At 71.9% G+C, this 56,243-nt stretch carries 52 protein-coding genes (2 of these 52 cut by a window edge); 29 read left to right on the top strand and 23 right to left on the bottom strand.

Features of this window, described 5'->3' with window-relative positions; all coding sequences use genetic code 11:
* The 7 genes in view from ACZ6WH_RS08770 to ACZ6WH_RS08740 are tightly spaced (at most 38 nt apart) and all read left to right on the top strand, a layout consistent with a single transcriptional unit that may run on beyond the window.
* Positions 1–484: the end of a LeuA family protein gene (locus ACZ6WH_RS08770; protein ID WP_469727033.1), read on the top strand. The gene continues 1,007 nt to the left of window position 1, outside the view; 484 of the gene's 1,491 nt are visible here — the last part of the coding sequence; the start codon falls outside the window, past its left edge; the stop codon is at positions 482–484.
* A 38-nt stretch (positions 485–522) separates the two neighbouring features.
* Complete coding sequence (locus tag ACZ6WH_RS08765) at positions 523–1,239, top strand: YqcI/YcgG family protein (protein WP_469727031.1); 717 nt, start codon at positions 523–525, stop codon at positions 1,237–1,239.
* Positions 1,240–1,255: 16 nt separating this feature from the next.
* On the top strand, positions 1,256–2,191 hold the full coding sequence (locus ACZ6WH_RS08760) for a hypothetical protein (RefSeq protein WP_469727029.1): 936 nt from the start codon (positions 1,256–1,258) through the stop codon (positions 2,189–2,191).
* Entirely contained in the window at positions 2,191–3,525 is a 1,335-nt protein-coding gene (locus ACZ6WH_RS08755; protein WP_469727027.1) for an MFS transporter, read from the top strand. The genes ACZ6WH_RS08760 and ACZ6WH_RS08755 overlap by 1 nt, the downstream gene beginning before the upstream one ends.
* Before the next feature lie 17 nt (positions 3,526–3,542).
* Complete coding sequence (locus ACZ6WH_RS08750) at positions 3,543–4,055, top strand: LeuD/DmdB family oxidoreductase small subunit (protein WP_469727025.1); 513 nt, start codon at positions 3,543–3,545, stop codon at positions 4,053–4,055.
* A complete protein-coding gene (locus ACZ6WH_RS08745; protein WP_469727024.1) occupies positions 4,052–5,323 on the top strand; it encodes a 3-isopropylmalate dehydratase large subunit in 1,272 nt (423 codons plus the stop codon). Before ACZ6WH_RS08750 ends, ACZ6WH_RS08745 begins: the two co-directional genes overlap by 4 nt.
* Positions 5,324–5,333: 10 nt before the next feature.
* A complete protein-coding gene (locus ACZ6WH_RS08740) occupies positions 5,334–6,389 on the top strand; it encodes an isocitrate/isopropylmalate dehydrogenase family protein (protein ID WP_469727022.1) in 1,056 nt (351 codons plus the stop codon).
* Positions 6,390–6,491: 102 nt separating this feature from the next.
* Here ACZ6WH_RS08740 and ACZ6WH_RS08735 read toward each other — a convergent pair whose 3' ends face one another.
* The 3 genes from ACZ6WH_RS08735 to ACZ6WH_RS08725 form a co-directional block, all read right to left on the bottom strand.
* The gene (locus ACZ6WH_RS08735; protein WP_469727021.1) at positions 6,492–6,992 is read right to left on the bottom strand and encodes a hypothetical protein; all 501 of its coding nucleotides are present in this window, start codon (positions 6,990–6,992) and stop codon (positions 6,492–6,494) included.
* Positions 6,993–7,315: 323 nt separating this feature from the next.
* Entirely contained in the window at positions 7,316–8,779 is a 1,464-nt protein-coding gene (locus ACZ6WH_RS08730) for an MFS transporter (protein ID WP_469727020.1), read from the bottom strand.
* A 668-nt stretch (positions 8,780–9,447) separates the two neighbouring features.
* Positions 9,448–10,116, bottom strand: coding sequence for an AraC family transcriptional regulator (locus ACZ6WH_RS08725; protein ID WP_469727018.1), 669 nt, complete (start codon positions 10,114–10,116; stop codon positions 9,448–9,450).
* A gap of 168 nt (positions 10,117–10,284) precedes the next feature.
* On the opposite strand from ACZ6WH_RS08725, the gene ACZ6WH_RS08720 reads away from it, so the two are divergent.
* The 4 genes from ACZ6WH_RS08720 to dhaM all read left to right on the top strand — a co-directional run bounded on the left by ACZ6WH_RS08720 (position 10,285) and on the right by dhaM (position 13,363).
* Entirely contained in the window at positions 10,285–10,674 is a 390-nt protein-coding gene (locus tag ACZ6WH_RS08720) for a hypothetical protein (RefSeq protein ID WP_469727017.1), read from the top strand.
* Positions 10,675–11,195: 521 nt separating this feature from the next.
* Complete coding sequence (gene dhaK / locus ACZ6WH_RS08715; protein WP_469727015.1) at positions 11,196–12,188, top strand: dihydroxyacetone kinase subunit DhaK; 993 nt, start codon at positions 11,196–11,198, stop codon at positions 12,186–12,188.
* Positions 12,189–12,389: 201 nt separating this feature from the next.
* Entirely contained in the window at positions 12,390–12,956 is a 567-nt protein-coding gene (gene dhaL, locus ACZ6WH_RS08710; protein WP_432864131.1) for a dihydroxyacetone kinase subunit DhaL, read from the top strand.
* Positions 12,953–13,363: a dihydroxyacetone kinase phosphoryl donor subunit DhaM gene (dhaM, locus tag ACZ6WH_RS08705; protein WP_469727013.1), complete on the top strand. Its 411-nt coding sequence runs from the start codon at positions 12,953–12,955 to the stop codon at positions 13,361–13,363. Before dhaL ends, dhaM begins: the two co-directional genes overlap by 4 nt.
* Positions 13,364–13,615: 252 nt before the next feature.
* Here dhaM and ACZ6WH_RS08700 read toward each other — a convergent pair whose 3' ends face one another.
* Together ACZ6WH_RS08700 and ACZ6WH_RS08695 are read right to left on the bottom strand one after the other, a co-directional pair.
* Positions 13,616–14,056, bottom strand: a complete 441-nt coding sequence (locus ACZ6WH_RS08700) for an ester cyclase (RefSeq protein WP_469727011.1) — start codon at positions 14,054–14,056, stop codon at positions 13,616–13,618.
* Between the two features lie 53 nt (positions 14,057–14,109).
* Positions 14,110–15,288, bottom strand: a complete 1,179-nt coding sequence (locus ACZ6WH_RS08695; protein WP_469727010.1) for a cytochrome P450 family protein — start codon at positions 15,286–15,288, stop codon at positions 14,110–14,112.
* A 28-nt stretch (positions 15,289–15,316) separates the two neighbouring features.
* Here ACZ6WH_RS08695 and ACZ6WH_RS08690 point away from each other — a divergent pair, with 28 nt between their 5' ends.
* On the top strand, positions 15,317–15,817 hold the full coding sequence (locus ACZ6WH_RS08690) for a MaoC family dehydratase (RefSeq protein ID WP_469727008.1): 501 nt from the start codon (positions 15,317–15,319) through the stop codon (positions 15,815–15,817).
* A 72-nt stretch (positions 15,818–15,889) separates the two neighbouring features.
* On the opposite strand, the gene ACZ6WH_RS08685 is transcribed toward ACZ6WH_RS08690, so the two are convergent.
* The gene (locus ACZ6WH_RS08685; protein WP_432851368.1) at positions 15,890–16,273 is read right to left on the bottom strand and encodes a hypothetical protein; all 384 of its coding nucleotides are present in this window, start codon (positions 16,271–16,273) and stop codon (positions 15,890–15,892) included.
* Between the two features lie 315 nt (positions 16,274–16,588).
* Between ACZ6WH_RS08685 and ACZ6WH_RS08680 the strand changes: the two genes are divergently transcribed.
* Positions 16,589–17,971 carry an MFS transporter gene (locus ACZ6WH_RS08680; RefSeq protein WP_469727006.1) on the top strand — a complete coding sequence of 461 codons (1,383 nt, stop codon included), beginning with the start codon at positions 16,589–16,591 and terminating at the stop codon, positions 17,969–17,971.
* 17 nt (positions 17,972–17,988) lie between these two features.
* Here the strand turns inward: ACZ6WH_RS08680 and ACZ6WH_RS08675 are convergent, their stop codons facing one another.
* The 8 genes from ACZ6WH_RS08675 to benA form a co-directional block, all read right to left on the bottom strand.
* The gene (locus ACZ6WH_RS08675) at positions 17,989–19,971 is read right to left on the bottom strand and encodes a helix-turn-helix domain-containing protein (protein WP_469727004.1); all 1,983 of its coding nucleotides are present in this window, start codon (positions 19,969–19,971) and stop codon (positions 17,989–17,991) included.
* A 143-nt stretch (positions 19,972–20,114) separates the two neighbouring features.
* Positions 20,115–20,909 carry a 3-hydroxybutyrate dehydrogenase gene (locus ACZ6WH_RS08670; RefSeq protein ID WP_469727002.1) on the bottom strand — a complete coding sequence of 265 codons (795 nt, stop codon included), beginning with the start codon at positions 20,907–20,909 and terminating at the stop codon, positions 20,115–20,117.
* A 156-nt stretch (positions 20,910–21,065) separates the two neighbouring features.
* Complete coding sequence (locus tag ACZ6WH_RS08665) at positions 21,066–21,722, bottom strand: alpha-ketoglutarate-dependent dioxygenase AlkB (protein ID WP_432851376.1); 657 nt, start codon at positions 21,720–21,722, stop codon at positions 21,066–21,068.
* A 48-nt stretch (positions 21,723–21,770) separates the two neighbouring features.
* Complete coding sequence (locus ACZ6WH_RS08660) at positions 21,771–24,674, bottom strand: ATP-binding protein (protein ID WP_469727000.1); 2,904 nt, start codon at positions 24,672–24,674, stop codon at positions 21,771–21,773.
* Positions 24,675–24,720: 46 nt separating this feature from the next.
* Positions 24,721–25,518, bottom strand: a complete 798-nt coding sequence (locus tag ACZ6WH_RS08655; RefSeq protein WP_469726999.1) for a 1,6-dihydroxycyclohexa-2,4-diene-1-carboxylate dehydrogenase — start codon at positions 25,516–25,518, stop codon at positions 24,721–24,723.
* The gene (benC, locus tag ACZ6WH_RS08650) at positions 25,515–26,525 is read right to left on the bottom strand and encodes a benzoate 1,2-dioxygenase electron transfer component BenC (RefSeq protein WP_469726997.1); all 1,011 of its coding nucleotides are present in this window, start codon (positions 26,523–26,525) and stop codon (positions 25,515–25,517) included. The genes ACZ6WH_RS08655 and benC overlap by 4 nt, the downstream gene beginning before the upstream one ends.
* 31 nt (positions 26,526–26,556) lie before the next feature.
* Positions 26,557–27,075 (bottom strand): benzoate 1,2-dioxygenase small subunit, encoded by a 519-nt coding sequence (benB, locus tag ACZ6WH_RS08645; RefSeq protein ID WP_469726995.1) that lies wholly within the window; start codon positions 27,073–27,075, stop codon positions 26,557–26,559.
* Between the two features lie 15 nt (positions 27,076–27,090).
* Positions 27,091–28,461 (bottom strand): benzoate 1,2-dioxygenase large subunit, encoded by a 1,371-nt coding sequence (benA, locus tag ACZ6WH_RS08640; protein ID WP_469726993.1) that lies wholly within the window; start codon positions 28,459–28,461, stop codon positions 27,091–27,093.
* A gap of 234 nt (positions 28,462–28,695) precedes the next feature.
* Between benA and ACZ6WH_RS08635 the strand changes: the two genes are divergently transcribed.
* From ACZ6WH_RS08635 to ACZ6WH_RS08605, 7 genes are all read left to right on the top strand, one after another.
* Complete coding sequence (locus ACZ6WH_RS08635) at positions 28,696–29,607, top strand: LysR substrate-binding domain-containing protein (protein ID WP_469726992.1); 912 nt, start codon at positions 28,696–28,698, stop codon at positions 29,605–29,607.
* Positions 29,608–29,629: 22 nt separating this feature from the next.
* Positions 29,630–30,733 carry a mandelate racemase/muconate lactonizing enzyme family protein gene (locus ACZ6WH_RS08630; RefSeq protein ID WP_469726991.1) on the top strand — a complete coding sequence of 368 codons (1,104 nt, stop codon included), beginning with the start codon at positions 29,630–29,632 and terminating at the stop codon, positions 30,731–30,733.
* A gap of 48 nt (positions 30,734–30,781) precedes the next feature.
* Positions 30,782–31,639: a catechol 1,2-dioxygenase gene (catA, locus tag ACZ6WH_RS08625; RefSeq protein WP_469726989.1), complete on the top strand. Its 858-nt coding sequence runs from the start codon at positions 30,782–30,784 to the stop codon at positions 31,637–31,639.
* A 2-nt stretch (positions 31,640–31,641) separates the two neighbouring features.
* The gene (gene catC / locus ACZ6WH_RS08620; RefSeq protein ID WP_469726988.1) at positions 31,642–31,923 is read left to right on the top strand and encodes a muconolactone Delta-isomerase; all 282 of its coding nucleotides are present in this window, start codon (positions 31,642–31,644) and stop codon (positions 31,921–31,923) included.
* Between the two features lie 11 nt (positions 31,924–31,934).
* The gene (locus ACZ6WH_RS08615) at positions 31,935–32,720 is read left to right on the top strand and encodes a CoA transferase subunit A (protein WP_469726987.1); all 786 of its coding nucleotides are present in this window, start codon (positions 31,935–31,937) and stop codon (positions 32,718–32,720) included.
* Positions 32,720–33,364 carry a CoA transferase subunit B gene (locus tag ACZ6WH_RS08610; RefSeq protein WP_469726986.1) on the top strand — a complete coding sequence of 215 codons (645 nt, stop codon included), beginning with the start codon at positions 32,720–32,722 and terminating at the stop codon, positions 33,362–33,364. Before ACZ6WH_RS08615 ends, ACZ6WH_RS08610 begins: the two co-directional genes overlap by 1 nt.
* A 252-nt stretch (positions 33,365–33,616) precedes the next feature.
* Positions 33,617–34,423 (top strand): alpha/beta fold hydrolase, encoded by an 807-nt coding sequence (locus ACZ6WH_RS08605; RefSeq protein WP_469726984.1) that lies wholly within the window; start codon positions 33,617–33,619, stop codon positions 34,421–34,423.
* A 31-nt stretch (positions 34,424–34,454) separates the two neighbouring features.
* Here ACZ6WH_RS08605 and ACZ6WH_RS08600 read toward each other — a convergent pair whose 3' ends face one another.
* Positions 34,455–35,759: an acyltransferase family protein gene (locus ACZ6WH_RS08600; protein WP_469726983.1), complete on the bottom strand. Its 1,305-nt coding sequence runs from the start codon at positions 35,757–35,759 to the stop codon at positions 34,455–34,457.
* Between the two features lie 207 nt (positions 35,760–35,966).
* Between ACZ6WH_RS08600 and ACZ6WH_RS08595 the strand changes: the two genes are divergently transcribed.
* From ACZ6WH_RS08595 to ACZ6WH_RS08580, 4 genes are all read left to right on the top strand, one after another.
* Positions 35,967–36,629 carry a TetR/AcrR family transcriptional regulator gene (locus ACZ6WH_RS08595; protein ID WP_469726981.1) on the top strand — a complete coding sequence of 221 codons (663 nt, stop codon included), beginning with the start codon at positions 35,967–35,969 and terminating at the stop codon, positions 36,627–36,629.
* Positions 36,630–36,787: 158 nt separating this feature from the next.
* Positions 36,788–38,152 carry an MFS transporter gene (locus ACZ6WH_RS08590; protein ID WP_469726979.1) on the top strand — a complete coding sequence of 455 codons (1,365 nt, stop codon included), beginning with the start codon at positions 36,788–36,790 and terminating at the stop codon, positions 38,150–38,152.
* A gap of 104 nt (positions 38,153–38,256) precedes the next feature.
* Positions 38,257–39,126, top strand: a complete 870-nt coding sequence (locus tag ACZ6WH_RS08585; protein ID WP_469726977.1) for a shikimate dehydrogenase — start codon at positions 38,257–38,259, stop codon at positions 39,124–39,126.
* 10 nt (positions 39,127–39,136) lie between these two features.
* On the top strand, positions 39,137–40,948 hold the full coding sequence (locus ACZ6WH_RS08580) for a bifunctional sugar phosphate isomerase/epimerase/4-hydroxyphenylpyruvate dioxygenase family protein (protein WP_469726975.1): 1,812 nt from the start codon (positions 39,137–39,139) through the stop codon (positions 40,946–40,948).
* Position 40,949: 1 nt separating this feature from the next.
* On the opposite strand, the gene ACZ6WH_RS08575 is transcribed toward ACZ6WH_RS08580, so the two are convergent.
* A complete protein-coding gene (locus tag ACZ6WH_RS08575) occupies positions 40,950–42,350 on the bottom strand; it encodes an aspartate aminotransferase family protein (protein WP_469726974.1) in 1,401 nt (466 codons plus the stop codon).
* A gap of 126 nt (positions 42,351–42,476) precedes the next feature.
* Here ACZ6WH_RS08575 and ACZ6WH_RS08570 point away from each other — a divergent pair, with 126 nt between their 5' ends.
* Positions 42,477–43,244, top strand: a complete 768-nt coding sequence (locus ACZ6WH_RS08570) for a hypothetical protein (RefSeq protein ID WP_469726973.1) — start codon at positions 42,477–42,479, stop codon at positions 43,242–43,244.
* 69 nt (positions 43,245–43,313) lie between these two features.
* Complete coding sequence (locus ACZ6WH_RS08565) at positions 43,314–44,198, top strand: intradiol ring-cleavage dioxygenase (protein ID WP_469726972.1); 885 nt, start codon at positions 43,314–43,316, stop codon at positions 44,196–44,198.
* A 54-nt stretch (positions 44,199–44,252) separates the two neighbouring features.
* Here ACZ6WH_RS08565 and ACZ6WH_RS08560 read toward each other — a convergent pair whose 3' ends face one another.
* From ACZ6WH_RS08560 to ACZ6WH_RS08530, 7 genes are all read right to left on the bottom strand, one after another.
* Positions 44,253–44,837 (bottom strand): alcohol dehydrogenase catalytic domain-containing protein, encoded by a 585-nt coding sequence (locus ACZ6WH_RS08560; protein WP_469726970.1) that lies wholly within the window; start codon positions 44,835–44,837, stop codon positions 44,253–44,255.
* A 74-nt stretch (positions 44,838–44,911) separates the two neighbouring features.
* Positions 44,912–45,607, bottom strand: coding sequence for a trimeric intracellular cation channel family protein (locus ACZ6WH_RS08555; RefSeq protein WP_432851411.1), 696 nt, complete (start codon positions 45,605–45,607; stop codon positions 44,912–44,914).
* Positions 45,608–45,695: 88 nt separating this feature from the next.
* A complete protein-coding gene (locus tag ACZ6WH_RS08550) occupies positions 45,696–48,608 on the bottom strand; it encodes an NHLP bacteriocin export ABC transporter permease/ATPase subunit (RefSeq protein WP_469726969.1) in 2,913 nt (970 codons plus the stop codon).
* Position 48,609: 1 nt separating this feature from the next.
* A complete protein-coding gene (locus tag ACZ6WH_RS08545; protein WP_469726968.1) occupies positions 48,610–50,889 on the bottom strand; it encodes an NHLP family bacteriocin export ABC transporter peptidase/permease/ATPase subunit in 2,280 nt (759 codons plus the stop codon).
* Positions 50,886–51,689: a hypothetical protein gene (locus ACZ6WH_RS08540; RefSeq protein WP_469726966.1), complete on the bottom strand. Its 804-nt coding sequence runs from the start codon at positions 51,687–51,689 to the stop codon at positions 50,886–50,888. Before ACZ6WH_RS08540 ends, ACZ6WH_RS08545 begins: the two co-directional genes overlap by 4 nt.
* 322 nt (positions 51,690–52,011) lie before the next feature.
* Complete coding sequence (locus ACZ6WH_RS08535; protein ID WP_399705159.1) at positions 52,012–52,230, bottom strand: type A2 lantipeptide; 219 nt, start codon at positions 52,228–52,230, stop codon at positions 52,012–52,014.
* A 480-nt stretch (positions 52,231–52,710) separates the two neighbouring features.
* Positions 52,711–53,097 carry a DUF6907 domain-containing protein gene (locus ACZ6WH_RS08530; RefSeq protein ID WP_469726964.1) on the bottom strand — a complete coding sequence of 129 codons (387 nt, stop codon included), beginning with the start codon at positions 53,095–53,097 and terminating at the stop codon, positions 52,711–52,713.
* 176 nt (positions 53,098–53,273) lie between these two features.
* On the opposite strand from ACZ6WH_RS08530, the gene ACZ6WH_RS08525 reads away from it, so the two are divergent.
* The 3 genes in view from ACZ6WH_RS08525 to ACZ6WH_RS08515 are tightly spaced (each overlapping or abutting the next) and all read left to right on the top strand, a layout consistent with a single transcriptional unit that may run on beyond the window.
* Positions 53,274–54,101 (top strand): FAD binding domain-containing protein, encoded by an 828-nt coding sequence (locus ACZ6WH_RS08525; RefSeq protein WP_469726962.1) that lies wholly within the window; start codon positions 53,274–53,276, stop codon positions 54,099–54,101.
* Positions 54,098–54,604, top strand: coding sequence for a (2Fe-2S)-binding protein (locus ACZ6WH_RS08520; protein ID WP_469726960.1), 507 nt, complete (start codon positions 54,098–54,100; stop codon positions 54,602–54,604). The genes ACZ6WH_RS08525 and ACZ6WH_RS08520 overlap by 4 nt, the downstream gene beginning before the upstream one ends.
* On the top strand, positions 54,601–56,243 hold the 5' portion of the coding sequence (locus ACZ6WH_RS08515) for a xanthine dehydrogenase family protein molybdopterin-binding subunit (RefSeq protein ID WP_469726958.1). It continues 577 nt past the right edge of the window; the window shows 1,643 of its 2,220 coding nt (coding positions 1–1,643); the start codon lies at positions 54,601–54,603; its stop codon lies off the right edge, out of view. The genes ACZ6WH_RS08520 and ACZ6WH_RS08515 overlap by 4 nt, the downstream gene beginning before the upstream one ends.

The raw sequence follows: 56,243 nt of genomic DNA, 5'->3' as shown, positions 1-56,243 counted from the left end.
CGGGGCGTTCCTGGGCATCGGTGAGAGAAGCGGGAACACCGCCCTGGAGCAGGTCATCATGTACCTCCACCAGAACGGCATCGGCAATTTCGACGTCAAGGGCCTGATCCCTTACCTCAAGAAGCTGTCCGTCGCGACGGATTTCCCGATTCCGGTGAACATGCCGCTCGTGGGCCAGCAGGCGTTCGCCACCTGTACCGGCACCCATGCGGCCGCGGTCCTGAAGGCCGCCGGCCTCGGCACGGATTTCGAGGACTACGTCTTCAGCAGCATTCCGGCGAGCGAGCTCGGTGCGGTGCAGGACATCGGCGTGGGCCCGACGAGCGGCATGGCCAATGCCAAGTACGTGCTCGACAAGGGAAAGATGGACGCCTCCGAGGGCACGGCCGCCGAACTCCTGGCGTTCGCCAAGAAGCAGCAGCGCCTCATGTACGAGGACGAGATCATCGCGTGGTACGACCAGCGCGTCGTGAAGGGATCCTGAATCAGGTGCCCTCGGCAGAGCTGTGGACCGCGGAACGCATGGCGCAGGCAGAATCGGACGATCCGCTGTCGCATTGGATCAGACCCGCCTATCAGGCGTTCACCTCGACGTTGCTGGACGAGTCCGCGAAGTTTCCGTGCGTCTTCGGAGTCAGCGCGCAGACCAACGGCCACAACAGTTTCACCGTATTGGACACACGGCTGCCACGCACCCAGGGGGTCGAACGGCTGGCGGAGACCCTGCGTGCCTTCCGGGACCGGGCATGGACCGGGCCCCGGCGGCAGTCGCTCGTGGCATTCCTGGGCCCGCCGGCCGAGGTCCCGGACCTCGACCACGATCGAGAAGTGTTCTGGCGTCTGCTGAGCGAACTGCGGACGCATGACCGCTCGCCCTGGCCGGGAGACCGCCCGCGCGATCCGGCGGATCCGAAATGGGATTGGTGCTTCGCCGGAGAGCCGTGGTTCACCTTCATGTGCAGCCCGGCATATGTCGTGCGGCGCAGCAGGGCCATCGGCCACTGCCTGACCGTGATCTTCCAGACCAGGCGGATCTTCGAGGGACTGGCCGGCAATACCGTGCCGGGCCAGAACGCGAAGAAAACCGTCCGGCACAGACTGGCCGCGTACGAAGAGCTGCCCCCGCATCCCCATCTGGGTTCGGCGGAACGGCAGGTCGACCACAAATGGCGGCAATATTTCCTGCCGGATGACCTGACGGAGTTCCCAGTCGACGCGTGCCCCTACAAGGGCGCTTGATGCAGGAGAGCACACCATGGAGCTGACCGACCTCGAAGGGGCCGAGTTCAGCGTCTGCGATGATCCGAGGTTACTCGCGGAGGCCGAACACCAGGCCCGGGCGGCGGGAGCGCACGTGTTGCGCGCGGGATGGCCCGACCCCGATTACGACGAGCTGCGCGCTGCGGGATTCGTCATCAGGCCGGACTGGATCATGTTCACCCGCGAGGTGCCGGAGGGAACCGACAGCTTCCTGGCGGCGCAGGTCCGGCCCAATCGCACGAAACTCGCCGTGGACGCCCTCGCCGCTTACGAGATGTCCGTGGAATCCCCGGTGACGGAGCGGTCCTTCGAGGAGTTCCTTTCGCTGTACCGCGCGCACCTGGGCAGGATCCACAGTGGCCTGGACTTCGCCGGGCAGTTGCGCGAGACAGTGCTCGGCGGCAACCACCTCATCGCGACATGGCGGGACGGCGAGCGCGCCCTGGTATGCGGGATGATCACCCGGCTTGATCACGAGCACAGCTTCCTGCACGTCCGGTTCTTCGCGGTGCGCGAGCCCGCCCCCGCGCCGGGGACGACGGGCGGGATGTACGCGGTGGCCGCCGGTCTCGCCCCGGAATACGGGCTGCGAACGCTGTCGATGGGCATCGAGATGAACTTCTACGGCGGCGTTCTCAGCCCCGGGCTGTGTCTCTACAAACTGCGCCTGGGAGGGGTTCCGGTGCCGGCCGGCACGCTGGGCGAACCGGGCTGCGGGCTCGTCGCGGACAAGATGCTCAGCGTGCGGGGGCTGCGGCAGCCGGCGCTGTGCTTCGAGCAGCTCCCCGGCGCCGGGTACGATCCGCCGGCCGTCGGCGACCTGGCCGGCGCCGCGCGCCGACTGCGGCTCGTCAGCTTCCTGTCGGACGAGGACGATGAGGTCGCGGTGCGGCCGTTCCGGCGCTGGGCGCAGGTACGGCGGGTCGGGTGATGGCCACTCAGGACGCGCAGGAGAAAACCGGTTCGGACGAGCAGCCGACCGGGTCCCTGGCCCTGTTCCGCCTCTTACGCCGTAACGCGGGCCTGCGCAGGCTCGTCGTATCGGTGCTCCTGATGGAGGTCGGACAGTGGGCCACCTGGGTCGCCGTCCCCCTCTTCGTCATCGAACGCCATGGGCTCGGCCTCGGCGTCGGCCTGACGACCGGGCTGATGACCGTACCGAACATCCTTCTCGGCGTCGCCGCGGGAAACATCGTCGACCGCAACAACCCCCGCAACGTCCTCGTCGTCAGCGCGGTGTTCAGCGGACTGATGGTCGCGCTGTTCCCGCTCACCACCGCGCTGTGGCAGATCCAGGTGCTGGCCGTGCTCGTGGGCTTCGGCTACATGTTCGTCGTGCCCGCGGCACTGGCGCTGCGCCCGCAAGTGATGGACTCCGGTTCGGAGATGAACGGGAACGGCTTGGTCGTGACCGCGCAGCGGATGGCCCGTTTCATCGGCCCCGCCGTGGCCGGGCCCGCCATCGCCCTCGTCGGGCTCTCCTGGGTTTTCGTGCTCGAGGGCGCCATGGCGCTGACCGCCACCCTGTTCTTCGCCCGGATCCCCAGCCACGCGCCGGTCAAGCGCTCTCCCGGGAACCGAACGACGGGCATCGTGGCAGCCCTGCGGTCCAACTGGTTCGGGGAACTGGTCGGTGACGTCCGAAGCGTCGCCGGGTTCCTGCGGCGGAGCCCCCGGCTCGCGGCGCTGACCGTCACGGTCCTGACGTACTACCTCGCCTTCGGGGCCGGCACGATCCTGCTGGCCGCCCATTCGCTGAGGTCGTTCCACGACATGCCCGGCATGCTGGGCTACCTGTTCGGGGCTCTCGGGGTGGGCGGCATCGTCGGCGCCACGCTGGCCCCGATGCTGAGCAGGTACCGCAGTGGGGTCGTGTACGTGCTGGCCAGCGTCCTTGAGGCGGTGGCCTGGCTGGTACTCCCCTGGACCGGCAGCGCCACCGGCGCGGTACTGCTGATGCTCATCGCCGGCGCGCTCGAATCGTGCGCCACGGTCATCTTCTTCACCGAGGTGCAGCACCTCCTGCCCGCTGACTACACGGGGCGGTACTACGCGACGGTGCTCTCCATCGGCGACGCGTGCCAGTTGGGCGGCCGGTCGATCGGCGGGTTCCTGACCCCCGCGCTCGGCGTGCCCTGGACAGCGGCGGCGGTCAGCGCCGTCTTCGCCGTCCCGGCCATCGTGCTGGCAGCGCCGCTGATGCGGGACAAGCCGCGCCCCTGCCCCGACACGGACCACTTGCCGGAGAAGCCATCCCATCAATGAAGGGCAAGGAGTGCCACGTGCACAACCTACTGACAGGCAAGGCTTATCACTGCGGGGACTACGTCAACACGGACCTCATGGCGCCCGGCAGGTTCGAGCCGATCGAGAGTGACGAGCAGCTCGCCCGCATCGCTCTGATCGACTATCAGGGCGTCGTCCCGTTCGTGAACGAGAAGACGGGCCGCTCGGACTACCAGGTGATCATCGCGGGCCGGGAATTCGGCTGTGGCTCCAGCCGTGAGACGGCACCGCAGGCCCTGAACCTGGCGGGCGCCCAGGTCGTGATCGCGAAGTCCTTCGGCAACATCTTCTTCCGCAACTGCATCAACATGGGCATCCTGCTGCCGATCCGGATCGACCATGATTTCGACGAGTCGGTCCACGACGAGACCGTCGAGGTGGACCTCGACGCCCGTCGCTGCACAGTGGCCGGCGAGACCTACCCGTTCAAAGACTTCGGCCCGCTTCTTTCCATCATGAATGCCGGCGGCCTGATTCCGTACGCGCTTCAGCAAGGAGATCAGCGATGACCCCGCAGAGCATGACACACAAGATCTTCGCGCGGCAGGCGGGAAAGGAGTACGTCGAGTCCGGCGAGTTCATCGAGGCCCGCATCAACATGAGCTTCTCCCATGACCCGGGGATCGCCGTGCTGACGGAGACCTTCTACGAAGGCTTCGGTGAGAACGCGAAGGTCTGGGATCCGTCCCGCATCGCCTTGTTCCAGGACCACTTGGTGCCGGCTAAGGATCCCGCGTCGCGCAATCTGGTCAAGATAATGGACCAGTTCGTCGCGGACCAGGGGATCGAGCACTACTTTCCGTACGGCCCGGAATACGGGGTCTCGCACACCGTATTGATAGAGCAGGGCCTCACCCTGCCCGGCGAACTCCTGGTCGGCAACGACTCGCACACCGTCACCGGCGGGGCCTTCAACGCGCTCGCCACCGGCGTCGGCATCGTGGACATGGCGGCCGTGCTCAAGACCGGCCGGCTCTGGTTCTCGGTGCCCGACGTGATGCAGGTGAGCATCGACGGGCAACTGCCGCCGGATGTGCAGGCGATGGACATCATGCTGCGGCTGCTGAGTGACATCAAAATGGGCGGCGCATCCGGGAAGGCGATCGAATGGGCCGGCTCGACCATCCCCGACCTCACGCTGGACCAGCGGATCTCCCTGTGCAACATGGTGGTCGAGGGCGGGGCCATGAACGGCATCATGAGCATGACGCCGGAAGTGGAGAAGTATCTTTCCGAGATCGCCAAACGGACGTATGAGCCGGTGACGCCGGACCCGGACTTCGTATACGAAAGGGTCGTGGCATACCAGGCGGAGGACATCGAGCCGATGATCGCTCTGCCGCACAAGCCGGACAACGGGGTGCCCTTGCGCGAGGTCGTCGGCAAGGGAATCAAGGTGGATCAGGTGTATGTCGGCGGGTGCGCGGGCGGCAAACTCGAAGACATCAGGATATTCGCCGACGTGGTGCGGGGAAACCGGGTCGCGAAGGGGATCCAGGTCGTCGTGGTGCCGGCGACGATGGCTGTCTACCGGACGATGGCGCTGCAGGGCATCACCCAGGACCTGGTGCTGGCGGGCGTGAACGTGGAATCGCCGGGCTGCAAGGCGTGCTTCGGGGCGCACGGGGCCGTCCTGGGGGACGGTGACGTCTGCCTGGCAACGATCAACCGGAACTTCCGGGGCAGAATGGGCTCGCCCAACGCCTCGGTCTACCTGGCGTCCTCCCTGACGGCCGGGCACACCGCGCTCCACGGTTACCTCACCGACGGGAAATGACGGTATGGCCATGAGAGTGCTCGTGATGCCGGGCGACGGCATCGGGCCGGAGGTGACGCGCGAGGGCGTGCGTGTCCTGACCGCCGCGGCCGAGATATGCGGGTTCGACGTAGAACTGCGGCAGTTCGACGTGGGCGAGGGCGTCTTCCAGGAGAGCGGGGAATACATCTCCGAGGAGGCGTTGAGGGTCTGCGACGAGGGGCAGGCCGAGGGAAACACGGCGATTCTGTTCGGGGCGGTCCCGTCCGAACCGATCGGCCTGCTCAGGGAGCGCTACGACCTGTACGCCAACCTTCGCCCGGTGCGGTCGTACCCGAGCCTGAGCGGCGTCTCCCCGTTGCGGCCCGAGGTCATCGACGGTACCGACATGCTGGTCGTGCGGGAGTTGACCTCCGACGTCTATTACGGCAAACAGCGGCAGGGCCACGGCAGCGGCGGCGAGTGGGCGTCGCAGGAGATGTTCTACGACGAGTCCCAGGCCCGGCGCATAGCAGTGACGGCCTTCGAGGCGGCCCGCAGCAGGCGCAGGAAGCTGACCTTCGCGCACAAGTCGAATGCGATCGGCCCCGTTTTCTCCGTGTGGTGGACGGCGCTGACGCCGCTTCGTGAGCAGTTTCATGACGTCGAATTCGAAGACCTCTACGTGGACAACATGGCGGCCCAGCTCTGCCTGCGTCCGGCGGACTTCGACGTAGTCCTGGCGCCGAACCTGTTCGGGGACATCCTGAGCGACCTCGCCGGGGGGCTCGTCGGCTCACTGGGCCTGCTGCCGTCCGCGAGCCTGAACGACCGGGGCTTCGGCCTCTACGAGCCGGTCAGCGGCACGGCGCCGACGATCGCGGGGAAGAACATCGCCAACCCCATCGGCTCGATCCTGTCAGTGGCGATGATGTGCGAGCACGCGTTCGCCAGGGCCGACGCCAGGGATCTCGTCGAGTCCGCCGTCTTCGCCACGATCCGGACCTGCGCGACCGCGGACATCAGCCTGTCGGCGCCACCCGTCACGACAGCCGAGCTGGGCAAGGCGGTCACCGACCGGATGCGCGAGCTGGCCACACGCGGTTGACGTCCGGAGTGCCTGCTCGGGATGGGCACGGCGCTCCCCGCCGGCCGGGACGCATCTCCCGGCCGGTCGGCTGTCCCGGCCGGTACCCCCTGGAGCGCATTCCTATCGCCGACCGTTCTCGGGAGGGAGGCCGGCGCCTTCCGCAGCGGACCGTGGGACTCGGCCACGCGCCAACCGGGTGGCCCAGCCCCGCTCCGGAGAAATGACGACGACAATTCGAGTCACACGGCCGCCGTCCGCCACCACGTGGAGTTCCGTTTCACCGCCGAAAGTAGCAGGCTGGAAATGACCCAGCAGGCTCCCGTCACACCTCTCCACCGCGTGCAAGGAAAGGTGGTGCTCCGGTGTCGAATTCGCCAGCAGTTCTCGGACGCATTCGATGCCGCGTTCCACTCCGAGATCCGAATCGAGCCAGCACAGCTCGACGTCGTCGGCGATGAATCGCGAGGCGCCCGGTAGGTCGGCCCGGGATCTGAGGGAGTTGAACCAGGCCTGGAAGGCCAGCACTGCCGCCATGTCCCGATCACTGTGGTGACCGCGAGGTTCCCGGTCGATCCCGCCCGGTTCGGCCGGACGGTCGCCGACGGTCGCCACATCGAACACGGCCAGTCCGCCTCCCTTTTGGGGACCGTTGCCATCGCTTTCTTTTGACTCGCCCATTTCATGACCCCCGTACGCAAGAACCCGGCATTCCGAAGGGCCCCTCCGTCATCAATAATGTCTACCGTCATCGATAGTAGAGTTGGCTCGGAATTCACGAAAGCCCTTGCGCACCACGGGGTGGACGGATCGTCACGTCAAGCATGTTGCGCCGTCCGGGCACATCGTTTGCGGCGCATTCAGCAGAACAGTGACGTGATGGTTCGCATTCGTCGTCGCACGGCCCGTCGCCGAAATGCGGTCCGGTCGCCGGGCGACCGGGTGGCTCACCCAGGAGAGCCGCTGACCTCGTCGTGGGCCGCGGGCGCCGTGCCGTTCCGCGGGCCGTCGGTGGGCCTGGTGCCCCGCAGGCCGAAGGCGGAGACCGCGGCGCCCAGCAGCACCATGGCCACCGGGACGGCGAGGGCGGTGCGGTAGGCGTCCAGCACCGCGCGCGGTGAGTCGTCGGTACCGGTCGCGGCGATGCCGTACACGGCGGTCACCGTGGAGATCCCGACCGCCGCGCCGAACTGGGTGCACGTGTACAACAGCCCACCGGCCAGGCCCTGTTCCTCCTTGGCCACGCTGTCGGTCGCCGCGATGGTGAGCGGACCGTAGGCGAGGGCGAAGGCGATGCCCGAAAGGAGCAGGCTCGGGAACATCACCGCGTAGGACCAGTCCACCCCGACCGGGACGAACAGCCCGTAGGCCACGACGGCCAGCAGGGAGCCGCCGAGGATCACCCGGCCGTTGCCGTAGCGCTGGACCAGGCGCGGGGTGACGGTGGGCGCCAGCACCGCGTCGCAGCCCATGGCGATCAGCGCGAACGCTGTCTGCAGGGAGGACCAGCCGCGCAGCTCCTGCAGATAGAGCGTGAGGAGGAACTGGAAGCCGAAGAACGCACCCAGAAAGAGCAGCGCGGCGAGGTCGGCCCGCACCATCGCGGCCTTGCGGAAGATTGCCAGCCGGACGAGCGGCGCCTTGGCGCGCCGTTCGATGAGGACGAACGCTGCCACCAGCGCCAGCCCTGCGGCCGGCGCCATCAGGGTCGGCCCGAGCCCTTGGGTGCGGTGTTCCAGGCGGATGATGCCGTAGGCGAACAGCAGCATCGCGGCGGCGGCGCAGGCCGCCCCGGCCAGGTCGAAGCCGTGCGGTGCGGGCGCGGGGCGCCTCTCGGGCGGCACCAGCCGCAGCGCCGCAAGGAGAAGGGCGCCGGCCAGGAACACCGGGGCGAAGAAGACCCAGCGCCAGCCGGCTTCGGTCAGCAGCCCGCCGAGGACCAGGCCCAGCGAGAAGCCCGCGGCGCCGACGCCGGCGAAGACCAGCAGAGCCTTGTCGCGCTGCGGCCCCTGCGGATACGAGGTCGTGATGATCGACATGGCGGCGGGGGTCATGAAGGCTGCCGCCACGCCGGTGACGAACCGGGCCACGATCAGCATCCAGCCCTCGGTCGCGAGACCCCCCAGCGTGGAGAAGACCAGGAAGACGCCCAGCCAGGTGAGGAACATCCGCCGCCTGCCCAGCAGATCGGCGGCGCGGCCGCCGAGCAGGGTGAAACCGGCGTACCCGAGCACGTAACCGCTCATCACCCACGCGGCGGTACCGGTGCTCAGGCCGAGGTCGGCACGGATCGTGGGAACAGCGACGGCCAGCATGGCGACGTCGCTGCCTTCGAGGAAGATCGTGCCGCACAGAACGAGCAGCAGAGCCCAGCCTCGCCCGCCCTCACGGGCCGGGGAAACGGTGGACACGGACGCGCCCCTCACCCGTCGAGCCGCCGGCTCACCACCGGTCCATCAGCAGCTGGTGCTGTCCGCCGCGCAAGCCGCACGAACCCGGCCACGTCGCCCGCACGCACGCCCGTACCCATGCCCGCACGCCGAACCATCCGCCCCGGAGCCGCCACGATCGCCATGGCCGTGACCGTACCGAACAGCCGGCAACCCGGGCCACATCTTTTTGCCCGCGTCGGGGAGGTTCCCGTAGGCGGATCACACGTGGAAGCGGTACGCTCCATCGGCCGATCGCGACCTGCAGCGGAGGCCCGTCTACGTCTTTGACCTGCGCCTTATTCTTGCGCATGCGCTCGGGCGCGGTGGCCGGCAGCGCGCGGTGCAGATCCAGGCCCGCGAGGAAGAGTTCCGAGCGTGCCTCGGCGAACGCGGCATCCCTCCACGGCGCTGGCTTTCCCCGAGTCTGCATCGCCTGACGGCCGCCGAAGGGCGCCCGCCATGCTTTCCCCGGCACGCAGGTGCCCCACCGCTCTCCAGCCGCGGCCGGCCGGCGTTGCCCGGCTTCCCGCTCGCGGCGTCACCGGGCCACTCGCCCCCGGCCGCGAACGCGCTGGATCGGCCGATCGGGCAGGGGCCGCCGGGCGTCTCCCTGTCCGCCACCACGAGTGCCTGTCAGACACCACGGGCTACGCCGCTGTGATCGTCACGCCCTGGGCCAGGAGCTGGCTGGGCCGGAGGCCGAACATCGCATGGAATGCGCTGCTGAAGTGGGAAGGGCTGGCGAAGCCCGCCTCCACGGCCGCCGTACTCAGGTCGGGCCATGTCTCCAGCAGAGTAGCCACCCGCAACATGCGTGCCCATAGGCGGTAACGGCGGAAAGTCGTCCCCATCTGGGCCCGGAAGAGCCGTAGAAACATCGAGACGGACAAGCCGGCCTCGGCCGCCGTCTTCTCCGCCGACAACTGCCGTCCGGCACCCTCCGAAAGCCGGTGGGCGACCTGCCGGATCCGTGCGTCCGCGGCCAATGCGCGGTCGTCCGGGCCGGCGAGGTCCACCCAGTGCCGGGCGACCGCGATGGGGGTGCTCCCCTCCATCTTCGCGGCCAGCCGCGAGAGCTGGAGTTCACGGCTGTGCCCCAGGGCGAGCTCGGCGCTCCCGCTCATCATCCGACGACAGGCCCGCTCCCGCGGCGAGGCGGGATCCAGGTAGCAGAAGGCCATCCGGTCCCCGTGGGAGACGATCCGGTTCCGCGTCCGAGCCGCTATCAGTGCGGTACGGACGAGGTGAGGAGTGCCGTTCTCGTTCTCCACCCGGACAGTGAACTCCCCGTCGACGCCCACTGCCAGACAGCTCACTGATCCGGAGTGGACGTCCAGCGCCAGGGAGGGCCCCACATACAACGCCTGCCCGGGCCACAACCACAGCGCGGCCTGAGCGTGGCATGTTTTTGAAAGCGCCACCGGTGACATGCAGGCATGCTAGCCAGCGCCTCGCCCGTCCTTCTCCCTGGGAAAGACTGAACAATGTGGCTCGACCGCGTCGCAACCGCTCTGCTGCTCCTCGTCGGGGTGGTGAACCTTCTTCCCGGCTTCGTCGCGTTCGCGCCGTCCCGCATCACGACGGCGTACGGCGTGACAGCCACCGGCCCTGACTTCGCCGGCCTGTCGGTGCTCCTGCGCCACCGGGCCGTCCTGCTCGGGCTCGTCGGACTCGCCCTGATCTACGCGGCATTCACCCCGTCCTTCCGCGTCCCCGGCATCACGGCCGGGGCGATCAGTATGGGATCGTTCGTGCTCCTCACACGCTCCGCACCGGGCCTCAACCACGCGACGATGCGTGTGGCGCGAATCGACATCGCGGCGATCATGCTGCTGGCCGTCGCCGCCGTACTCCTCTGGCGGCACAACACCTGAACCCGCACACCAGCGGACGGCACGCTGCCCGCGCCCGCCACGAACCCGCGTCGCCGGCTGCAGCCGCTCTCCGCCCGTTCGCCCGCCCAGCCACCTGCGTGCACGGCCGAACCGGCGGGCGCGAGAGTGCACGCGTACCTGGACTCAACAGCCGCTCGGCAACCAGAGGACTCAGCAGCCGAGCACCGCCGACTCGCAGGCCTGCATGCCTGCATGCCTGCCGACGCTCCGACCGAGTCCCGCTGCGGGGCCGGAGCACCGTCAGTCCCGGGGAAGCACGGTCCGTGACCTCGATCGACATGGGGTCGATACTGGGGCTGAACTGTTTCGGAGGGGGTGGCGCGGGGCTTCGATTCGAAGCTGACGACACGTCAGGAAAGTCGGCGTCCAGTCAGCGTCAGACCCGCCAGGAGCCGCTTCGGAGCGACATGGACCGCCAAGATCGAGAGCTGGGCATACCCACCGCCACCTGCGGAAACACTGCTCAGAGGCCAGGCTGCTAATCTCACCAGGAGGTACCCGTGAAGATGCTGATGAATGTGCCGGAGAGTGTGGTCGCGGACGCGTTGCGGGGGATGGCGGCGGCGCATCCGGAGCTGGTCGTGGATGTCGAGGGGCGCGTCGTGGTGCGGCGGGACGCGCCGGTGGCCGGGAAGGTCGCGCTGGTGTCGGGCGGCGGCAGTGGGCACGAGCCGCTGCACGGGGGGTTCGTCGGGCCCGGCATGCTGGACGCGGCGTGCCCCGGTGAGGTCTTCACCTCGCCGGTACCGGACCAGATGGTGCGGGCAGCCGCGGCGGTGGACAGCGGCAAGGGCGTGCTGTTCATCGTGAAGAACTACACCGGTGACGTGCTGAACTTCCAGATGGCGGCGGAGCTGGCGGAGGACGAGGGCGTACAGGTCGCCAGCGTGCTCGTCAACGACGACGTGGCGGTGGAGGACTCCACGTTCACGGCGGGGCGGCGCGGCACGGGGGCGACGCTCTTCGTGGAGAAGGTGGCCGGCGCCGCGGCCGAGGAGGGCCAGCCGCTGGAGCGCGTCGAGACGCTCGCCCGCCAGGTCGTGGAGTCCTCGCGGAGCTTCGGTGTGGCGCTCAGCTCCTGTACGACGCCGTCGAAGGGATCCCCGTCGTTCGACCTGCCCGCCGGGGAACTGGAGTTCGGTGTGGGCATCCACGGCGAGCCCGGCAGGGAGCGGCGGCCGATGATGACCTCGGGCGAGATCGCCGACGCCTCGGTGGGCGCGATCCTGCAGGACTGGCAGCCGCGCGGACCGGTGCTGGCGCTGGTCAACGGGATGGGCGCGACGCCGCTGCTGGAGCTGTACGGCTTCAACGCGGAGGTGCAGCGGGTGCTCGGCGAGCACGGCGTGCCGGTGGCCCGTACGCTCGTCGGCAACTACGTGACCTCGCTGGACATGGCGGGCTGCTCGGTGACGCTGTGCCAGGCGGACGAAGAGGTGCTCCGCCTGTGGGACGCGCCGGTGCAGACGCCCGGGCTACGGTGGGGGCGCTGACCTGCCAGGACCGACTGCCCGCCCGCGAGTGCCCACACCCGCGTACCCCCTCCCGGTAACCCCGTCTCCGCACCCGTACTCGTACTCGTACCTGCAATCCGTCCCCAGTACGTCCCGTACTCGTATCCCTACGCGTACCGCAGACCTCAGGAGCAGCACGTGACCGAAACGGCCCTCGACGCCGCGCTCTTCATCCGCTGGATGCAGGCTGCCGCCGCCCGGGTGAACCAGGAGGCCGAGCGCCTCACCGAGCTGGACTCCCCCATCGGCGACGCCGACCACGGCAGCAACCTGCAGCGCGGCTTCACCGCCGTCGCCAAGGTGCTGGAGTCGGAACCGCCGGCGACGCCCGGTGCCGTACTGACCACCGCCGGACGGCAGTTGATCTCGACCGTGGGCGGCGCCTCGGGACCGCTGTACGGAACACTGCTGCGCCGTGCGGGCAAGGCCCTGGGCGACGCGCCGGGCGTGACCGCCGAGGAGCTGCGGGCGGCGCTCCGCGGCGGGGTCGAAGCGGTCGCTCAGCTCGGCGGCTCGGCAGTGGGCGACAAGACGATGCTCGACGCGCTGGACCCGGCGGTCGAGGCACTGGGCACCTCCTTCGCGGCCGCCGCCGAGGCCGCGGAGAAGGGCGCGGTCGACACCACCCCGCTCCAGGCCCGCAAGGGCCGGGCCAGCTACCTGGGCGAACGCAGCATCGGACACCAGGACCCGGGGGCGACTTCGTCGGCGTTGTTGTTCGCCGCACTCGCGGAGGTGACCGGATGAGCGCGGACACACCGGTCGGCATCGTGCTGGTCTCGCACAGCCGCGCGGTGGCCGAGTCGGTCGCGGAGCTGGCCACCGGGCTGGCGGGCGGCGACGCGAAGGCGCCGGTCGCGGCGGCGGGCGGCACGCCCGACGGCGGGCTCGGGACGAGCGCCGAGCTGATCACCGAGGCGGCCCGTACGGTCGACCGCGGCGCGGGCGTGGCCGTCCTGGTGGACCTGGGCAGCGCCGTCCTGACGGTGAAGGCGCTGCTCGCCGAGGGCGACGAACTGCCGGAGGGGGCGCGGCTGGTGGACGCGCCGTTCCTGGAGGGCGCGGTGGCCGCCGTGGTCACGGCCTCGGCCGGCGCGGACCTGGACGCGGTGGCCACGGCTGCCGCGGAGGCGTACTCCTACCGCAAGGAGTGAGCGAGGTCCGCAAGGAGTGAGCGAGGTCCGCAAGGAGTGAGCGAGGCACGGCCGGGAGCGAGGCACGGCCGGACCGGGCGGGGTCGGGTCGGTGCGGGCGCCTGTACCCGGGGCGCCCGCACCGCCCCGGCCGCATGCCTGCCCGGTGACGTACCGGCCAGGCCGCGTACCGGAGGCCGTGGACGCCCGCGTCATGGGCCCGGTACGCCCGCGCCCGCATAGCGCGCCCAGCGCGCCCGCAGCAGCAGCCGCCTACGCGCCGACCGCCCCCAGAGCCGTCATCATGCCGAGGCCGTCGGACACGACCCAGTACTCGGTGAAGCGGCCGTCGGCGGCCCGGAAGAGGTCCTGGCCCGCGAAGGCGACCCGCGTGCCGGGCGGCGCGGTGGCGCCGGGGATGCCGCCGCGGTAGGCACCGTGGAACGTCCAGCGCGCGGCCACCATGCCGTCGCCGACCACCGGGCCGGCGTCGAGCGTGACCTTGATGTCGTCGAAGAACTCGTACGAGCGGCGGATCTGCTCGGCGGTCTCCCCCGGCCCTTGCACATCGAACGTGGGCCAGTGGCCGACGAAGTCGGGGGCGAGGATCTCCTCGGCCACGGCGAAGTCGCCGTGCCACAGGTCGATGAGCCAGCGCCGGTAGAGCGCCTCAAGAGGGTCCATGGTCGTCTCGGTGTGGTCCATGTGATCCATGCGCCCATTGTGCCCACGCGTGCACGGATGGACGGGGTTTTCCGGCCGTCGGCTCACAGCACCACCGGCAGTGCCTCCAGCCCTCGCATCAACCGGGTGTGGCGGTACCGCAGTTCGGCGGGAGGGACGGCCGGGCGGAGGCGGGGGAAGCGGGTGAGGAGGGTGGTCAGTGCCGTTGTGGCCTCGGCGCGGGCGAGTGGGGCGCCCAGGCAGCGGTGGATGCCGTGGCCGAACGCGAGATGACCGGCCGCCTCGCGGTCGAGGTCGAGCGCGTCCGGGTCGGCGTACCGCGCCGGATCGCGGTTGGCCGCGCCGGGCGAGACCAGCACCGGCGCTCCGGCCGGTACGTCCGTCCCGGCCAGCGTCAGCGGCTCGGTGGCGTACCGGAACGTCGCGACGCCCACCGGGGAGTCGTACCGCAGCAGTTCGTCGAGGGCCGCGGGGACCAGCTCGGGGCGGTCGCGCAGCCGGGCGGCGGTGTCCGGGTGGTCGAGCAGGGCGAGCACCGCGTTGCCGATGAGGTTCGTGGTGGTCTCGTGCCCGGCGACCAGGATCAGGACGGCGAGCGAGACCAGTTCGTCCTCGCCGAGCCGGTCGGTGCCGTCGCGCGCGGCGATCAGCGCGGACAGCAGCCCGTCGTCGGGCGCCGCGCGCCTGTCCGCGACGAGCCGGCCGAAATACTCCGCCACCTCGTGCGACGCCGCGTCGATGCGGTCCGGCGCACCCGCCTCGAACAGCTGGTCCGACCAGGCCCGGAGCTGTGCGCGGTCCGCCCCGGGCACGCCGAGGAGGTGGCAGATGACGGTGGCCGGGAGCGGTACGGCGAGCCCGGCGACGAGGTCGACGGTGTCCCCCGGCCGCCAGTCCCGGGTCAGCTCGGCGGTCAGCTCGTCGAGGTACGGGCGGAGCCGGGCGGCGGCGCCCGTGGTGAAGGCGGGGGCCACCAGGCGGCGCAGCCGGGTGTGGTCCGGCGGATCGGTGGCGAGCATGGTGTGAGCGAGCGCGGGGTGCAGCCGACGGTTGGTGGGCCGGTCGGCGAAGTAGCGCGCGGTGTCCTTGGACAGCCGGGGGTCGGCGAGCGCGGCGCGGGCGGCGGCGTAGCCGGTGACGAGGAAGGCCGGCGGGCCGTCGCCGCGCGGCGGGAGGGGGTGCACGGGGGCCGCGGACCGCAGCTGGGCGTAGGTCGCGTAGGGGTCCCGGAAGAAGTCCGGACCGTACAGGTGCGCGCTCATGGTGTCAGTACCGTAATACCGTGCCCGCATGACGACGACGCCATCGGACGCCACGGACTTCGCAGCGCCCATCACTGCGCGGTACTTCGAGGACTACGTACCGGGAGCGGTGTACACCTACGGCAGCATCACGCTCACCGAGGAGGAGATCCTCGACTTCGCGCGGCGGTTCGACCCGCAGAGCTTCCACACCGACCCGGTGGCGGCGGCGGACGGGCCGTTCAAGGGACTGATCGCGAGCGGCTGGCACACGAGCGCGGTGATGATGCGGCTCTACGCCGACCATTACGTCAGCAAGGTGGCGAGCCTGGCGTCACCCGGCGTGGACGAACTGCGCTGGGTACGGCCCGTCCGGCCGGGCGACACACTGTCGATCCGTACGACGATCCTGGACGCGCGGGTCTCCCGGTCCAAGCCGGACCGGGGCATCGTGCGCACCGGGATCGAGGTGCTCAACCAGCGGGACGAATCGGTGCTGACCCTGACGGCCCTGAACTTCTTCGCCCGCAGGCCGGACCACCGGTCCTAGCGGTTCTAGCGGTCCTAACGGTTCCAGTGGTTCTCCAACGGCCCGGTACCGGCGTTCGCCGACGGTCCGGTCCTAGCGGCCTTCCAGGCGCAGCTGGACCTCTTCCTCCTGGTCGCCCGCCGCCGTGCCGACGACGGAGACCACGAAGGCGGGCAGCAGCGCCTTCCGCAGCTGGTCGACCGCCTGGTAGCCGCCCTGCAGGGTGACCGTGCACGGGGCGGAGAGCCGAGTGGGCCCGGGCTTGTCGCGACCCTGATTGACGTCGAAGGTCGCGGTCCACACGCTCGGTCCCCCACCGGCCGTCTCGCGGGGCGCGTCGTCCGCTTCGCGGTCGGACGCGAAGGACGTCCGCAGCGCGGTGAAGATGGCCTGCGCATCCTCCGGCCTGCATCCGCTGCACTCGACCGTGACCTCCGCCGCGTGCCCCGCCTGCGTCTCCTGGTGCGCGCTGTCCACTGTGCAACCTTCCTGTCGAGCCGTACGCGGATACCGTCCCCGTCCAGGCTCACCCCGCGGGATCGCGTGTGCGACCGGGAGGGGCGGGTGTCCACGCATTGTCACTCGCCCAGCGGTACGAGTGAGATCAGCCGGGTGCCCGGGCGGACCGGTCCGGAAACCGGGGTCCGGCGGGTGAGCCGTCACCGATGGCATGGCCGCCGCCCGCACACCCTCCCCGGGAAGTGTGGTGCGCGGCCACATACGCGGTCCGTCCCCGGCTTCCTACCGTGTGGCGACATCGCAACGTCCCCCTTCCGGTTCCGGAGTGAGCCCATGGCCGCCACCGCGCACGTCCCACCATCCCCCGCCGGGCTGCGGCGCATCGTCGCCGCGAGCCTGATCGGCACCACCGTCGAGTGGTACGACTTCTTCCTCTACGGATCGGCCGCCGCGCTGGTCTTCAACAAGCTGTTCTTCCCGGACTCCGACCCGCTGGTGGGCACGCTGCTGTCGTTCCTGACGTACGCGGTCGGATTCGCGGCCCGGCCCGTCGGCGCGCTGGTCTTCGGGCACTACGGCGACCGGCTCGGCCGTAAGAAGCTGCTGGTGCTGAGCCTGCTGATGATGGGCAGCGCGACGTTCGCCATCGGACTGCTGCCCACGCACGCCACGGTCGGCTCGGCCGCGCCGCTGCTGCTGACGCTGCTGCGGCTCGTCCAGGGCTTCGCGCTGGGCGGCGAGTGGGGCGGCGCCGTGCTGCTGGTGAGCGAGCACGGCGACGCGCGGCGGCGTGGCTTCTGGGCGTCCTGGCCGCAGACCGGCGCACCGGCCGGGCAGCTGCTGGCGACCGGCGTGCTCGCGGCGCTGACCGCGCTGCTGCCGGAGGCCGCGTTCGTGTCGTGGGGCTGGCGGATCCCGTTCCTGCTGTCCGGCGTACTGGTGATCCTCGGGCTGTGGATCCGGCTGTCGGTGGACGAGTCACCGGTGTTCAAGGCGGCGCTGGCACAGGCGGCGGCGCGCAAGGGCACGGAGTCGGCGGCGGAGCGGCTGCCGCTCGTCGCGGTCCTCCGGCACCACTGGCGGGACGTGCTGATCGCGATGGGCGCGCGGATGGCCGAGAACATCTCGTACTACGTGCTCACGGCGTTCGTCCTCGTCTACGCCACCGAGCACAGCGGACTGTCCCAGCAGATCGCGCTGAACGCCGTACTCATCGCCTCCGCGCTGCACTTCGCGGTGATCCCGGCGTGGGGCGCGCTCTCGGACCGCGTGGGCCGGCGTCCGGTGTACCTCATCGGCGCACTGGGGGTCGCGGCCTGGGCGTTTCCCTTCTTCGCGCTGGTCGACAGCGGGAACTTCGGACTGCTGCTGCTCGCGGTGACCGTCGGGCTGGTGTTCCACGGGGCGATGTACGCGCCGCAGGCCGCGTTCTTCGCGGAGATGTTCGCGACCCGGATGCGGTACTCGGGCGCGTCGATCGGCGCGCAGTTCTCCTCGGTCGCGGCGGGCGCGCCGGCGCCGCTGATCGCCACCGCGCTGCTGGCGGACTACGGCAGCCCGACCCCGATCGCGCTGTACGTCATCGCCGCGGCGGTGCTGACCCTGATCGCCCTGTACGCGGCCGAGGAGACCCGCAACCGGGACCTGGCGGCGGTCGAGCCGGAATCCGCACCGGCGAAGGAGAGCGCACGGGCGGCGGAGGCGGGGCTGGGCTGAGCCGCCCACCAGGAAAGCTAGTCGCCCAGCGCCGCCGACAGCTGGTGCAGTCGCAGGGCCAGTTGCAGCTCCAGGGCTCGGGACGGGGACTGCCAGCCCGGGCCGAGCAGGCGGCCGATCCGGTCCAGGCGCTGGGCGACCGTGTTGACGTGCACGTGGAGCGCGTCCTTCGTACGGGCCGGGCTCATGCCGCTCTCGAAGTACGCGTTCAAGGTGCGCAGCAGGTCCGTGCCGCGGCGCTCGTCGTAGTCCACGACCTCGCCGAGCGTGCGGCGTACGAAGCCGTCGACGTCGCGGCCGTCGGCCAGCAGCAGGCCGAGGAAGCCGAAGTCCTCGGCGGCGGCGCCCTGGCCGCAGCGGCCGAGTACGCGCAGCGCCTCGCGGCAGCGCCGGGCCTGCGCGTAGGCCGTGGCGACGGCGGCGGGCGTGGCGGCCGGCGCGGGTACGGGGGCGGAGGCGCCGACGGTGACCGGTGCGTGGACGGCGGCGCCGAGCTGGCGGGCGGCCTTGCGGGCCGCCTCGCCCGGGTCGTCGTCCCGGCCCAGCGGGAGCAGCAGGACGACGCCGGCGTCCCGGGCCGCGGCCAGTCCCTGGCGGGTGGCGGCGAGGTGGGAGGCGGCGGACCACAGGCGCTGCCGCCCGGTGGCCCCGGCGCCGTCCGGGCCCGCCACGGCGTTCGGCCCACCGGGCCGTACGGCACCGTCGGCCGGGGCCGCTCCGTCTCCCGCCGGGTCCTCGATGCGCGCGGCGAGGACGACGTGCGGCGCGTCCAGGTCGGCGGCGACCCGGGCGGCGCGCTCGCGCAGCAGCCGCGGATCGCGGTCGGGGGCGTCCAGCAGGTCGTCGAGCAGTTCGCCGCGTACCCGCTGTTCGGCTTCGCCGGCGGTGCGCCGGGCGAGCAGCAGCAGGGAGGTCACCATCGCGGCCCGCTCCAGGGTGCGCTGGTCGACGGGGTCCAGGTGCGGGTGGCCGCGCAGGACGAGCGCGCCGAGCACCTCGCTGCCGGAGCGGACGGCGGCCACCCAGTCGTCGCCGTCGCGTACCGCGTGGCCGTCGGCGGCGCGTGAGCGGTCCAGGGCCTCGGCGGGCACCCGTTCGGCGTCGGTGAACTCCACGGTGCCGTCGAGGACTTCGGCCACCGCCGCGGCCACGTCCTGTACGCCACCGCCGCGCAGCACCAGCTCGGCGAGGCGGTCGTGGATGTCGGAGGCGCGCTCGATGACGCCGCTGCGGTCGCGGATGATCTCGTTGGCGGCCTCCAGCTCGGTCATCGCCTTGCGGGTCTCGGCGAGGAGGTTGGCGGTGTCGATGGCGACGGCCGCGTGGGCGGCGTGCGCGGAGAGCAGCGCGATCTCGGCGTGGTCGAAGACCCGGACCCGGCGGTCGGCGGCGAAGAGCACGCCGATGACGCCGCTGCCGAGTTTCAGCGGTACGCCGAGGATCGCGACGAGCCCCTCGTCGCGTACGCCCGTGTCGATGGTCCGGGTGTGCTGGAAGCGCGGGTCGTCGAAGTAGCTGTCGGTGACGTAGGGGCGGGCGGTCTGCGCGACGAGGCCGCCGAGCCCCTCCCCCATACCCAGGCGCAGCTGCTGGAAGCGGGCGGAGACCGAGCCGTCGGTGACCCGCATGTACGTGTCACCCGCGACGGGGTCGTTGAGGGTCATGTACGCGGTCTCGGTGCCGAGCAGGGAGCGGGCGCGCTGCACGATGGCCCGCAGCACCGCGTCCAGGTCGCGCAGCCCGGCCAAGTCGTGCGCGGTCTCGTACAGCGCGGACAGCTCGGCCTCGCGGCGGCGCCGCCCCTCCAGCTCGGTGCGGACCCGCAGTGCGAGCAGCTTGGCGCGTTCCAGGGCGGCGAGCCGCTCGGGGGTGGCGCCGTCGGCCCGGGCGCGCAGTACGGCGCGCTCGAAGTCCTCGGCGGGCGCGCCGGTGGCGAGCAGGTCGAGGAAGGGGGTCTCGGCCGGTGCGGCGGACGGCTCGGCGGACTGCTGGGGTGGCATGGACCTAGGGATACCTCCGGTACGCCGCGGCGCGCCAGCCGCGGGAGGGGCGGGCACGCCGGCCGCCGAGGGCCCCGGAGCGCCCGATGACCCGGCAGACCCCGAGGACCCCGAGGGCCCTGAGGGTCCCGGGGGCTCCGAGGTCAGTGCGCCGTCCATCCGCCGTCCATGGACAGCGAGGTGCCGGTGATGAAGGACGACCGGGGGCCGCAGAGGTAGGCGACCGCTTCGGCGACCTCGTCCGGCTCGACCAGCCGCTTCACGGCGGAGTCGGCGAGCAGGATCTCGGTCAGCACGCGCTCGGCGGGGATGCCGTGCGCCTCGGCCTGGTCGGCGAGCTGCTTCTCGACCAGCGGGGTGCGGACGTAGCCGGGGTTGACGCAGTTGGAGGTGACGCCGTGCTCGGCGCCTTCCAGGGCCGCGACCTTGGACAGGCCCTCCAGGCCGTGCTTGGCGGCGACGTAGGCCGACTTGTACGGCGAGGCGCGCAGGCCGTGCACGGAGGAGATGTTGACGACGCGGCCCCAGCCCTGGGCGTACATGTGGGGCAGTGCGCCGCGCAGGAGGCGGAAGGGCGCCTCCAGCATGACCTTCAGTACGGTCGCGAAGGTGTCCGGCGGGAACTCCTCGATGGGGCGGACGAGCTGGATGCCGGCGTTGTTGACGAGGATGTCGGCGCCGGCCGCGCTCTCCTCGGCGGCGTCCAGGTCGGTGAGGTCGAGGGCGACGGGCCGGAGCGCGCCGGGCAGGCCGTCGGCCCGTTCCGCGAGCCGGGCGAGCCCGTCGCCGTCCCGGTCGACCGCGCGGACGGTGGCGCCGTCGGCGGCCAGCCGCAGCGCGCAGGCCGCGCCGATGCCGCCGGCCGCGCCGGTGACGAGTGCCGTGCGGCCGGCGAGGCCGGACGCGGGGGCGGTACCTGGTGTGGAGGTGGCGCTCATGGGCGTCACCTTAAGCAGCGCGAGGTCCCGTACCGATGTGGGAGGGACCCACAAGGCGTGGTCCGGTCATGTGGCGGGGCCCCTCGGCGCGTCCGCCGGCGGGGCTCTCACTGCAGTGGGTGGCGGGGCGCGTCAGCGCATCAGGTGGCGGCCCTCTCAGCGCACGCCCCGCGGCCGGAACTGGATGCTGATCCTGGGGCCGACCGGGCGGGCCGTCTTGGGGATGGCGTGGTCCCAGGTGCGCTGGCAGGAGCCGCCCATGACGATGAGGTCGCCGTGGCCGAGGGAGCGGCGGACGGTCGGCCCGCCGCCGTCGCGGGGGCGCAGCACGAGCGCCCTGGGCTCGCCGACGGAGAGGATCGCGACCATGGTGTCCTGGGTGCGGCCGCGTCCGATGCGGTCGCCGTGCCAGGCGACGCTGTCCTCGCCGGAGCGGTAGTAGCACAGGCCGGCCGTGCGGAAGGGCTCGCCCAGCTCGGGCGCGTAGTGCGCGCTGAGCGCGTCCCGGGCCCGGTCCAGCACCGGGTGCGGCAGCTCCTCGCCCTCGCCGTAGTGGCAGAGCAGCCGGGGCACGTCGACGACCCGCTCGTACATCTGGCGCCGCTCGGCGTGCCAGGGCACCTTGCCCACCAGCTCGTCGAAGACCTCGTCGGCGCCGGTGAGCCAGCCGGGGAGGACGTCCGTCCAGGCGCCGAGGCCGAGGACGGTGCGTTCGACGCCGGCGAGCGGGCGCAGGCCCGTCTCCTCGGCTCCGTCGAAGAGCGAGCCCTGGACGTGTGCGGCGCGAGAGGCGTGGGTGGCGTGCGTGGCCATGGGGTCAGCGTACGCCGTGTTCGAATTTCTGTGCGAATGCCGTACGGGTCAGGAGTCCCGGAACACGGCCGCCAGCTCTCCCCGCGAGCGCACGCCGAACTTCGCGTACACGTGCGTGAGGTGGTACTGCACGGTCTTCACCGACAGGAACAGCTCCGACGCGACCTGCGCATTGCTCATCCCGCGCGCGACCAGCCGGGCCACCGCCCGCTCCTGTGCGGTGAGCCGGGAGAAGTCCTCGGCGCCGCCCCGTTTCAGGCCGCCGGCCTGCAGCTCCCGCTCGCAGCGTTCGACGTACGTACGGGCGCCGAGCAGCACGTACGCGTCCCGGGCGTTCTGGAGCAGCGCGTCCGCCTCCCGGCGCTTGCCCGCGCGGCGGAGCGTCTGGCCGTACGCGTAGCTCACCCGCGCCCGGTCGTACGGCAGCGGCAGGTGCTCCAGGTGGGCCAGCGCCCCTTCGAAGTGGGCGCGGGCCGCGTCCAGGTCGCCCTCGCTCCCGGCGATCCGGCCACGTACGTAGCCGAGCCGGGCCATCGTGGAGCGGTGGCCGCGGTCGGCGGCCAGCTCTTCGAAGGGCTTGAGGAAGGCGTCGGCCTCGGGCACCCGGTTGGTCATCACCAGCGCATTGGCGTAGACGTCCTGCCAGGGCCAGAAGCCGGGCTCGTCGATGCCCTCGCGCTGCCGCAGCCGCAGGACGGGCTCCAGCGCCGCGGTCACCCGCTCGTACTGGCCGCGGGCCTCGGCGACCTGGGCGCGGGCCAGGCAGGCGGGCACCACCATCGCTTCGTAGTGCTGCATGTCGGCGGAGGCCTGCCGGGCGTGGTGGCGGGCGGCCGCCCAGTCGCCGCGCAGCGCGTGGATCTGCGCGCCCGTCCAGTGCACCAGCGGGCGCAGCAGCTCCATCCGGACCTCTGCGAGCTGGGCGGCCGCCCGGTCGACCGTGCGCACGGCGTCCTGCCAGGCGCCCAGCGCGAACTGGGTGCGGGCCAGCCAGGCCTGCGCCCACAGCGAGATACGGGTGGAGCCCATCCGGAATCCGGTGGGCACGGCGCCCTCCAGCTCGCGCCGCGCGGCCTCGGGCTCGTCCATCGCCAGGTCCATCCAGCCCCGGCCCATCTGTACGCGCTGGGACTGGGCGCCGCTGGAGATCCGGGCCAGTACGTCGTCGTAGGCGTGCGCGGCCTCCTCGGCGCGCCCCATGGCGGCGAGCCCGAGCCCGAGGATCGCCTCCGACTCCACCGCCGAGGGCTCCATCGGGCCGACCAGGTCGACGGCCTTGCGGGCCCAGTGGACGAGGTCGGCGGCGCGACAGCGGCCGAGCGAGTGCAGTACCCGGCGGTGGCAGATCGCGGCGGCCAGCTCGGGCCGGCGGGCCGGGTCGCAGCGCTCCCAGGCGTGCGTGAGCCGTACCTCGGCCTCTTCGGGGCGGCCGCGGGTGATCGCGAGGTAGCCGAGGACGGAGTCGCGCAGCGCGCCGGGCGGGTAGCTCTCCAGCTCGGCGGCGAAGGTCTCGGCCTGCGGCCGGTCCCCCGCGCCGACCAGGGCGTCGACGGCCCGCAGCAGGCGGTCGCGACGGGTGGCGCGGGCCGGGGTGAGCCGGCTGGCGGCGACCAGCGCGCCGGCCACCTGGGACCAGGCGCCCTCGGCGGCCCGGTCGGCGGCGAACCGGTCCAGGTCGTCGGCCAGCTCGGCGTCGGCGGCGGGGGTGGCGGCGACCCGGTGCATCAGGCGGCGGCCGTGGTCCTCGACGATCTCCGCGGCGCGGCGGTGCAGGTCGCCGCGTTCGACGAGGCCGAGTGCGCCGTGCACGGCGGCCCGTACGAGCGGGTGCGGGAACGTGAGGAGGGTCAGTCCGGGGCCGTCGGCCGTGGTGAGCAGGCCGGCCCGGCGGGCCTCGTCGACGGCCGCGAGCGGGTCGGCGACACCGGACAGCTCGGCGGCCTCGGCGAACGGCACCGACTCGCCGAGCGCCGAGCAGGCCTCGATGAGGGTGCGGGCCTGCGGTCCGCAGGCGTCGAGGCGGCGGTGGACCGCGGAGGCGTACCGCCGGGGCGCCGGCAGTGCGGGCTGCCAGTCCCGCCAGATGCCGGCGGGCACTTCCTGGAGCAGGTCGGTGATGTGGAGGGGGTTGCCGCGGGTGTGGCGGCAGAGGATGCGCGCGGCGGGGAGTGAGAGGTCGACGCGGCCCGCGCTCCAGGCCAGCTGCTGGACGTCCTCGGGGGTGAGGGGGCCCAGCCGCAGCGCCCCGTCGCGGTACGCGGCCAGGAAGTCCAGCACGTCGACCGGCAGCCGGTGCAGTGCGTCGTCGGCGGCGGCCAGCACGACGAGCACCTTCTCGCTGGACATCCGGCGGACGGCGGAGGCGACGGCGCGCAGCGAGGCGGCGTCCGCCCAGTGGGCGTCGTCGATGACGACGACGGCGGTGTCCTGGCGGTGGGCGCTCCATATCTCGTGCAGCCGGCGGCCGGCGGCGAGCGGGCCGGGCGGTTCGGACGGCTCGGACGGCTCGGACGGCTCGGTGCCGTCCGGGAAGAGGGCGGCGCCCGCGGCCTTGGCGAGCTGGTCGGCGACGCCGAGGTCCAGCTCGTTCTCCCAGCGCACGCCGCTCGCGCGGTACACGCGGACGGTGTGCTCGTCCGGACGGCCGTGCGGTTCGTCGAGGCCGTGCTGGTCCTGAGAGAAGCCCTGTTGATCATTCAGGCTGTGCTGTTCCTGCAGAAAGCCGTGCTGCTCCTGCAGAAAGCCGTGCTGTTCCTGAAGGAAATGGTCGATCAGGGCGGTCTTGCCCATGCCGGAAGCCCCCTCGACCAGGACGATCGAGGGGTGTCCGGCGCGGGCGGCGGCCAGCAGCCGGTCCAGGGCGGCCAGCTCGGCCTGCCGGCCCGCCGGGCCCCGCTGGACCGTCTCGCCCACGCCGTCCGGAAGAAGCGGCGAAACGTCGTGATCGTCCATCGGGACTCACCTTAGCCGCGGCGCGCCGTACGCTCGCGCGGGCCGCTCATCCCTGGTCACCGCCGGCGACGGGCAGGACGGAGGCGGTGATGTACGAGGCCTCGTCGGAGGCCAGGAAGCAGATCGCGGCGGCCTGCTCGTCGAGGGTCCCGTACCGCTTGAGCAGGGAGGAGCCGACCGTCTGGTCGACGATCTGCTGGTACCAGGCGCGTTCCCGCGCGTCGGCGGCGGCCGGGCCGCGGGCGACCCGGCGGGGCGGCGCGTCGGTGCCGCCGGGCGCGGTGGCGACGACGCGGATGCCGTACGGGGCGGCCTCCAGGGCCAGCGCCGAGGTGATGCCGTTGATGCCGCCCTTGGCCGCGGCGTACGGGACGCGGTTGACGCCGCGGGTGGCCACCGAGGAGACGTTCACGATCGTGCCGGAACGCTGTTCGATCAGGTGCGGGAGGGCCGCGTGGCAGGTCCACAGCGTCGGGAAGAGGGAGCGCTGCACCTCGGCCCGGATCTGCTCGGGGGTGTAGTGCTCGTAGGGCTTGGCCCAGATGGTGCCGCCGACGTTGTTGACCAGGACGTCGATGCGGCCGCCGAGCGCGCGGTGCGCCTCGGTCACGGCCCTCTCGGCACCCTCGTACTGTTCGAGGTCGGCGGTGACGGCGTGCGCGGCTGCACCGTCCTTGCCCAGTTCGGCGGCCAGTTCCAGGATCAGTTCGGAGCGGTCGACGAGGACGACCTCGGCGCCCTCGGCGGCCATCCGGCGGGCCACGCACTCGCCGATGCCCTGCGCCGCGCCGGTGATCACGGCCTTCCGGCCGGCGAACCGGCCGGGGAAGTGCGCGGCGCTCACCGGGCGGCCCCCGCGAGCCGCGCGGTGCCGGTCGGCGCGAACTTCTCGGTGTGGAAGTGGGCGGGGGTCACGCCCTGTTCGGCCAGGTACGTGCGGACCGCCTCGACCATGGGCGGCGGGCCGCAGACGTAGACGTCCACGTCGCCGTCGTTGAGGTGGCGCGGCTCCAGGCGGCCGGTGACGTACTCCTTGACGCAGTGGTCGAAGGTGAAGCCGGGGATCACCTCGGCGTAGTCGGCGAGCGCTTCGAGGCGGACCAGGTCGCGGTCGGCGGAGACGCCGTAGACCAGGTGGACGGGGTGGGCCGGGGGCTCGGTGGCCAGCTTCTCCAGCATGGAGAGCAGCGGCGCGAGGCCGGTGCCGCCGGCCAGCAGCAGCGCGGGCCGCTCGATCCCGCGGAGGTAGAAGCTGCCCATCGGCCCGGTGAACTCGACGCGGTCGCCGACCCGGGCGCGGTCGCGCAGATAGCCGGACATCGCGCCGTCCTCGGTGAGGCGGACGAGGAAGGAGACCTGGCCCTCGGCGGGTCCTGAGCTGAAGGAGTAGGAGCGGGTGGCGTCGGTGCCGGGCACGGCGACGTTGACGTACTGGCCGGGCAGGAAGGCGAGCGCGGCGCGGTCGTCCGGTTCCAGGGTGAAGGCGACGGTGGTCTCCGACAGCTTCTCCAGCGCGACCAGGGTCGAGGCGTGCGTGGCGGCGGCGGTCTTGGCGGCGCCGGAGGTGGTGGGGATGCGGAGCACCAGGTCGCTCTGCGGGGTCATCTGGCAGGGCAGCGCGTACCCCTGCGCGGCCTCCTCGTCGGTCAGCGCCTCGTCGATGTAGTCGCCGCCGTCGTAACGGCCGCTCTCGCAGAGGGACTTGCAGGTGCCGCAGGCACCGTCCCGGCAGTCCAGGGGGATGTTGATGCGTGCCTTGTAGGACGCGTCGGCGACGGTCTCGTGCGGTCCGCAGGTGACGAACCGGGTGATGCCGTCCTCGAAGGTCAGGGCGACCTGATAACTGCTCATGGTGAACTCGCTTCGGGGAAAGGGCGGGAGATCAGATGTGGTAGATGTCGACCACGTGATGGATGCAGTCGTTCTTCAGAACGACCTTCTTCTTCGTGATCAGCGGCGTCTCCCCGGAGAAGTCCACCGTGTAGAACGACGTCCCGAAGTACGGGTCGATGTTCTGGTAGCGGTAGTAGAGCGTGTACCAGTTGAAGCGGAGGTCGACGACGTCCCCACGGCGCTCCACCACCTCCACGTTGGTGATGTGGTGCCCGGTGCGCGGCTCGGGGAGGCTGGTGGCGCTGGAGCGGTCCGTGCGGATGCGGAAGACCCGGTCCTCCAGGCCGCCGCGGTTGGCGTAGTAGATGAGGGAGATCTCGGTCCGCGGGTCGCGGGTCAGCTCGTCGTCGTCGGCCCAGGCCGGCATCCAGAACTCGACGTCCGGGTGGTAGCACTCCAGCCACTTCTCGAACTCGCGGTCGTCGAGGTAGCGGGCCTCGCGGTAGAGGAACTGGCGGATGTCCTCCACGGTGACGGCCGCGGTGGCCGTCTCGGTGCTCACGGTCATGTCCTCGCTCCGTCCTTACCGGTCCTGGCCGGGAGTGGCGGCGCCCTCGGCGGCCACCGCCTTGCGCATCGTGTCCAGCCAGTAGCCGTGCTGGATCGGGTAGAGCGTTTCGTCCTCGGTGCGGGCGCCGCTCGCGATGGGGTGGATGCCGAGCTTCTTCGCGTCCTCGTCGGGCCCGGTGATCCGGTGGGCGACGCCGCGGCTGAGGTCGTTCCAGGGGGCGGCGCCGGCCAGGTAGGTCTTCTGGCAGGAGCGGAACTCCTCCAGGTCGTCCGGGGTGGCCATGCCGGAGGCGTTGAAGAAGTCCTCGTACTGGCGGATGCGGTTGGCGCGGGCCTCGGCGCTCTCGCCCTTGGGGGCGATGCAGTAGATGGTGACCTCTGTCCTGTCCACCGCGATCGGGCGGAAGTGCCGGATCTGGGAGCTGAACTGGTCCATCAGGTAGACGTTCGGGTACAGGCAGAGATTGCGCGAGTACTCGATCATCCAGTCGGCCTTGACCTCGCCGAACTCCGCGACCAGCGCGTCCCGGCGCTCGTTCAGGGAGCGGTTGGAGGGGTCCTCCCACCGGGTCCACAGCAGCAGGTGGCCGTGTTCGAAGGAGTAGTAGCCGCCCTTCTGACGGGCCCAGCTGCCGGCGTCCATGTTCTTGGTGTCGTTGGCGGACTCGCCGGAGGTGCGGCGCGCCGTGGTGGCCGCGTAGTTCCAGTGGGTCGCGGAGACGTGGTAGCCGTCGGCGCCGTTCTCCGCCTGGACCTTCCAGTTGCCGTCGTAGGTGTAGGTGGAGGAGCCGCGCAGCACCTCCAGGCCCTCCGGGGACTGGTCCACGATCATGTCGATGATCTTGGTGGCCTCGCCGAGGTGCTCGGTGAGCGGCTTCACGTCCGGGTTGAGGCTGCCGAAGAGGAAGCCGCGGTAGTTCTCGAAGCGGGCGACCCTCGTCAGGTCGTGCGAGCCGTCCTTGTTGAACTGCTCCGGGTAGCCGGCGCCGCGGCCGTCCTTGACCTTCAGCAGCTTGCCGGAGTTGTTGAACGTCCAGCCGTGGAACGGACAGGTGAAGGTGGTGCGGTTGTCCGTCTTGCGGCGGCAGAGCATCGCGCCGCGGTGGCTGCACGCGTTGATCAGCGCATTCAGCTCGCCGTCCTTGCTCCGCGAGATCACCACGGGCTGGCGGCCGATGTACGTCGTGAAGTAGTCGCCGATCTCCGGGATCTGCGTCTCGTGAGCGAGATAGACCCAGTTGCCCTCGAAGATGTGCTTCATCTCCAGCTCGAAGATCTCCTCGTCGGTGAAGATCTTCCGCCGGGCCCGGTGGATGCCGTTCTCCTCGTCCTCCACCAGGGCGTCGTCCAGGATCGCCCGGGTGGTGACCGACGTCTGCGTCATGGTCCCTCCAAACCTGCGCCCGGTGCCCCGTCGTCCCGTCGGGGGCTCTCACGGCCGCTTTTCAGCACCATGGCAGCGGGGTGACGACGCCACCCCGGGCATTTCCCCAGGGTTGACCCAGGGCCTTATTCAGATTCCTTGCATATCAATCGACGGTAAAAGAGTATTTCTCTCGTCTGGAAGCCGCTGCCTACGATGAGCCGCATCCGGCGGCAAGGAAGCCAAGGAGGCCCCATGGAACTGCGCCACCTGCGCTATTTCGTCGCCGTCGCCGAGACCCGGCACTTCGGCCGCGCCGCGGAGAACCTGCACATGGCACAGCCCCCGCTGTCCCAGGCGATCCGGCAGCTGGAGGCCGACCTCGGGGTCGAGCTGTTCACCCGGACCACCCGCCAGGTGGCCCTGACCGGGGCCGGCGAGGTCTTCCGTACCGACGCCGTACGGATCCTGCAGTCGGTCGACGAGGCGACCACTCGCGTGCGCCGCTTCGCCAAGGGCGCCGAGGGCATCCTGCGGCTCGGCCTGACCGGCACCGCCTGCTACCGGCAGCTGCCCGAGATCGCCCGGCTGGTCAAGGAGGAGATGCCGGGGGTGGCACTGGAGATCCACACCGAGCTGCTGACCCCGGCACAGGAGCTGGCCCTCAGCGAGAACCGCCTCGACGTGGGCATGCTCCGGCCGCCGGTCCGGCAGGAGGGCATCGTCTGCCGGGAGGTCGCCAGGGAGCCGCTGGTACTGGCGGTCCCCGAGGACCACTGGCTGAGCGATGCGGAGGCCGCCGAGGTCGGCCAGCTGCGCCACGAGAACTTCATCATGTACGCGGTCAACTCCCGCTCCGTCGTCAACGACGCGGTCACCCGGAGCTGCCTCGCGGCGGGCTACTACCCGCACTGCGCACACGATGTCACCGAGACCTCGACCGCGCTGGCGCTCGTCGCCGCCGGCCTGGGGATCGCCCTGCTCCCCGACTCCGTCCGCTCGGTCTCCCGCGACGGCGTCGTCTTCAAGCCCCTCCGGGACGCGGAGACCGTCGGACTCGCCCTCGCCTGGCGCGAGAACGACGCCTCGCCCCTGCTGGAGACGCTGATCGGCGTCCTGGAGACACACGGCGTATTCGTCCCGGACCCCGCCCCCGGGGACCGATGAAGACCACCGCAAACGAGGACCGATGAAGATCACCGCCATCGAGGCGATTCCGTTCGCCATCCCGTACAAGAAGCCGCTGAAGTTCGCCAGCGGCGAGGTCCGCACGGCAGAACACGTCCTCGTACGCGTCCACACCGACGACGGCCTCGTGGGCGTCGCCGAGGCGCCGCCGCGCCCCTTCACCTACGGCGAGACCCAGGAATCCATCGTCGCGGTGATCGACAGGATCTTCGCGCCGCAGCTCACCGGCCTGGCCCCGACGGCGCGCGAAGCCGTGCACGCCCGCATGGACCGTACGGTCGGCAACCCCACCGCCAAGTCGGCCGTGGACATGGCCCTGTGGGACGTCATCGGGCAGTCCGTCGGACTGCCGGTCACCGAACTGCTCGGCGGCTTCACCGACCGGATGCGGGTCTCGCACATGGTGGGGTTCGCGCCGCCGGAGCGGATGGTCGCCGAGGCGCAGCGCATCCGCGGCACCTACGGCATCACCACCTTCAAGGTGAAGGTCGGCCGCCGCCCCTTCCAACTCGACGTCGAGGCCTGCCGCGCGCTGCGCGAGGGGCTCGGCGACGACGTGGAGCTCTACATCGACGGCAACCGCGGCTGGACCGCCTCGGAGTCGGCCCGCGCGCTGCGCGCGATGGACGGCCTGGACCTGACGCTGGCCGAGGAACTGTGCCCGGCCGACGACGTCATGGGCCGCCGGTGGCTGGTCTCGCACACGGACATCCCCTTCGTCGCCGACGAGAGCGCGGTACGCCCCGGCGAGGTGACCCGCGAGCTGCTGGGCGGTTCGGCGACCGCCATCAGCATCAAGACGGCCCGTACCGGCTTCACGTACTCCCAGCGCGTCCACCACCTGTGCGAGGGCCTGGGCGTCGAGGCCGTGATGGGCAATCAGATCGACGGCCAGATAGGCACGTTGTGCACCGCGGCCTTCGGATCCGCCTACGAACTGACCGCCCGCCGGGCGGGCGAGCTGTCCAACTTCCTCGACATGAGCGACGACCTGCTCGCCGAGCCGTTGCGGATCGAGGACGGCACGCTGCGCGTCCGCGAGGGCGCCGGCCTCGGCCTCGTCCTCGACCCCGAAAAACTGGCCCGCTACCGCCAGGACACCTGAGCCGCCCCCTTCCTCCCCCCTCTCCCCCGTCAGGACAGGAGCACGACCATGAGCGAGAACGTCCAGGAGCAGGCCACCGCCGCCGCCTCCGGCGCCTCGGCCACCGAGGCCTTCCGCGCCAAGCAGCGGTCCGAGGCCGCCGCCGGCACGGAGCGCGTCTCCACGCTGGCCACCGAGGTCATCACCGCGGTGCACGACGTCATCCGCCGGCACAAGGTGACGTACGCCGAGTACGACGCGCTGAAGGCGTGGCTGATCGGCGTCGGCCAGGACGGCGAGTGGCCGCTCTTCCTCGACGTGTGGATCGAGCACGTCGTCGAGGAGGTCGCCAACGAGAACCGGCAGGGCAGCAAGGGCACCATCGAGGGCCCGTACTACGTCCCGGAGTCGCCGCGGCACGAGGCCGAGACCACCCTGCCGATGCGCGAGAACGAGGCCGGCACACCGCTGCTCTTCCAGGGCCAGGTCCGGGGCGTGGACGGTGCGCCGCTGGCGGGCGCGCACGTGGAGATGTGGCACGCCGACGACGACGGCCTGTACTCGCAGTACGCGCCGAACCTGCCGGAGTGGAACCTGCGCGGCACCGTCGTCGCCGACGAGCAGGGCAACTTCAGGATCCGCACGATCCAGCCCGCGCCGTACCAGATCCCCACCGACGGCTCCTGCGGCAAGCTGATCGCCGCGGCCGGCTGGCACGCCTGGCGCCCCGCGCACCTGCACCTGAAGGTGTCGGCACCCGGCCACCAGCTGATCACCACGCAGCTGTACTTCGAGGGCGGCAGCCACGTCGAGGACGACATCGCCTCGGCTGTGAAGCCCGAGCTGGTCCTCGCCCCGAAGCCCGCGGCCGACGGCAGGGGCAACGAGGTCACGTACGACTTCGTGATGGACCGGACGGAGGCCTGAGCATGCTGTTCGCCGTGAAGATGGACGTGCACCTCCCCACCGGCCTGGACCCCGAGGTCAAGGCCGACACCATCGCCCGCGAGAAGGCCTACTCCCAGGAGCTGCAGAAGTCCGGGAAATGGCCGCACATCTGGCGGTGCGTCGGCCAGTACTCCAACCTCAGCGTCTTCGACGTGGAGTCCAACGACGAGCTGCACGACATCCTGTGGGGCCTGCCCCTCTTCCCGTACATGTCCATCGAGGTGACGCCGCTGGCGGTGCATCCCTCCGACATCAACGCCTGACGGAGGGGAGCATGGACAAGGTCGTGGCGACCGCCGCCGAAGCGGTGGCGGACGTAACGGACGGCGCCTCGTTCGCCGTTGGCGGCTTCGGGCTCAGCGGCGTCCCCGACGTGCTGATCCAGGCCGTGTACGAGACCGGCGCGAGCGGCCTGAGCGTGGTCTCCAACAACTGCGGCGTGGACGGCGGCGGCCTGGGCATCTGGCTCGGCGCCGGCCGGATCGCCCACGTCACCGGCTCCTACGTCGGCGCCAACAAGGAGTTCGCGCGGCAGTACCTCGCCGGTGAACTGGAGCTGGAGCTGACCCCGCAGGGCACGCTCGCCGAGCGGCTGCGGGCCGGCGGCTGCGGCATCCCGGCGTTCTACACCCCGGCCGGGGTGGGCACGGACGTCGCGGACGGCGGCATGGTGCTGCGGTACGGGCCGGAGGGCGAGGTCGCCAAGGAGTCGCCGCCCAAGGAGGTGCGCGAGTTCGACGGCGAGAGTTACGTCATGGAGCGCGGCATCACCACCGACTTCGCGCTCGTCCGGGCCGCGAAGGGCGACCGGCACGGCAACCTCGTCTTCAACAAGGCGGCACGCAACTTCAATCCGCTCGCGGCGATGGCCGGCCGGATCACCGTCGCCGAGGTGGAGGAGCTGGTCGAGCCCGGCGAGCTGGACCCCGACGAGGTCCACCTGCCCGGCGTGTTCGTCCAGCGGGTGCTGGCGCTGACGCCGGAGCAGGCCGCGGACAAGAAGGTGGAGCGGCGCACGGTCGCCGCGCCGCCGGAGGGCGAAGGGACGGTGCGCGCCTGATGGCCTGGACCAGGGAAGAGATGGCCGCGCGGGCCGCGGGCGAGCTGCGCGACGGCGACTACGTGAACCTCGGCATCGGGCTGCCCACGCTGGTGCCCAGCTATCTGCCCGAGGGCGTGGACGTGGTGCTGCAGTCCGAGAACGGGCTGCTGGGCGTCGGCCCGTACCCCGCCGAGGACGAGGTCGACCCGGACCTGATCAACGCGGGCAAGGAGACCGTCACGGTGCTGCCGGGCGCGGCCTTCTTCGACTCCGCGCTCTCCTTCGGCATGATCCGCGGCGGGCACATCGACACCGCGATCCTCGGCGCCATGCAGGTATCGGCCGGCGGTGACCTGGCGAACTGGATGATCCCGGGGAAGATGGTCAAGGGCATGGGCGGCGCGATGGACCTCGTGCACGGCGCCCGCCGGGTGGTCGTGGTGATGGACCACACCGCCAAGGACGGCAGCCCGAAGATCGTCGAGAGCTGCTCGCTGCCGCTGACCGGCCGGGCCTGCGTCCACCGGATCATCACCGACCTCGGCGTCCTGGACGTCGCCGGGGACGGGCTCGTCCTGGTGGAGACCGCGCCCGGCGTGACCGCCGGGGAACTTCTCGCGCGCACCGCCGCCTCCGTGCGGGTCCCCGTCACACGCGGCTGACCCGCCACCTCACCGTCCCGCCGGCCGGACTCCCGGACAGCCGTCCGGCCGGCGGGAACCGAGCCCGGCCGGTGCGGGCATCCGGTCCCGTACGCGCCCCGCCAGGTGCCCGACTCATGCGGCGCGCGCCCGGGACCCCGCGCCGGCCGCGGGCGTCCGGATCCGTCGGACGCCCGGCGGCGGGGCGCGGGCAGGCCGCTCCGTCCTGCCCGCGCCACCGCCGCCACCCCCGTACGTTCCGCAGGAGACCCCGTGACCCGCACCGCTCCCCCGCTGCTCCACCACCGCCTCGACGGCCCCGAGGACGCACCGCCGCTCGTGCTCGGCCCGTCGCTGGGCACCTCGCTCGCCGTGTGGGAACCACAGCTGGCCGAACTGGCCCGCGCCCACCGGGTGCTCCGCTTCGACCTGCCCGGGCACGGCGGCACACCCGTCGACGTGCTGCCCGACGCCACGCCGGGCAGCACCACCGTCGCGGACCTCGCCCGGCTCGTCCTGTCCCTGGCCGATCACCACGGCTGGAGCACCTTCCACTACGCCGGGATCTCGCTCGGCGGGGCGATCGGCGCCCGGCTGGCGGTGGACCACGCCGACCGGCTCGCCTCGCTCGCGATGATCTGTTCCGCCGCCCGCTTCGGCGAACCGGCCGGCTGGCGGGAGCGGGCCGCCACGGTCCGCGCGCACGGCACGGCGGCGGTGCTGCAGGCGACGCCGGGCCGCTGGTTCGCCGATCCGGGGACCGCCGCAGGACCGCGCGGTACGGCACTGCTCGGCGATCTCTCCGCCGCCGACCCGGCCGGGTACGCGGCCTGCTGCGACGCGCTGGCCGGCTACGACGTGCGGCCGGCGCTGTGGTCGGTCACGGCCCGCACGCTCGTGATCGCCGGGCGCCAGGACCCGGCGACGCCGCCCGCGCTGGCCCGGGAGATCGCCGACGGGGTGCCGGGGGCGGCCCTCGTGGAGGTCACGGGCGCCGCCCATCTGGCGGGCGTGGAGCGGCCGGACGCGGTGAACGCGGCGCTGCGGGTGCACCTGGACGCGGCGACGGCGGGCCGCTGAACCCGCCGTACGCCCGCGCGGCAGGCTGCCGTCAGACGGCCTCGCCGCGGGCCGCCGCGGGCGGTACCGCCGGTTCCTGCCGGGGCACCGGAAGGCCGCCGGGCGGGCCCGCCAGGACCTTCCCCAGGCGCTGTCCCGGCAGCTCGACCAGCCGGTGCGCGAGCATGCTCAGCGGCAGCAGCAGCGCGAGGTAGGCGGCCACCAGCAGCGGAGTGTCGTGCTGCTGCCAGGGCACGGCCAGGTCGCAGACCTCCAGGACCAGCGGGTGCAGCAGGTAGAGCGAGTAGCTGATCACGCCGCAGAAGGCGAGCCACTGCGGTACGCGGTGGCGCCGCAGGGCCATCGCCGCGCCGAACGTGAGGAGCGCGAGCCCGACCGTGAGCGCCCAGATCCGCACGGCGGCCTGCGGGTCGGCGCCCCCGGTGACCGCGTCGCCGCGGGGACCGATGTGCAGCGCCGCCGACAGGACGCAGGCGGCGAGCACCGTGCCCGCGACGGTCGTCCCCGCGGCCCTGCTCAGCTGCCCGCGCTCCATGCGGTACAGCACGGTCCCGGTGAACATCAGGGACAGCAGCGCGAGCCCCTGCCAGGGCGGGATGCGGCCGTTGCAGAGGACGAGGACGGCCGCCAGCGCACCGCCGAGCAGCGCCCCTGCCCGGCCCCACGGCATCCGGCCGGAGAGCACGGCGCACAGCGCGACGGCAGCCCCGAGCGCGGTCGCCGCGATCACCGGCGCGCCGCCCAGGCCCCGGGTCAGCGCGGCGGCCGGGAGCAGTCCGCCGGCCGCGACGCCGAGCGCGGCCACGCCGAGGGCCGCGGGCGCGGAGCGGCGGTGCTGCCGCAGTGCGAAGAGCGCCGCGACGAGGAAGTAGAAGACCATCTCGTAGGAGAGGGTCCACAGCACGTTGAGCGCGTTGGGCACGCCGAGGAGGTCCTGCAGCATCGTCCCGTGCGCGAGCAGGGCACTCAGCGGGTCGCGCTCCCCCAGCCCTTCGCGCAGCTGCCCCGGGCCCCACCGGGCGAGCAGCGCCGTGGCCGCGAGCGCCACGATCAGCAGCGGGTAGAGGCGGCAGACCCGGCCGACCCAGAACCGGCGCAGCGAGCCGCGCCGCTCCAGCGAAGCCGGGATGATGTAGCCGCTGACCAGGAAGAAGACGATGACGCCGTAGGTGCCGGGGTTGAACCAGCGCAGCACGGTGGCGGACAGCTCCGGGAGGTAGCGCGGTCCCGCATGGTGCAGGGCGACCATCAGTGCCCCGACCCCCCGCAGCGCGTCCAGCCAGGCCAGCCGGCGGTCGGGCCCCGGTCCGTCGCCGGCGCCCGGCAGGTCAGGCACGTGCGCCGGGCGTGACGCCCGGGTCGACATCAACCACACCGCATCACTCATCGTCACACCGTACGTACGTGGCGTAGTGGCCGCACGTCGGACTGACGTCGCATCAGTCGTACGGGTCACCCGGGGCCGTCCGGGCTACTCGTCGCGCGCCGGTCGGGCCTGCCTACACTGGGCCGACCAGTGGACCGCATCCGAGGAGCCAGCCGTATGACCGCCGTTCACCCGTCGGCCCGTACCGCAGGCCGGCAGCGCGACGCGGCGCGGACCCGGGCGGAGATCCTGAAGGTCGCGACGGAGGAGTTCGCGCGGCAGGGGTACACGGGCGCCCGGGTGGACGAGATCGCGGCCCGCATCCACACCACGAAGCGGATGATCTATTACTACTTCGGCAGCAAGGAGCAGCTGTTCACGGCCGTGCTGGAGCACGCGTACGCGGGCATCAGGCAGCAGGAACAGCGGCTGGACGTCGAGCACCTGGATCCCGCGGCGGCCATCCGGCGGCTGGCCGAGCTGACCTTCGACCACCACGAGGCGCACCCGGACTTCATCCGCCTGGTGAGCATCGAGAACATTCACGAGGCGGAGCACATCGCCGCTTCGGAGACGATCGGCCGGCTCAACTCCCCGGCCATCGAGGTGATCGGCCGGATCCTCGAAGAGGGCCGCGCGCAGGGCGTGTTCACGGCGGACGTGGACGCGGTCGACCTGCACGCGATGATCAGTTCGTTCTGCTTCTTCCGGGTCTCCAACCGGCACACCTTCGGCGCGCTCTTCGCGCGGGACCTGACGGCGGCGGACCGCCGGGACCACTACCGCACGATGCTCGGCGACATGGTCCTCGGCTATCTGACGGGGTCCTCGGCGGGCTGAGCGGCGCGGCCGCCCACGGCGGAATTGTTTCCCCGAGATGTCTTGACAGTGACCTGCGGGCGGTTCACGATCGCTGCACCCCCACAACTAACTATCTAGTACGTTAACTCGCCGCCACCCGCCCCTCGCGCCGGTGGCCCTCCCCCCGTGGAGCAGGCATGTCCGCTCTCTCGTCCGAGGCCGGGGCCCCGCCCCCCGCCCGGCCCCGCAAGGCCGCTGTCGCCGCCTGGATCGGCAGCGCGCTGGAGTACTACGACTTCTTCATCTACGGCAGCGCCGCCGCGCTGGTCTTCCCCAAGGTCTTCTTCGACCCGTCCGACCCGGCGACCGCGACGCTGATCTCGCTGGCCACCTTCGGTGTCGCCTACGCGGCACGCCCGATCGGCGCGCTCTTCCTCGGCCACTTCGGCGACCGGCTCGGCCGCCGCAAGATCATGGTCTTCACCCTGATGCTGATGGGCCTGTCGACCTTCCTGATCGGCTGCCTGCCGACGTACGCGCAGGTCGGCACGGCCGCACCGGTCCTGCTGGTGCTGATGCGCGTCCTGCAGGGCCTCTCCGCCGCCGGCGAGCAGGCCAGCGCCAATTCGATGACGCTGGAGCACGCGCCCGAGGGCCGGCGCGGGTACTACACGAGCTTCGCGCTGAACGGCACCCAGGCCGGCCAGATCCTCGCCACCGTGATCTTCATCCCGGTGGCGGCGCTCCCCGACGAGCAGCTCTACACCTGGGGCTGGCGGGTGCCGTTCCTGCTCAGCGTGGCCGTCACGGTCGTCGGCTACGTCATCCGCCGAAAACTGTCGGAGACCCCCGTCTTCGAGCAGGCCGCGGCGGAGGACGCGGTGGCCCGGCTGCCGCTGGCCGACCTGCTGCGGCACCACTGGGCGGACGTGCTGCGGGTGATCGCGGCGGCCCTGATCGCCACGGTCTCCACGATCTTCTCGGTCTGGGCCCTGGCGTTCGCCACCGGCGACGCGGTCGGCCTGGACAAGTCGGCGATGCTCTGGGTGGGCGCGCTGGCCAATGTGGTGGCGCTGGCCGCCATCCCGCTGTGGGCGAAGCTCTCGGACCGCATCGGCCGCAAGCCCGTCTTCCTGATCGGCTCGCTGGGCTCCGCCGTGCTGATCTTCGTCTATCTGTGGGCGGTCACCACCGGCAGCTACCCGCTGGTCTTCGCCACCGGCATCCTCTTCTTCGGCGTCGTCTACAGCGCCGCCAACGGCATCTGGCCGTCCTTCTACGGCGAGATGTTCCCGACCCGGGTCCGGCTGTCCGGCATGGCCATCGGCACCCAGATCGGCTTCGCGGTGGCGGGCTTCGCCGTGAGCATCGCCGAGCGGATCGCGGGCCCGGGCGGCGACAACTGGCTGGGCGTGGCCGCCTTCACCGCCGGTACCTGCGTGATCTGCTCGCTCGCCGTGCTCACCGGCCGGGAGACGTACCGGGTGCCGACGCTGCTGCTCGGCGAGAAGCCGGACGCGGCCCGCGACCGCGGCGACCTGGCGGGCGCGACCTCCACCTGAGCGCCGCCGGCGGCAGAGGTCCGGGAGCCCCCCTTCCGTCCGCGGACCTCTGCCGCCATAATTAACTAACCAGTTCGTACATTGCGCACCACCAGGGAGTCGCGTTGTCCACGCCCTCGTATCTCACCGGCCTCATCGGCTCCGGCATCGGTCCTTCGCTGAGCCCGGCCCTGCACGAGCGGGAGGCCGACCGGCACGGCCTGCGGCTGCTCTACCGGACGCTCGACCTGGACACTCTGGGCGTGCCCGCCGAGTCCATCGGCGAGCTGATCGCCGCCGCCCGGACGCTCGGCTTCGACGGACTCAACATCACCCACCCCTGCAAGCAGCTGGTGATCCCGCACCTGGACGAGCTGTCGCCGGGCGCCGCCGAGCTGGGCGCGGTCAATACCGTCGTCTTCCGGGGCGGCCGGGCGATCGGCCACAACACCGACGTCACCGGCTTCACCCAGTCCTTCGCGCGCGGCCTGCCCGGCGCCGCGACCCGGCAGGTCGTCCAGATCGGCGCGGGCGGCGCGGGCGCCGCCGTCGCGCACGCCATGCTCTCGCTCGGCACCGACCTGCTCACCCTCGTGGACACCGACGCCGTACGGGCCGGTGCGCTCGCCGACGCGCTCAACGCCCGCTTCGGCGCCGGCCGCGCCACCGCCACCACCCCCGGCCGGCTGCCCGCCGTCCTCTCCGGCGCCGACGGCCTGGTGCACGCCACGCCCACCGGCATGGCGGCCCACCCCGGCCTGCCGCTCCCCGCCGGGCTGCTCCGCGCTGACCTGTGGGTCGCCGAGGTCGTGTACCGCCCGCTGGAGACCGAACTGCTGCGTACCGCGCGGGAGCTGGGCTGCCGGACGCTGGACGGCGGCGGCATGGCCGTCTTCCAGGCCGCCGACGCCTTCCGGCTCTTCACCGGCCTGGAACCGCACGCCGAAGACATGCTCGCCGACCTCGCCGACCTGGTCGGCGCCGCCGCGGTCTGAGGAGGCCCCCATGCGCAAATCCATCGCCACGGTGTCGCTGAGCGGCTCGCTCTCCGAGAAGCTCAGCGCCGTCGCAGCGGCCGGGTTCGACGGCGTCGAGATCTTCGAGAACGACCTGGTGGCCGGCCCGCTCAGCCCCGAGGAGGTCCGGCTGCGCGCCGCCGACCTCGGCCTGTCCATCGACCTCTACCAGCCGTTCCGGGACGCCGAGGCGGTCCCGGACGAGGTCTTCGCACGCACCCTGCGGCGCGCGGAGCGGAAGTTCGCCGTCATGGAACGGCTGGGCGCCGACATGATGCTGGTGTGCTCCAGCGTCTCGGCGGACGCGGTCGACGACGACGCGCTCGCCGCGCGCCAGCTGCGTGCCCTCGCCGAGCGCGCCGCCGACCACGGCATCCGGCTCGCGTACGAGGCGCTGGCCTGGGGCCGGCACGTCAACACGTACGACCACGCCTGGCGCATCGTCGAGCGGGCCGATCACCCGGCGCTCGGCACCTGCCTGGACAGCTTCCACATCCTCTCGCGCGGCTCCGACCCCAAGGGCATCGAGGACATCCCCGGCGAGAAGATCTTCTTCCTCCAGCTGGCCGACGCTCCGAAGCTCGCGATGGACGTCCTGCAGTGGAGCCGGCACTACCGCTGCTTCCCCGGCCAGGGCGGCTTCGACCTCGCCGGGCTGCTCGGCCACGTACTGCGCGCCGGCTACTCCGGGCCGCTCTCGCTGGAGATCTTCAACGATGTCTTCCGGCAGGCGGACGCGGGCCGCACGGCCGTCGACGCGATGCGCTCGCTGATCGCCCTGGAGGAGGCGGCCGGGCTCAGCAGCCTGCCCGCGCCGGTCGTCCCGGACGGGTTCGCCTTCGCCGAGCTGGCCGCCGCCGACACCGAGCCGCTGCGCTCCCTGCTCGGCGCGCTCGGCTTCGCCCGTACCGGCCGGCACACCGGCGGCAAGCCGGTGGAGCTGTGGCAGCAGGGCGAGGCCCGGGTGCTGCTCAACACCGTGAGCGGCGCCCGCCGCGAGGGTCCGGGCCTGGTCGCGCTCGGTCTGGAGAGCCCGGAGCCGGGCGCGGCGGTGCGCCGAGCCGAGTCGCTGCTCGCGCCGGTCGTGCCCCGCCGCCGCGCGCCCGGGGACGTACCGCTGGACGCGGTGGCCGCGCCGGACGACACGGAGCTGTTCTTCTGCCGCACCGACCGGGACGACCACCCCAGCTGGACGGCGGACTTCGGGTCCCCCGCGGCGCCGGGCAGCGCGGCCGGGGTCACCCGTATCGACCATGTCGCGCTCACCCAGCCCTGGCACCACTTCGACGAGGCGGCCCTCTTCTACGCGAGCGTGCTGGGCCTGCGCCCGAACGAGAGCCTGGACCTCGCCGACCCCTACGGCCTCTTCCGCAGCCGCGCCGTCGCCAACGCCGCCGGCTCCCTGCGGGTCGCCCTGAACGTCGCGCCCGTACCGGGCGAGCAGGGGAGCAGGCCGCAGCACATCGCGCTGGCCACCGACGACCTGCTCGCCACCGCGCGCCGGGTGCGGGAGAACGGCGCCGGGCTGCTGCCCGTCCCGGAGAACTACTACGACGACCTAGACGCGCGGTACGACCTCGCCCCCGACACCCTGGCGGCCTTCCGCGAACTGGGCATCCTCTACGAACAGGAGGCGGACGGCGGGGAGTTCCTGCACTGCTACACCGTCACCGTCGGCCGGGTCTTCTTCGAGCTCGTGGAACGGCGCGGCGGCTACCAGGGATACGGCGCGGCCAACGCCACGGTACGGCTGGCGGCACAGCACACGGCCGACGCGGGCAGCCGGCCGGTGCGCCAGTAGGTCAGGCGGCCGCGGCGGCGAGGGCGGTGTCCGCCGCCGCGGCGAACCGTTCGAAGTTGGTGACGAACCGCTCGGCGTCCTCGGCGGTGTGCTGCACGGACAGCGTCCACTGTTCGGTCTTGCCCCAGGGCGGCAGGAAGACGCCGCCGTTGTGCTGGTAGAGCCAGTGCAGATGGCCCCAGCGGTCGTCGTAGGCGAGGAAGTCCCGGAAGTGGCGCAGCCGTTCGGTGAAGATCACCGAACCCTTGGCGCCGCGTGCGGCCACGTACCCCGGCAGGCCGTGGCTGCGCAGAGCGGCCTCCACGCCGCCGGCCATCCGTGACCGCAGCGCGTCGAAGCCGCGGTAGGCGTCCTCGGTCAGCACCTCGGTGAGCATCGCGCGGACGGCCGCGAGCATCAGCGGGTTGCCGTTGAAGGTGCCGACCTGCTCATAGGTGTGGTCGGCGATGCGGTCCATCAGCTCCCGGGTGGCGCCGATCGCGCCGCACGGAATGCCGCCGGCCATGGACTTGGCCAGGCACACGATGTCGGGGGTGGTGCCGAAGAGTTCGGTGGCGCCGCCGGGTGCGACCGCGAAGCCCGTCTTGACCTCGTCGTACGCGAGATGGGCGCCGTGCCGGTGGAGCAGGGCCTTCAGTTCGGCGTGGTAGCCGTCCGGCGGGATGATCAGGCCGATGTTCATCATGATCGGCTCGATGATCATCCCGGCGATCCCCCCGGGGTGTTCGGCCAGCGTCCGTTCCACCGCGCCGAGGTCGCCGAACGGCACGACGAGGGTGAGATCGGTGATCTCCGTGGGATAGGCGGGTCCGTACGGCACGGAGCGCGGCCGGTCGTCGGGGCCGATGTCGTCGGCGACGCGGGCGTAGCCGGAGACCTGCACCGCGTCGTGGTGGCCGTGGTAGCTGCCCTCGACCTTGAGGATCTTCTTGCGCCCGGTCGCGGCCCGCATCAGGTGGACGGCGGCCATCGTCGCTTCCGTACCGGAGTTGGTGAAGCGCCAGCGCGGCTGCCCGAAGCGCTCGGCGAGCAGCCGGGTCACCGGGATCAGGTCACGGGTGGGCTGCGCGAAGTGCGTGCCGTGCCGGACCCGTTCGCCGACCGCGGCGACGATCGCCGGGTGGGCGTGGCCCGCGAGGCCGACGCCGAAGCCGCCGTGCAGGTCGACGTAGTCGGTGCCGTCCACGTCGCGGACGTGCGCGCCGTGTCCGTCCTCGATCCACACGGCGCACGGCCGGGAGTCCTGCCAGGCGGAGGCGACTCCGCCGGCGAGTGTCTCCTGCGCCTCTTCGCGCAGGCGGACGGAGCCTGCGGTGCGGTCGGTGAGGATCTTCTCCTGCTCCTCGATCAGCTGGTCCAGGGCGTGGGCGCGTGCTGCGTCCAGCGGGAACTGCTGCGTCATCGTGCCGGTCTCCTTACGCTCGCGGGCGTGCAACGACCAAGCTCCGTAGCGAAGTTACGGTAGAGAGAAAAGTTACGGTAGCTTTTCTACGAAAGTGGCGGCACCGACAGAGGGGGCAGCAGCGCGATGCCGGGAGTCACCAGGAAGACACGAAGGAGCCGGCGTTCACCGGCCGAGACCCGGGCCCTGATGCTGGAGGCGGGCATGGAGCTGGTGCGCCGGCACGCATCCGACACCTCCGACCGGGCGCTCGCCGGCCCCCTGGCGCACATCAGGCTCACCGACGTGGCGCGGCTCGCCACCGAGATCGCCGTGGGCCGGCAGCCGGGCGTCGGCCCGGCCCAGCCGATCACCACCGGCGCCATCTACCCCCTGTGGCCCACCCAGGCCGACTACCAGGCGGACCTGATGTTCCACCTGCTGGGGCCGGACGCGTATCCCGAGGACCGGGATGCGGTGGCCGAGCTGCTGGCGCTCGCGGACACCACGGCGCCGGTCGAGACCCTCCTCACCACGGTCGCCGCCGGCTACCTCGAACGCGCCCGCGCCAACCCGCTCACCTACGTCTACCTGACCTTCTACGTCCTCGGCGAGCATCCCGGAGTACGCGCCGCCGCCCGCGACGGCTACCGGCAGCTGGGCCTCGGCTACGCCGCCGCGCTGGAACGGCTGCTGGCCCGCGAGGGGCGCCGGACGGCACCCGGGCGCACCGTCACCGACTTCGTCGTCGCCCTGCTCGCCGTCCTGGAGGGCTTCTGCCTGCGCGCCCGGGTGGACCCCGGCGCTCCGCTGCCCGACGGCCCGGCGCCCCGCGCGCCGCTCCCCGAACTGCTCGGCGCGACCCTGGTCGCCCTCTGGAACTCCTTCACGGAGCCCGACCCGACGGTGTCGTGAGGTTCAACAGCCTTGTTTCATAAGGCAGTTCACAGGTTCCTCCTAGAAACCTTCGGTACCGTGCGACACATGACAGAAGAGAGCGCACCTCTTTTCAGCCGCCGCCGGATCCTGGCCGCGGGCGGCGCCGGCATCGCCGCCGCGGGTCTCGGCGGGGCCGTCCTGTCCGGCAACGCATCCGCCGAGGAGCCCGTCACCACGGACTGCCTCCGCCTCACGAAGGAGTCCATCGAGGGCCCCTACTACCTCGACTACGACAAGTACCGCTCCGACGTCACCGAGGGGAAGCCGGGCGTCCCGCTGACCCTCCGCATCCGCGTCATCGACTCCGTGCACTGCCGCCCCCTCTCCCGGGTGGCCGTCGACATCTGGCACTGCGACGCGCTCGGCATCTACTCCAGCTACGAGGAGGCGTCCTCCGGCGACGGCTCCACGCCGCCCGCCGGCACCCCGACCGCCGTGCCCACCGGCCCGCCGCCCGGCGGTGGCGGCGGCCACGCCGAGCCGGACAGCGACACCACCTACCTGCGCGGCTTCCGGATGACCGACCGGGCCGGCTGGGTCACCTTCCGGACGGTCTTCCCCGGCTGGTACCGCGGCAGGGCCGTGCACATCCACACCAAGGTGCACGTCGACGGCGTCTTCACGCACGGCAAGTACGAGGGCGGCACCGACTGCCACACCGGCCAGCTGTACTTCCCGGAGCCGGCCATCGAGGCCGTCGCACGGCAGCAGCCGTACGCCACCAACACCACCGAGCGCACCACCAACGCCGAGGACATGCTCTACACCGGCGACACCGCGGCCGACGGGATGCTCGCGCTGCGGTACGACGAGCGGCACATGGGGCGCGGCGTGCACGCGTCCATCACCCTCGGCGTCGACCCTGACGCCGTCAACGACGGCCAGGGCGGCTTCCCCGCCCCGACCTCCTCCCCCTCGGCCGGCAGCTGACCCCACGGTGGTGCCGCACCCCCGCCGAGCGGTGCGGCACCACCTCCCCCGAGCTCAGCCGGCCACCAGGGCGACCTTCCCCCTGACGTGCCGGGTCTCGACCGCGCGGTGGGCCTCGGCGGCCTCCGCGAGGGGGTACGTACCGGCGATCTCGATGTGCAACTGGACGGCGACGGTCCCCACGCCGCCGGCCGCCGCGTGCACCAGCAGCGTGTCACCGGCCCCCACCTTCAGCCGCTCCCGCGTGGTGTGCGCGGTCTGTCCGGACGCGGAGAGCCCCCCGGCGACCGGCCACGGCATCGCCGCGGGCTTCGGCACGATCCGGTCGGTGGGGACGGCCACGTACTCGGCGTGCGCCGCCAGCAGGGCCCAGCCCAGTACCTCACTGCCGACGGGGAAGCCCGCCGCGCCCTCCCCCACCTGGTCGACGACGCCCGCGAATTCGTTGCCGATCTTCTGCGGGAAGGACAGCTCCTGGCCCGGTGGTGCCCAGCCGCCGCGCACCGCGCAGTCGGCGGGCTGGACGCCGGCCGCCCGCATCCGCACGCGGACCTCGCCCGGCCCGGCCGCCGGTGTCGCCACATCGAGCAGTTCGACGGCCTCGGGACCGCCGAAGGAACGGATCGCTGCTGCCTTCACGGCACGCCTCCCCCTGGGATTCCCGCGTCCGGTGACGCGGTGCGCCCATGCTCGGACGTCAACCGCGGTCGAGGTCAACCGCCGCCGATCGCGTGCCGCTGTCCCTGCGTCTCGTCCACGTCCACCGCGTCGGAGCGGCGGTTCCAGGCGCGGGGCGCGCGCCAGTGGTAGTGCAGCGCGAGCAGCCGGACGGCGAAGGCCACGATGGCGGCGAACGCGCTGGTGCCGGGGTTCAGGGCGTGGAAGCGGATGCACAGCACGACGATGGCGGCGCCGACGATGGCGGGCACGGCGTAGAGGTCGCGGTCCCAGCGGACCAGCGACGGCACCTCGTTGGCGATGATGTCGCGCAGCACGCCGCCGCCGACCGCGGTGGCCATGCCGAGGGTGGCGGAGGCGGTGAGGCCGAGCCCGTACTCGTACGCCTTGGTGGTGCCGGCGACGCAGAAGAGGCCGAGCCCTGCCGCGTCGAAGACGTTCACCCCGGTCTGGATCCGCTGGACCTGGGGGTGCAGGAAGAAGACGAGGACCGCGGCGATCAGCGGGGTGAGGAAGTAGCCGAGGTCGGTGAATGCGGCCGGCGGCACGGCCCCGATGATCAGGTCGCGGAACAGCCCACCGCCCAGCGCGGTCACCTCGGCGAGCACGGCGATGCCGAAGATGTCGAAGTTTTTGCGTACGGCGAGCAGCGCACCGGAGATCGCGAAGACGAAGATCCCGATGAGTTCGAGCGTGTGCTGGACGGTGGGCGTGAACAGTTGCTGGAGCACACAGCATTCTTACGTGTGGACGGCGCCGTGGAGCGTGACGTTCCACACTGCGGGCGGCCGCGCCTCCCGGGACGCGGCCGCCGGGCGGTCAGCTGATCTGGCGGCGGACCAGTTCGTGGAAGAGGCCGCCGGTGTCGGCGAGCAGATCGGCGGGGGCGCCCTGCTGGGCCACCCGGCCGTCCGCCATGACGATCACCCGGTCGGCGTCCATGACGGTGGAGAGCCGGTGGGCGATGACGACACGGGTCGCGTTCAGCTGCCGGGTGCTCTCGGTCACCACCCGCTGCGTCTCGTTGTCCAGCGCGCTGGTGGCCTCGTCGAAGAAGAGGATGCGCGGCCGCCGGATCAGCGCCTGGGCGATCATCAGCCGCTGCCGCTGGCCGCCGGAGATCGAGCCGCCGCCGTCGGAGAGCATGGTGTGCATGCCCATCGGCATCCGCTTGATGTCCTCGGCCAGCCCCGCCATCTCCGCGGCCGCCCACGCCTCCTCCTGCGTGAACATCTCGGCGCCGCAGATGCAGTCGAGGATGGAGCCGTTGAAGGGCTGGGCGTTCTGGAGCACCACGCCGCACTGGCGGCGCACCGCGGCCTGGTCCAGCGCCGCCAGGTCCTGCCCGTCGTACAGGACGCTGCCGGCGGCCGGCCGGTCGAAGCCGATGAGGAGGCGCAGCAGGGTGGACTTGCCACAGCCGCTCGCGCCGACGACGGCGACGAACTCGCCGGGCCGTACCTGGAAGGACACGTCGTCCAGGACCAGCGGCCCGTCGTCGGAGTAGCGGAAGGACAGGCCGCGGGCCTCCAGGCCGCCGGTGAGGGTGCCGGGCCGGGTGGAGCCGCCGCGGACCTCGGGCCGCTCGTCGAGCACCGGCTTGATCTGCTCGAACATCGGCAGCACGGCGGCGGCCTGGAGGAACGCGCCGGTCAGCTGGGTCACCGCGGAGAGCATCATGGTCACGGCGGTGTTGAAGGTGAGGAACGCGCCGGCCGACAGCACGCCGCGGGCCGGGCCCGCGAGCAGCATGAACATCACGAGGGTGCACAGCGGCAGATAGACCGCGTTGAGCACGGTGGTGAGGTTCTTGATCCGGCCGACCTTCTGCTGGAGTTCCCGGCTGCGCGCGAACTCCCCGGCCCACGCGCTGTACGCGAAGGTCTCGGCGGCGGCGACGCGCAGCTTCGGCAGCCCGCGCAGCGTCTGGAACGCCTGGTTGTTGAGCTTGTTGGTCAGCTCGATGAGGCGGCGCTGGTAGCGCAGCTGCCACAGCCCGAGGAGCAGGAAGACCGCGGCGATGCAGAGCAGCATGGCGATCGCGACGACGGCCAGCTTCGGGCTGTAGACCAGCAGCAGGACGAGGTTCATGGTGCCGACCGTGGAGGCCTGCACGGCGATCGAGCCGATGCCGGACAGGATGCGGCGGATGCCGCTGATGCCCATCGCGGCACTGGCCAGCTCGCCGGTGGAGCGCTCGCTGAAGAACTTGGTGGGCAGCCGCAGCAGCCGGTCCCAGACGGCCGGCTGGAGGGTGGACTCGATGCGCCCTTCGATGCGCAGGATGGAGGTGTTCTCCAGCAGCATGAAGACCGCGGCGACCAGGCTGGTGACGATCAGCGCGATCGTCGTCTGGACGATGAGGCCGCGCTCGGCGTTGGGCACGTACTCGCCCAGCACCTTGCCGGTGGCGATGGGCACCAGCGCGCCCAGCACCACGGCGACCAGCCCGCCGATGGCGAGATTGCGCAGGTCCAGCCGGGTGCCGCGCATGGCGAAGCGGGCCAGCCGCAGGGGGCCCATCGGGCGGTCCGGCAGCGGCGCGTAGAGCATGACGCCGCGCGGCTCGATCGCCTCGGCGGTCTCGGAGTCGAGGCGGGTGCGCGTGCCGTTCGCGCCGACCGCTTCGTAGCGGCGGCGGCGCCACAGCAGTGCGACCGGTTCGCCGGTCTCGGTGCGGTGGCCGACCAGCGGGCCGCTGTTCTCGCGCCACCACCGGCCGTCGAGCTTGACGACGCGGGTGCGGATGCGGGAGCTGACGGCGATCCGCTCGACCGGGCTCAGCCGGTCGTCGGTCGTGCCGCCCTCCTTGGGCGAGGTGAGCGTGATGCCGGCGGCGTCGGCGACCTTTCGGCAGACGGCGAGTGTGGCGTCGTCGGTCGCGCCGGTGCGCGCGCCGCCGCGGCCGGGCGCGCCGATGGAGGACAGCAGGGTCCGGTCGGCCTGGGAGCGGGCCGCCTCGCCCGCCTCGATGCCGGCGGCCGTGCGGTCCTCATGGGCACGCTCCAGCCGCTCGATCCAGCGGTCCAGGGAGGACAGCAGCCGGTACTGCTGGTCGACCATCCGCTGCCACATCGTGCCGTCGATGAGCAGGTCGGCCGCGGCCTCGGCGCTGTAGTGGGCGCCGTACTGGAGGCTGCCGGGCTCGACCGGCATCCACAGGATGTTCTCGTCGGCCGTGCCCTGCGGATCGAGGACCCCGTCCGCCTCGGCGGTCTCGTACTCACCGTCGAGCGGCGCCTCGAAGAGCACCCGCTGACTGCGGCCGACGCCGCGCGCGAAGGCGTCCTCCAGCGGGCTGAGTGCGCCGTCGTATCCCAGCTCGCCGGTGTCCCACGGGTCCGTCGCACCGGACTGGCCGACGTACCGGCCGTACGCGTCGTACTCCGCGTAGCCGCCGTACTCGGGCCGGAACAGCTCGCGCAGCGGGATGCGGCGCACCGCGCAGCCCTGGAGCGGGCGGCCGACGAGGGTGTGCTGCGGGCCCTCGACGGGGCCGAGCAGGAGGGTGCCGGGGGCGAGCCGGCCGAGGAAGTACCAGTGACCCTGCTGGGCGGCGTCGACCGCGAAGAGGTCCATGGCACCGGCGGTGACCAGCCACAGGACGTGCGGGCCTTCGAGCGGGAGGTTGCGCAGGCCCGTGAGGTCGGCCTCGGTGCCGAGCCCGCCGAGGGCGTGCAGCACGCTGTCGTCGGCGGCCGTACCGGCGGCCGCGGGATGAGGGGTCGTCACCTCAGGACTCCTTGACCAGCTCTGCGTACGCGCCCTGGGCGGCGACCAGCTCCTCGTGCCGCCCGCGCTCGACGACCTTGCCGTGGTCCAGGACCACGATCTCGTCGCTGTCGCGCACGGTGCTCAGGCGGTGCGCGATGACGACGCAGGCGCAGCCCAGGCGCCGCAGGTTGTCCATGATGATCTGTTCGGTCTCCGCGTCCAGGGCGGAGGTGACCTCGTCCAGGACGAGGATGGAGGGCCGCCGGACCAGGGCCCTGGCGATCTCCAGGCGCTGCCGCTGGCCGCCGGAGAAGTTGCGGCCGTCCTGCTCGACCCGGCTGTGGATGCCGCCGGGGCGGCGGGAGACCACGTCGTGGGCGGCGGCGTTCTTCAGCGCCTCGATGACGGCCTCGTCGGGGATCGAGGGGTCCCAGAGCGCGACGTTGTCCCGGACGGTGCCCTCGAAGAGGAAGACGTCCTGGTCGACGAAGGAGACCGAGGAGGCGAGCGCGCCGCGGGAGATGTCCTCCAGCCGCTGCCCGTCGATGTGGATGGTGCCCTCCCACGGGCGGTACAGGCCGGAGATCAGCCGGGAGACGGTGGACTTGCCGCTGCCGGAGCCGCCGACGAGGGCGACCTGCTGGCCGGGGCCGACGGTCAGCGAGAAGCCGGTGAGCAGCGGCTTGTCCAGCGGGCTGTAGCCGAAGGTGATCTCCGTGAGCGTCACGTGGCCCTTGAGGCGGCGGGTGCTCGCGACCGGCTCGGGGCGGGTGTAGAGGGAGTCGACGGGGAAGGACTCGACGTCCTTCAGGCGGGCCACGTCGGCCGCGAAGTCCTGGATCCGGCCCGCCATGCCGTTGAGCCGGGTGATGGGCTGGGTGAAGTTGGTGACCAGCGCCTGGAAGGCGACGAGCAGACCCACCGACATATGGCCCTCGACGGCGCGCAGCCCGCCGATGTACAGGATCAGCGCGCTGTTGAGGGCGGCGAGGGTGGGCGCGACGACGGCGAGCCAGGAGGTGGGGACGCCGAGCCGCTGCTGCCCGTCGAGGGTGGTGGCGTGCTGTCCGGCCCAGCGCCGGAAGTAGCCGTTCTCGCCGCCGGTGGCCTTCATCGTCTCGATGAGCTGGAGGCCGCTGTAGGAGGTGTTGGTCAGCCGCGCGGTGTCGGCGCGCAGCTTCTGCGTCCCGGTGGCGCGCATCCGTACGACGATGCGCATCGCGGCGACGTTGAGCAGCGCGACGGCGACGCCGATGAGGGTGAGCTGCGGGTCGTAGGACCACAGCAGGAACGCGTAGAGGATGACGACGACCGCGTCCACGGCGGCTGCCGCGATGTCCCTGGCGAGGGTCTCGGCGACGGTGTCGTTGGACTGCAGGCGCTGGACGAGGTCGGCGGGGTTGCGCTGGGCGAAGAAGGTGACCGGCAGCCGGAGCAGGTGGCGCAGGAAGCGGGCGCTGCTCAGGGTGGAGGAGATGATGCGGCCGCGTAGCAGGTTCGCCTGTTGCAGCGCGGTGAGCGCGGCGGTGAGGACGAGGGTGGTGCCCATCGACGCGAAGAGCACTCCGAGCAGCGACGTCTGGTCGCCGATCAGGAACATGTCGATGTACGTACGGCTCAGCGCGGGCACCGTCGCGCCGACCACGACCAGCAGGAAGCTGGCGAGGACGGCGGCGAGCATGGTGCCGGAGGTGCCGCGCAGCCGGGGCGGCAGCGCGCCGAGGACGCCCGGCTTGCGGCCGCCCTTGCGGAACTCCTCGCCGGGCTCGAAGGTCAGCACGACGCCGGTGAAGCTGGTGTCGAAGTCCTCGGCGGGCACGAAGCGGCGGCCCCGGTCGGGGTCGTTGATGAACGCGCCCTTGCGGCCGAAGCGGCGGCCCATGCCGTCGAAGACGACGTAGTGGTTGAACTCCCAGAAGAGGATGGCCGGGGCCCGCACCTCGGCGAGCGCGGCCGGCTCCATCTGCATGCCCTTGGCCTTCAGCCCGTAGGAGCGGGCGGCCTTCAGGAGGTTGGAGGCGCGGGAGCCGTCGCGGGAGACGCCGCAGGCGATGCGCAGCTCCTCCAGCGGGACGTGCCGGCCGTAGTGGCCGAGGACCATGGCGAGCGAGGCGGCGCCGCACTCCACGGCCTCCATCTGGAGGACGGTGGGGGTGCGGACGGACCGGCCGGCGCTCTTGGCGGGTCCGGGCCCGCTCCGGCCGGTACGGCGCCGGGTGGGCCTGGCTTCGGGACGGTGCCGGCCGCGGCCGCCGGGCGGCAGCGGGGGCGTCGCCGGTGCTTCGGGCTGCGCGGTCACGGGAGGAGCCAATCGATCGGGCGCTGCGCGGTGAGGTGGATCGCACCGGTGACGGGCGTCATGGAGCCGATGGCGTTCGGCGGGCCGTCCGCTGTGGACCACTTGTAGCCGGACTTGGTGTCCGCGCGGTCCAGCTCGACGAGGACGGCGACGGGCTGGCCGTGCGCGGTGAACTGCTCGCCCAGCTCGCGGTCGCCGAGGAAGGCGGCGATCTGCCGGCTGCTCTGCGGAGCCCGGCCCACCGCCTTGACCTTGCCGCGCAGTACGCCGTACTGCTGCGTGGGCACGGACTGGACGGTGAGGTCGACGGTGGCGCCCACGGGGACGGTGGCGGCGCTGCGGCTGGGGACGTACGCCATGGCCACCACGGGTTCGTGCGCGCCGGTGACGCGCTCGACGCTCGCGACGTCGGCGCCGACGGTGACCACCGAGCCGATCTTGCCGACCAGGCTGGTGACGCGGCCGGCGGCGACGGCGCGGACGGCGCGGTCGCCCTGCGCGGTGCGGACCTTGAGGACCGGCGCTCCGGCGCGGAGCGTCGCGCCCTCCTTGGCGTAGACCTGGGTGACCTGTCCGGCGACCGGACTCTGCAGGACGTAGCTGCCCTGCGGGTGGGTGAGGATGCCGGGCGCGGTCAGCTTGGAGGACACGGACCCGGTGACCGCCCAGAAGGCGGCGACGGCCATCACGACGACGGTGACGGCGAGGACGAGGCCGCCCTGCGGCCGGGCGTAGCGCACGGGCAGGTCGAGCTCTTCAGGCGACTGGAGCTTGGCCAGCGCCTTTTGCCGGAACTGCACGGAACTTTTCCCTCGACTGCTTTTGCCTCATTCGACGCCGGCGCACTTGCCAAAGGGCGGCGAAGAACAAGGCGACCCAATGGGACACGCGCGACATGGCGCACCTATGAGGCATGAAAATACCCGCCGTTCGGGCATGCCGAGGCATGACCGTAACACAGGCGGAAAAGCCCGCACTTGACGGGAGAAGGGTAAATCGGTCACCGACGTCCGTGAGCCCCGGAACAAATGCTCCGGGGCTCACGGCAAACCTATGGATACGGACATGTACGCATAGGTCGAGTCATGCCTGCGGCAGTACTGCCGACAGTGACCGTGGGTCTCAGAGACCGGCGACGACGCCGTTCACGTTGACGCCGGTGGCCTGCTGCACGGTGCCGGTGACGGTGCCGAGCACGTTGCCGACGGTGCCGCCGGTCACGCCGTCGACGGTGCCGACGACCTGGTCGGCGACGGGGCCGACGACGCCGAGGCCACCGGCGATGTTGTCGAGCTCGGCGTCGGCGATCTCAGCGGTCTCGACCTGGGGGGTGAAGTCCATGACTTGCGCTTCCCTTCAATTGCTGTGGGTCAAACTCGAATAACACGGGAGTCGGCGGCAGAACATAACCCGGCCGCCAAATCGGTCATTTACCGACCGGAAGCCGGAAGGCATTTGGCCGACCTCCGCGCCGAAATGATCCAAGCACGCCAACTGGCGGCCGGGCCAACCCGCTTGCAGGGGGCAGTCAGCACATTCCCGCGTCGCACAACGATCGCGTGCAGTTTCGTCCACGCGTTGGTGACGAGTCCTTCACAAGATCGATTACTCGCGGTACGGCGGCCGCGCGCACACGCCGGGCCCATCCGGACATACCCGCGTCAAGCCCCGGCCGCCCGCGCGAAAACCCGCACCGGGCGGCACACGCTGTGCCACCGATGCGAGGGCGATGTGCAGATTCCTTGAAATCCGCCTGCGCGGCTCAACCTCGCGCCGCCGGGAGCGTCCGCGTGAGTGCGCGCACAGGAGGCGGCGCGCGCCTCAGGTCACCGAAACCCCGCCGGGCAGCGCCGCGCGCCAGCCCCCCAGCGTCTCCAGCACCCGCTGCAGCTCACCGATGACCCGGTCCAGATCGCCGGCGGTCCGTGCGTCGAAGGAGTAGGGCAGCCGGCCCTCCGCCTCGATGACGCCCACCTCGACCACCGGCGACGTCCGGCCCGACGCACCTTCTTCACACATGATGTGGAACAGGAGCTGCGGGAAGCCCCGCTCCGGCTGCGCCGAGAGATTCCAGCTGACCGCTTCGGCCAGATGCATGATCCCGTCGTGGCCGCCGGCCTCGGCCTCGGTGTGCACACGGTGGCACCACGTCGGGCACACCACGGGCCGTACCGCCAATGTCACGGCATCCAGCATGTCGTCCGTCATGTGCACATTATCCGGCCGGTGTCCCGAAGCCGCCCCCGCACGGCGTCCGGTCGGCTGTCTTGTGCGGTATCTGCTCGCCTGCTAAACATCTCAGGAGCGAAATTCTCAGCGGTTAAATAAATCGGCGAGGTACGCACGTGTGCGCAGCCCCGCACACACCCCAGGAGGCCCCCGCGATGCTCCTGCTCCCGTCCGGCACGGTGGCGCCGACCCAGCGCACCCTCCCGGACTTCGCCCTCTCCCGGCCGCGGACCCTCGCCGAGGCGGTCGACGCCGGCGCCGCCGACGGCGCGGTGTACGCACAGGGCTGCTCCGACCTGGTCGCGCAGTTCCGCGAAGGACTCCGGTGCAGCACGCTGGTGGCACTGGACCGCGTACCGGAGCTGCGCCGGATCAGCTACGCCGACCGTGCGCTGCGCCTCGGCGCCGGCACGGACCACCACTCCGGCTCCCGGGACTCCGCCGTACGGGGCGCCCTGCCCTCCTTCGCCGACGCCTGGGGCTCCATCGCCACCCACCGCATCCGGCAGCGCGCCACCCTCGGCGGCAACCTCATGGCCCGCCGCACCCGCTACGAGCTCTCGATCATGCTCGGCGCGCTCGGCGCCCGGCTCCACCTCACCTCGGCGGCGGGCCCCTCGGTCCTCTCCCCCGCCGACCTCTGGGACCGCGCCGAGCCGCCCGGCGCGCTGCTGCACACCGTCGAGATACCCGACGTGCCCGGCGTGTGGTTCGGCTACGAGCGCTCGATGCGGCCGCTGGCGACCGTGGCCGTTGCGGTACGCGGCACGGCCGTCACCGTCTCCGTCGGCGCGGAGTACAGCCCGCCGCACACCGTGCGCAGCACGCTCGGCGCCGACCTCACCGAAGCGGTGTCCGCACTGCCCGACAGCATCGGCGACATGGCGGGCAGCGCCCCGTACCGGCGGCACCTGGCCGCGGTACTGGCGGGCCGGCTGCTGCGCCGGTACGACCGGGAGAAGCACGAGGAGGGGTCCCGTTGAGCGCGTCAGGGCCGGTGCGTCAGGTGACCGTCACGATGGAGGTGGACGGACGGCGGCGCACCGCGCAGATCCCGCCCCGCACCGTACTGCTGGATCTGCTGCGCGAGCGGTTCGGCCTGACCGGCGTGAAGGCGTCCTGTGAACGCGGGGTGTGCGGCGCGTGCACGGCCCTCGTGGACGGCGTGCCCGCCGCCTCGTGCAGCGTCTTCGCGTTCCAGGCGGACGGCGCCACGGTCGAGACCGCGCACGGCGCGGGGCACCCGGACGGCGGGCTCGGCCCCGTGCAGCAGGCGTTCGCCGAGTGCGGCGGCTTCCAGTGCGGCTACTGCACCCCCGGCATGGTCATGCTGACCACCGCCCTGCTGCGCGCGCACCCCGACCCGTCGGAGGAGCAGATCCGCGAGTGGATCTCCTCGAACGTCTGCCGCTGCACCGGCTACGCCATGATCCTGGACTCGGTACGCAGGGCGGCGCAGCTGTGCCGCGAGGAGGCCGCCCGATGAGCACCACCCCCGCCACCACTGCCGTGGGCGCCGCGGCGCCACGCCACGACGCCGCGCTCAAGGTCTCCGGCGCCGCCCGCTACACCGCCGACGTCCGCCTCCCCGGCATGCTGCACGCCAAGGTGCTGCGCAGTCCGCACGCGCACGCCCGGCTGGTCTCCGTCGACGCGGCCCGCGCCCGCGCGCTGCCGGGCGTGCACGCCGTCCTCACCCGCGACGACCTGGCGGGGCTCGATCCGTACTACGGCTTCTTCATCAAGGACCAGCCGGTGGTCGCGGTCGACAAGGTCCGCTACGCCGGTGACGTGGTCGCGGCGGTCGCCGCCGAGGACGAGGCCACCGCGCTGCGCGCGCTCGCCCTCATCGACGTCGCGTACGAGCCGCTGCCCGCCCTCCCGGACATCGAAGCGGCGCTGTCCCCGGACGCGCCCGAGCTGTTCGAGGAGAAGCCCCGCGGCGCCCTCCCGCCGTACGGCACCGGTGCCTCGGCGGAGCTGTGGCCGCGGAAGAACGTGTGCTACGAGTTCCGCTACGAGACCGGCGACGACGCCGTGTGGGCGGACTGCGACCACGTCTTCGAGGACACCTTCGTCTTCTCCCGGATGAACCACTTCCACCTGGAGCCGTTCGTCACCGTCGCCGATGTGCGCGCCGGGGAGACCGAGCTGTGGACCTCCACCCAGAATCCCTTCCCGCTCCGCAAAGAGCTGGCCCGGGTGCTGCGCGCCCCGGAACACCGCGTCCGGATCCATGTGCCGTACGTCGGCGGCGGATTCGGCGCCAAGCACAACTGCAAGACCGAGCCCATCGCCGTCCTGCTCTCCCGCGCGGCCGGGCGCCCGGTGCGCTACCTCCTGACCACCGAGGAAGCCTTCCTGACGCTCAGCCAGCACGCCGCCCGGCTCACGGTGAAGACCGGCGTCATGGCCGACGGCACGTTCGTGGCGCGGGAGAGCCGCGTACTGCTGGACGCGGGCGCGTACACCGACGGCAGCCCGCTGGTCGCGGAGAAGGCCGGCTACCGGATGCCGGGCCCGTACCGCTGGCAGCACCTCCGCTCCTCCTGCGCGTGCGTGATGACCACGACGACCCCGGCGGGCCCGTACCGCGGCTTCGGCGCCACCCAGGCCACCTGGGCGAGCGAGAGCCAGGTCGACATGATCGCCCACCGTCTCGGCCTCGACCCGTACGAGCTGCGCCGCCGCAACCTCAAGGAGCTGGGCGAGCCCTTCGTCCCGGGCGAGAGCGGCATCGACAGCGACCTGGCCGAAGGGCTGGAACTGGTCGCGAAGGAGCTGGGCTACCACGGCCGCGAGCGGCGGCCCTGGCGCGGCATGGGCCTGGCCATCGGCTTCAAGGACGGCGGCGGGGTCAACAAGCCCGCCACGGCCCGGGTCAAGGTCACCGCCACCGGCGGGGTGCACGTCGGCTCCGGCACGATCGAGATCGGCCAGGGCGCGTCCACGACGCTCTGCCAGGTGGCCGCCGAGGAGCTGGGCGTACCGCTCGAACGCGTCGGCTACGCGCCCGTCGACACCGCCACCACCCCCTTCGACCAGGGCACCAACGCCTCGTCCGGGATGACGGTGATGGGCCGCGCGGTACAGCGCGCCGCCGCGGACGCCAGGTCCCGCGTACT

It is taken from the genome of Streptomyces sp. NPDC050806 (genome assembly GCF_055586425.1).
This window is presented reverse-complemented; position numbering and strand designations above follow the sequence as displayed.

What these genes read in the sequence shown, in the direction of transcription:
- ACZ6WH_RS08630 (WP_469726991.1), top strand. Translation starts at nt 29,630, where the DNA reads ATGAAGATCACCGCCATCGAGGCGATTCCGTTCGCCATCCCGTACAAG.
- ACZ6WH_RS08535 (WP_399705159.1), bottom strand. Translation starts at nt 52,230, where the DNA reads ATGGACTTCACCCCCCAGGTCGAGACCGCTGAGATCGCCGACGCCGAG.
- dhaM (WP_469727013.1), top strand. Translation starts at nt 12,953, where the DNA reads ATGAGCGCGGACACACCGGTCGGCATCGTGCTGGTCTCGCACAGCCGC.
- benB (WP_469726995.1), bottom strand. Translation starts at nt 27,075, where the DNA reads ATGACCGTGAGCACCGAGACGGCCACCGCGGCCGTCACCGTGGAGGAC.
- ACZ6WH_RS08745 (WP_469727024.1), top strand. Translation starts at nt 4,052, where the DNA reads ATGACCCCGCAGAGCATGACACACAAGATCTTCGCGCGGCAGGCGGGA.
- ACZ6WH_RS08700 (WP_469727011.1), bottom strand. Translation starts at nt 14,056, where the DNA reads ATGGATCACATGGACCACACCGAGACGACCATGGACCCTCTTGAGGCG.
- benA (WP_469726993.1), bottom strand. Translation starts at nt 28,461, where the DNA reads ATGACGCAGACGTCGGTCACCACCCGGGCGATCCTGGACGACGCCCTG.
- ACZ6WH_RS08530 (WP_469726964.1), bottom strand. Translation starts at nt 53,097, where the DNA reads ATGACGGACGACATGCTGGATGCCGTGACATTGGCGGTACGGCCCGTG.
- catC (WP_469726988.1), top strand. Translation starts at nt 31,642, where the DNA reads ATGCTGTTCGCCGTGAAGATGGACGTGCACCTCCCCACCGGCCTGGAC.
- dhaL (WP_432864131.1), top strand. Translation starts at nt 12,390, where the DNA reads ATGCAGGCTGCCGCCGCCCGGGTGAACCAGGAGGCCGAGCGCCTCACC.
- ACZ6WH_RS08675 (WP_469727004.1), bottom strand. Translation starts at nt 19,971, where the DNA reads ATGCCACCCCAGCAGTCCGCCGAGCCGTCCGCCGCACCGGCCGAGACC.
- ACZ6WH_RS08610 (WP_469726986.1), top strand. Translation starts at nt 32,720, where the DNA reads ATGGCCTGGACCAGGGAAGAGATGGCCGCGCGGGCCGCGGGCGAGCTG.
- ACZ6WH_RS08695 (WP_469727010.1), bottom strand. Translation starts at nt 15,288, where the DNA reads ATGAGCGCGCACCTGTACGGTCCGGACTTCTTCCGGGACCCCTACGCG.
- ACZ6WH_RS08635 (WP_469726992.1), top strand. Translation starts at nt 28,696, where the DNA reads ATGGAACTGCGCCACCTGCGCTATTTCGTCGCCGTCGCCGAGACCCGG.
- ACZ6WH_RS08665 (WP_432851376.1), bottom strand. Translation starts at nt 21,722, where the DNA reads ATGGCCACGCACGCCACCCACGCCTCTCGCGCCGCACACGTCCAGGGC.
- ACZ6WH_RS08765 (WP_469727031.1), top strand. Translation starts at nt 523, where the DNA reads ATGGCGCAGGCAGAATCGGACGATCCGCTGTCGCATTGGATCAGACCC.
- ACZ6WH_RS08690 (WP_469727008.1), top strand. Translation starts at nt 15,317, where the DNA reads ATGACGACGACGCCATCGGACGCCACGGACTTCGCAGCGCCCATCACT.
- ACZ6WH_RS08565 (WP_469726972.1), top strand. Translation starts at nt 43,314, where the DNA reads ATGACAGAAGAGAGCGCACCTCTTTTCAGCCGCCGCCGGATCCTGGCC.
- ACZ6WH_RS08680 (WP_469727006.1), top strand. Translation starts at nt 16,589, where the DNA reads ATGGCCGCCACCGCGCACGTCCCACCATCCCCCGCCGGGCTGCGGCGC.
- ACZ6WH_RS08590 (WP_469726979.1), top strand. Translation starts at nt 36,788, where the DNA reads ATGTCCGCTCTCTCGTCCGAGGCCGGGGCCCCGCCCCCCGCCCGGCCC.
- benC (WP_469726997.1), bottom strand. Translation starts at nt 26,525, where the DNA reads ATGAGCAGTTATCAGGTCGCCCTGACCTTCGAGGACGGCATCACCCGG.
- ACZ6WH_RS08525 (WP_469726962.1), top strand. Translation starts at nt 53,274, where the DNA reads ATGCTCCTGCTCCCGTCCGGCACGGTGGCGCCGACCCAGCGCACCCTC.
- ACZ6WH_RS08720 (WP_469727017.1), top strand. Translation starts at nt 10,285, where the DNA reads ATGTGGCTCGACCGCGTCGCAACCGCTCTGCTGCTCCTCGTCGGGGTG.
- ACZ6WH_RS08740 (WP_469727022.1), top strand. Translation starts at nt 5,334, where the DNA reads ATGAGAGTGCTCGTGATGCCGGGCGACGGCATCGGGCCGGAGGTGACG.
- ACZ6WH_RS08670 (WP_469727002.1), bottom strand. Translation starts at nt 20,909, where the DNA reads ATGAGCGCCACCTCCACACCAGGTACCGCCCCCGCGTCCGGCCTCGCC.
- ACZ6WH_RS08575 (WP_469726974.1), bottom strand. Translation starts at nt 42,350, where the DNA reads ATGACGCAGCAGTTCCCGCTGGACGCAGCACGCGCCCACGCCCTGGAC.
- ACZ6WH_RS08595 (WP_469726981.1), top strand. Translation starts at nt 35,967, where the DNA reads ATGACCGCCGTTCACCCGTCGGCCCGTACCGCAGGCCGGCAGCGCGAC.
- catA (WP_469726989.1), top strand. Translation starts at nt 30,782, where the DNA reads ATGAGCGAGAACGTCCAGGAGCAGGCCACCGCCGCCGCCTCCGGCGCC.
- ACZ6WH_RS08760 (WP_469727029.1), top strand. Translation starts at nt 1,256, where the DNA reads ATGGAGCTGACCGACCTCGAAGGGGCCGAGTTCAGCGTCTGCGATGAT.
- ACZ6WH_RS08660 (WP_469727000.1), bottom strand. Translation starts at nt 24,674, where the DNA reads ATGGACGATCACGACGTTTCGCCGCTTCTTCCGGACGGCGTGGGCGAG.
- ACZ6WH_RS08755 (WP_469727027.1), top strand. Translation starts at nt 2,191, where the DNA reads ATGGCCACTCAGGACGCGCAGGAGAAAACCGGTTCGGACGAGCAGCCG.
- ACZ6WH_RS08615 (WP_469726987.1), top strand. Translation starts at nt 31,935, where the DNA reads ATGGACAAGGTCGTGGCGACCGCCGCCGAAGCGGTGGCGGACGTAACG.
- ACZ6WH_RS08580 (WP_469726975.1), top strand. Translation starts at nt 39,137, where the DNA reads ATGCGCAAATCCATCGCCACGGTGTCGCTGAGCGGCTCGCTCTCCGAG.
- ACZ6WH_RS08570 (WP_469726973.1), top strand. Translation starts at nt 42,477, where the DNA reads ATGCCGGGAGTCACCAGGAAGACACGAAGGAGCCGGCGTTCACCGGCC.